Origin of the sequence: Metapseudomonas phytobenefica (assembly GCF_043392685.1) — a bacterium.
GTDB lineage: Bacteria > Pseudomonadota > Gammaproteobacteria > Pseudomonadales > Pseudomonadaceae > Metapseudomonas.
Map to the genome: position 1 here is coordinate 165922 of NZ_JBHZGM010000002.1, position 56332 is coordinate 222253.

Below are 56332 nucleotides of genomic sequence, written 5' to 3' on the forward strand. Positions count from 1 at the left end.
ACGAAACCATTGTTGTCCGCGATCTGCTGTTCGCATTCGACTCCGCGAAACTCGACTCGGCTGACGAAGCCAAGCTCGATGACGTCGCCAACCGGCTGAAGAACGAAGCTCCGGATGCCAAGCTGACCATCACCGGTCACACCGACAGTGTCGGCTCCGATGCCTACAACCAGGGACTTTCCGAGCGCCGCGCCCAAGCGGTGGCCGACTACCTGGTACGCAGTGGCATCCCGGCCTCCAATATCGTCGGTGTCAGCGGTGCGGGTGAAAGCCAGCCGGTAGCTGACAACTCCACCAGGGACGGCCGCGCCATGAACCGCCGTGTAGAAATCCAGATCGACCGTTGAACCCCGGAAGACCTGCGGCGCGCCTTGTGCGCCGCAGGAGCCGGGTCTTTACTCCTGTGTGACCGGCTTGGCCGGTGGCACAGGAGAATCATCATGGGCAACCAATTCCCCAGGGTTGCGGTTTCACTTCTTCTGGTCAGCAGTTTCCTCTCTGGTTGCGCGTCCACGTCCAGTAATGGCAGTGCGCCGCTGAATCAGGGGAATTGGCCAATCTGCAGTCTGATCGGTGGCCTGGCCGGTGGCGGTCTGGGCTCTATCGAAAGTTCTGCCTGGGCAGCGGGTGGCGCCGCGGCCGGCGCCATTGTCGGTGGCCTGATCTGCTACGTGCAGGACGGCGATGCCGATGGCGATGGCGTCTTCGATCGCCGGGATGACTGTCCCAATACCCCGTCTGGCGCAACCGTCGACAGCCGCGGCTGTCCGCAGCGGACTTATCCCCAGGCCACGACCGAGGCCCCACCGCCGCCCGAGGATGAAACGATCGTTCTCAGCGACATGGGCAACGTGCTGTTCGCCTTCGATTCCGCCGAGCTGACATCCAACGCCAGGGAACAGCTGGTCGCCGTCGCCAACCGCCTTACCAGCGCCAACCTGGTGGGTGCCAGGGTGATCGGCCACACCGACAGCGTGGGTTCCGACCAGTACAACCAGGGGCTGTCCGAGCGGCGGGCAAGGTCCGTTGCGGACTTCCTGGCGAGCCAGGGCGTACCGGCCGACAAGCTGACCGCAGAAGGCCGGGGTGAAAGCCAGCCGGTAGCGGACAACGAGACGGACGCGGGACGCGCGCAGAATCGCAGGGTGGAAATCCAGGTCGATCGCTGACGGATTCTTCTGCGCTGCATCGATGTATTTTCCGCAGTACGATTCTTTTCCCGGCGACGCACTGGTGCGTCGCCGGGCTTCGGCGTATGTTCCGCAAAACTTAAAAAAAGCCTGGCTCGGCGAGAAGTCCCGCCGAACGTCGGCAGACCTGGCTGAAACTTCGGGGGAGGGGAGGAATGCGTTTATTCATGGGGCTGGGCAAGGTCGTTGCCCTGCTGTTCTGGCTGGTGGTGATCGTCAATGTCGTTTCACCGTTCGCCAAACCATTCGACATGCTGCTTTACGGCGCCGGCATCCTGCTGGTCCTGGTCCACCTGTTCGAAATCATGCTGTTCAATTCGCTGTTGCGTAGTCGGGCCAATCCCTGGCTGGATCGCCTGCAGCTGCTCCTGTTCGGAGTTTTCCACCTGCTCGGAATCCCACGTCACGGCGCCAGGGAGAGCAGCCATGCGTAAGCTCTGCCTGTTGCTCGCACTTTTCGCTCCCGTCGCCTTCGCCCAAGGGCAGGTAACAGTGGAGGCCCACAACTTCCTCAAGCTGCCGTCCAGGGCCGGGAGCCTGAATCTCGACCGGGTCGAAGTGGCTGACTACGCCACGCTGCTGATCCCGGCGGGGATTACCGAATTGCGCATCGGCGAACTACACATGGGGCGCGAGGCGCGTCTTGGTATCGCACCGTCCGAGCAGACGTTCCGCCTGGAAGTGCAGCGGGGCGAAATCGGCACCGGCAGCCATATCACGGCGTCGGGCGCTGCCGGCAGCATGAACAAGCCGGCCAGTTCCGGGCGCAATCTCGATCTGCGCTTCGTGGACGTCCAGGTGAGCGAGATGACGCTCGACGTGCGCGGAGGTATCGGTGCTCCCGGATATTCCGGACTGGCCGGCGCCGACGGCGACGCGGCGGGCTGCCTCTGGGGCGAGGCGAGCCGTGGCTGGGACGGGCAGCCTGGCGGCGATGGCCAGACCGGTGGCGCTGGTGGGCAAGTGCGCCTTGAGGTGCCTGCATCCTTCCCGGTGGAGCTGATACGCGTACGCCTGGAAGGCGGGGCCGGTGGTGCACCGGGTGAAGGCGGCGCCGGTGGTCATGGCGGCGCCGGCAAGGGTTGCCTGCTCTACAAGGCCGACGGTGCCAAGAGCGGTCGTGACGGGCAACCCGGTCGTGCCGGTGATGCCGGCAGCCCCGGCAGCCTCAAGGTCGTGCGTTTCTGAAGGCTATACCGGCTCCCTCTCCCGCAGGCGGGAGAGGGGGCTGTCCGTGCCGGCCTTTAGATCCGTACATTCCTTGTAGGGGCTATCCGTGGCCCAGCAAGGCTGTGATCAGAATGTCGGGCGAATGGCGACGATCGCCACCAGTACCAGCCCGATCAGGAGATTGAACCCTACTACCCGGCGGATGCGGCCCAGCACCGCGCCACCTTCCGGCCAGTTCTCCGCGTTTACCGCTGCCCGCAGCTGCGGCAGGAGCAGGACGCTCACCCGCAGGAACAGCGCGAGCATCGCCACGTACAGGCCGATCATCATGTGCACGTAGCGCGGCGCCGCCTCCATGCTGGCGTACGACAAGTGCAGCATGCCGACGCCGGTGAAGGGCAGGACCAGCACCGCCGGCCATACCCACTGGAAGAAGCGGCGGAAGACTTCCAGCCAGAGACGCAGCCGGGCAGGTGGTTCCAGGGCGGCGACGGCGGCCGGCCGAAGGATCATCCAGGCGAAGAACATGCCGCCCACCCAGGTCAGGGCGGCCAGCAGGTGCAGGGCATAAAGGGCGGCGTGGGGCGTCATCCGGTCAACTCCATTCGGCGGGGAAAAGAAGGCGCGCTATCATAGCCGGCCTGTTAAAGTACTGAAAATTTATCCAGCGTTCCGATCCCGCCTTCCGCCATGCTCAGCACCGAACTCAAGTCCCAGATCCAGGGCGCCTACAGCCGTTTTCTCGAAGCCAAGGGGCTCAAGGCCCGCTATGGCCAGCGCCTGATGATCGCCGAGGTGGCCAAGGCCCTGGGCGCCATTCCCATGGATGAAGAAGGGCACCGCGAAGGCGAACCCGCCGTGGTTGCGGTGGAAGCCGGAACTGGTACCGGCAAGACCGTGGCCTACAGCCTGGCGACCATTCCCGTGGCCAAGGCCGCCGGCAAGCGCCTGGTGATCGCCACGGCCACCGTCGCCCTGCAGGAGCAGATCGTTCACAAGGACCTGCCCGACCTGATGCGCAACAGCGGCCTGAATTTCAGCTTCGCCCTGGCCAAGGGGCGCGGCCGCTACCTCTGTCTGTCCAAGCTCGACATGCTGCTGCAGGAAGGCCAGGCGCAGAGTGCGACCGCCCAGTTGTTCGCCGATGAGGGCTTCCGTATCGATGTGGACGAAAAGGGCCAGAAGCTGCTCAACCAGATGATCGAACGCCTTGCCGGCAACCGCTGGGACGGCGATCGCGATTCCTGGCCCGAAGCCATCGAGGACCAGGACTGGGCGCGGGTCACCACCGACCACAGCCAGTGCACCAAGCGCCATTGCCCGAACTTCCAGCAGTGCGCCTTCTACAGGGCGCGGGAAGGCATGACCAAGGTGGATGTGATCGTCACCAACCACGACATGGTCCTGGCCGACCTGGCCCTGGGCGGTGGCGCCGTGTTGCCCGACCCGCGCGACACCCTCTACGTGTTCGACGAAGGGCACCATCTGCCGGACAAGGCCATCGGCCACTTCGCCCACTACACCCGCCTGCGCTCCACCGCCGACTGGCTGGAGCAGGTGGCGAAGAACCTCACCAGGCTTCTGGCGCAGAATCCCCTGCCGGGCGACTTCGGCCGCCTGATCGAAGGCGTGCCTGAACTGGCACGGGAAATCCGTACCCACCAGCAGTTCATGTTCAATGCCTGCGAGGAGATCGCCGACTTCCGTGCCGGCGAGGACATGGAAGGCCGCGACCGTCCGCGCCACCGCTTCGAGGCCGGCGTGGTGCCCGAGCACCTTCGCGAGCTGGGCATCGAGCTGAAGAAAGGCTTCTCCCGGCTGCACGATGTTTTCACGCGCCTGACCGAACTCCTCAAGGAAGCCATGGACGGCGAAGCGAGCATCGGCCTTGCCAGCCACCAGGCGGAAGAGTGGTATCCGCTGTTCGGCAGCCTGCTGGTCCGCGCCCAGGGCAACTGGGAACTGTGGACCGCCTTCACCGCCGAAGACCCGGAAGACAGCCCGCCCATGGCGCGCTGGCTGACCCTGGCGGAAAGCGGTGCGCTGCATGACATCGAAGTCAACGCCAGCCCCATCCTCGCCGCCGAGACGCTGCGCCGTAACCTGTGGAACGTGGCCTACGGCGCCCTGGTGACCTCCGCCACCCTCACCGCGCTGGGCAAGTTCGACCGTTTCCGCATGCGCGCCGGCCTGCCCAGGGCCTCGGTCACCGCGGTGGTGCCGAGTCCGTTCCAGCACGCCGATGCGGGCCTGCTGCGGGTGCCTGACCTGAAGGCCGACCCCCGCGACGCTGCTGCCCACACCGCCGCCATCGTCCGCGATCTGCCCGGCCTGGTGGAAGGCGCGCGGGGCACCCTGGTGCTGTTCGCCTCGCGCCGGCAGATGCAGGACGTGTTCGACGGCCTGGATCGCGACTGGCGCAAGCGAGTGCTGATCCAGGGCAACCTGTCCAAGCAGGAAACCCTGAACAAGCACAAGGCGCGGGTGGACGATGGCGAATCCAGCGTGCTCTTCGGTCTGGCCAGCTTCGCCGAGGGTGTCGACCTGCCGGGCGCCTACTGCGAACACGTGGTGATCGCCAAGATTCCCTTCGCCGTGCCTGACGACCCGGTAGAGGCGGCGCTGTCCGACTGGATCGAGGCCCGTGGCGGCAATCCCTTCATGGAGATCGCCGTTCCCGATGCCTCCCTGCGCCTGGTCCAGGCCTGCGGTCGTCTTCTGCGTACCGAGGCGGACCGCGGCACCATCACACTGCTGGACCGGCGTGTGGTCACCCAGCGTTACGGTCGCGCCATCCTCGATGCGTTGCCGCCGTTCCGCCGCGAGATCGCCTGAGCACCGCCCCGGCCGTTTCCGGATATCCGGGGCGACGACCGGCAATGCGCCAGATGGCCCACCCTTGACGCTGTGCGCCCCCGATCTGCGATGATGCCGGGGTTTTTGCGGGTGCCGCGTGGTGCCCGTGTGGTCCGCTTCGTTTTGTCGCACCCATGGCGAGAGACGAATTTATTGCGGTCTATGCACTGCATTCTCTTGAGAACTCCGGTCCGATGCTTTCGACATCCAATCGCCCCCTCGTCCTGGCCATCCTTCTCGGGATGTCGGGAATCCCCCTGGCTGCCCAGGCAGAGACCCTGTTCAACTTCGTGCGTCCGCTGGACTCCGTGCAGGTGATCACCCAGGACGCCACCTTGCCGAGCGTGACCGCTGAAACCTCCGCCAGTGGTGAAATCCTTCGACGGCTCACCTTCAACGCCGCCGAGAAGCCGAGCCTGCGCCTTACCCCGCAGAGCGGCAGCTGGGACTGGTCCAAGGCCGAGGCCATGAGCCTTCGCATCCAGAATGCACAGGACTGGGCCATCACCCTGGATGTCGCCATCGAGAGCACCGACGGCAAGCTCCTGACCACCCAGGTCGCGCTGCCGGCAGGTCCGTCCCAGACCCTGCTGGTTCCCCTGGCTTCCACCTCGCCCAATGCCCACGGCATGCGCGCGGCACCGCCGGTGCCCTGGACCCGCGAAGGCAAGCGCTGGCTGCCGGCCACCCTGGTCAACGGCGAACTCGATCGCAGCAAGGTCGCTTCCGTGACCCTGTCGTTGAACCAGCCGAATGCCGCCCAGAACGTGCTGCTCGGCCGCTTCGGCACTGAAGAGGAAGACCAGCAGGAAGCGCTCTACGACGGCCTGATGGATGCCTACGGCCAGTACACCCGTAGCGACTGGCCGGGCAAGGTGAAGAGCGACGAGCACCTGAAGAAGGGCGCCGAGGAAGAGGCGAAGCAACTCGCTGGCTGGCTTGCCAAGCTGCCTGCGCAGGACTCCTACGGTGGCTGGTTGGGCGGCGAAACCTTCGAGGCCAGTGGCTTCTTCCGTACCGAGAAGCGCAATGGCCGCTGGTTCCTGGTGACTCCGGAAGGCCACCCGTTCTTTTCCCTGGGCGTCAACGCGGTAACGCCCGGCCTCAGCCAGACCTACGTAGAAGGCCGCGAAGCCATGTTCAAGGCGCTGCCGAAGGAGAACGAGCCCCTGGCCACGCACTTCGGCAAAGGTGACGACCGTGCCGAGACCGACGCCAACCAGGGCCGCGCGTTCAATCAGGGCCGCTGGTACGACTTCTATGGCGCTAACCTCGAGCGCACCTACGGCGGCAACGACCCGGAGCGCTGGAAAAACCACAGCCTGGACCGCCTGAAGGCCTGGGGCTTCAACACGCTCGGCAACTGGAGTGATCCGGCTTTCAACAACAGCCAGCGCATGCCCTACACCTTGCCGTTGTCCATCCGTGGCGATTTTTCCACCATCAGGACCGGCTTCGACTGGTGGGGCGGCATGCCCGACCCCTTCGATCCGCGCTTCGCCATGGCGGCGGAACGGGCCATTGCCATCGCCGCCCGCGACCATCGCGACGATCCCTGGCTGCTTGGCTATTTTGCCGACAACGAACTGGCCTGGGGCGGTCATGGCGAGGACCCGAAAGCCCGCTATGCGCTGGCCTACGGCACCTTGCGCCTGACTACCGATGTGGCCGCCAAGCGCGCCTTTCTCAAGCAGCTGCGCGACAAGTATCGCAACCAGGAGGGGCTCTCCAAGGCCTGGGGCATCGATCTGCAGGCCTGGGAGCTGATGGAGGACCCGGGCTTCGAGGCGCCGTTGCCGAACCCCGAGCATCCGGCCATCGAGGAAGACTTCAAGCGCTTCCAGCGTTTCTATGCCGACACCTACTTCAAGACCATCGCCGACTCCTTGGAGTGGCACGCGCCCAACCACATGCTGCTGGGCGGTCGATTCGCCGCCACCGTGCCCGAGGCCATCGAGGCCTGCGCGCAGTATTGCGATGTGATCAGCTTCAATCGCTACACCCGCGAGCCGCAGCATGGCCTGGACATGGAGCTGCTGCGTCGCCTGGACAAGCCGCTGATGCTCACCGAGTTCCACTTCGGCTCCCGTGACCGTGGTCCGTTCTGGGGCGGCGTGTCCGAGGTGTACAAGGAGGAAGAGCGCGGTCCGGCCTACGCCAACTACCTGAAGAAGGCCGCCGGAGAGCCGCTGATCGTCGGCGCTCACTGGTTCCAGTATCTGGACCAGCCGGCCACCGGTCGCCTGCTCGACGGCGAGAACGGCCACCTGGGCCTGGTAGGCATCACCGACCGTCCGTGGCAAGGCTTCGTCGCGGCGGTGCGCAAGGCCAACCTTGGGCTGGTGGCGGACCTCAACAAACCGGCTCCCAAGGCACCGGCCAAGGAACAACCGAAGGACGCGGCCAAACCGGCAGCTGAAGGGAAACCTGAGGAGCCCGCGAAAGACGCCGGGCAGCCCGGGGACGAGGCGAAGGCTCCGGCGCAGGCGCCCGAGGCCGCGCCTGCCGCTCCTGCGGAGGAAGCCGGGAAGCCCTGACGGGCGCCCCGTCTTCGGCACGGTTCACAAGGGGCGGCAAGGCTGGAACAATGCCGCCTCCATTACCTACAGGAGCATCCCGGTGCAGACCCAGGGCTATTTCGACTTGCGCTTCGAGGCGGCGAGAGACGCCTTCGCCGATCTCTTTGCGGACCCGCAGGAGCGTGGCGCCGCCCTCTGCGTGCAGGTGGGCGGGGAGACGGTGCTCGACCTCTGGGCCGGCGTGGCGGACAAGGATGGCCGGGAAGCCTGGCACAGCGACACCATTCTCAACCTGTTTTCCTGCACCAAGGCCTTCACCTCGGTCACCTTGTTGCAACTGGTAGGGGAAGGCAAGCTGGAACTGGACGCGCCGGTGGCGCGTTACTGGCCCGAGTTCGCCGCCGCCGGCAAGGAGCGCATCAGCGTTCGCCAGCTGTTGTGCCACCGCGCCGGACTGCCGGCAATCCGCGCCACGTTGCCGGCGGAAGCCCTCTACGACTGGGAAGCGATGACCACTGCACTGGCGGCCGAGCAGCCCTGGTGGACGCCCGGCGAGGCGCATGGTTATGCCCCCATCACCTACGGTTGGCTGGTGGGTGAACTCATCCGCCGGGTCGAGGGGCGTGGCCCGGGAGAGTCCATCGTGGCTCGTGTCGCCAGGCCGCTGGGGCTGGATTTCCATGTCGGTCTGGCCGATGAGGAGTTCCACCGCGTTGCTCATATCGCCCGCGCCAAGGGCAACCTGGGCGATGCCGCCGCGCAGCGCCTGCTCAAATGCATGATGACCGAGCCGAATTCACTCAGTACCCGCTCCTTCACCAACCCGCCGTCGATCATGACCAGCACCAATAAGCCGGAATGGCGGCGCATGCAGCAACCGGCGGCCAACGGCCACGGCAATGCGCGCAGCCTGGCGGGCTTCTACGCCGGCCTGCTGGATGGCCAGTTGCTGGATGGAGAGCTGCTCGCCGAGCTGACCCACGAGCATTCCCAGGGCGACGACCTCACGCTGCTGACCCCGACCCGCTTCGGCCTCGGCTGCATGCTCGACCAGCAGGATGTGCCCAACGCCACCTACGGCATGGGGCGCTACGCCTTCGGCCACCCCGGCGCCGGCGGCTCCACCGGCTTCGCCGATCCTGAGCGCGAACTGGCGTTCGGCTTCGTCACCAACACCCTCGGCCCCTACGTGCTGATGGACCCGCGCGCACAGAAACTGGCGCGCGTGGTCAAGGACTGCCTGGGCTGAGCCACTGGTCAGGTCGGCACATTTTTTCTAGTCGCCAGAAAGACTTAGAGAGAAAATTTAAGCCTTGCCAGGAAATTAATGTGCCACTACAGCCAGGTGGCAGGGCTCAATCGGTTCACAGGGTACGCGGACATGAAATTGCTTAAGACTTCCACCTTGCTTTTCTGCCTTGCAGCGTCCGGCTGCAGCATGTACGGCCATGACAAGGCGGGCGAGGGCGCCAGGCCGGAAAAGTCCGCCAGCAGTTCCAGCTGGTGGCCGTTCGGCGTCAGCAAGGACAAGGCTGCGGCGAAGTCCGTGGTCAGGATCGACGAGAAGCGGACCCAGGCGTGGCTGGACGAGTACGAGCCGCGCGTGCGCGAGGCGGCCAAGGGCAGCAAGCTGGAAGTGGAGCGCCGCGAAAACGTGCTGGCGGTCAGCCTGCCGGTGGACCCTTCGTTCAACCCGGATCGTCCGAGCATGCTGCTGCCCAGCACCCTGGGACCCATTACCCGTGTGGCCAAGCTGGTGGAAGGCGATCCCAGGACTGGCGTGTTGGTATTGGGGCACGCCGACAGTTCCGGCAAGGAAGAGGCCAATCGCAAGCTCAGCCAGGAACGTGCCCAGGCGGTGGCGGCCATTTTCCGCTTGAGCGGTCTGCAGCGTGATCGCCTGTCCCTCAAGGGCGTGGGATCGGACGTGCCGCGCGCGGCGAATGACAGCCAGCAGGGGCGGGCGCTGAACCGTCGCGTGGAGATCCTGCTCACTCCGCAGGAGACACTGACGGCGCTGATCGTCAAATACAGTCAGCCAGCCGCTCCCGAGAAGCAGGGCAAAGTCGCTGCTGCAGATCAAGCCCGCTGATCAGGTTCTGGGTAAGCTGAAGGGCCCAGCAGACAAGGAAATGCCGAAATGACCCAGACCCTGGCCGACATGCGCCGCGACTACACCCGTGACGGGCTCAGCGAGGACCAGGCTCCCGCCGAGCCCTTCAGCCTGTTCCAGCACTGGTTCAGTGATGCCGTGAAGACCGAGCAGCTGCCGGTCGAACCCAACGCCATGACCCTCGCCACGGTGGATGCCGAAGGCCGTCCGCACTGCCGGGTGTTGCTGCTCAAGGGGCTGGATGAGCGCGGCTTCACCTTCTTCAGCAACTACGACAGCGCCAAGGGCGAGCAGCTCGCGGTCAACCCCTTCGCTGCCATGACCTTCTTCTGGCCGGCCCTGGAGCGCCAGGTGCGCATCGAGGGCAGGGTAGAGCGGGTGACCCCGGCCGAATCCGATGCCTACTACCAGGTGCGTCCGCTGGGCAGCCGCCTGGGGGCCTGGGCCTCGCCCCAGAGCCGGGTGATCCGTGATCGCGGGGAGCTCGAATCCCTGCTGGCCGAAACCGAGAAACGCTTCCTCGACCAGGCGCCCAGCTGTCCGCCGCACTGGGGCGGCTATCGCCTGCTGCCGGAGCGCATCGAATTCTGGCAGGGCCGGCCGAGCCGCCTGCACGACCGCCTCAACTACCGTCTGGTGGACGGCGCCTGGGCCCGCGAGCGCCTCGCGCCCTGAGGTGATTCAGCTCTGCGCCCGGTAGTCGTCGGCTGCCTGGCGCAGCCGGTCGGGAAGTTGCTTGCGCTTGATGCCTTCCTTCCGCGCCTGCTCCAGCTGTTCCAGCATGAAGGCCTGCTTGGCCTTGTCGCCCTCGGCGAGGGACAGCGCGAGGTCACGATCCATCCAGCGCTTGATGCGGACGTACAGCCACCAGTGGAAATACAGGCCGGCGGCGGTGGTGATGACGATGATGAAGTAGTCCATAAGCTAACCTAGGGTTACGAGAGGACGTGGGATATTTCTCTGGCGGCTGTAGGAAAGCTGAATTCAGGCTGAACGAAGCCTGGGTGGTGCGCCCCTTCAGGTGACAGCTTTCGCGGCGCGGAGTCTAATGGATAGGTACTCAATTCTGGAGGAAATGCTATGCGTAAACCTGTCCTGCTGGTGGCCTCTTTCACGGCAGTGGCACTGGCATTGGGTGGCTGTCAGTCGAGTCTGACCGGTGACACCTATTCCCGTGACGAGGCTCGGCAAGTGCAGACCGTGCGCATGGGCACCATCGAATCCCTGCGTCCGGTGAAGATCGAAGGCACCAAGACGCCGATCGGCGCGGGTGCCGGCGCAGTGGTCGGTGGCATTGGTGGCAGCACCATCGGTCATGGCCGTGGAAGTGCGGTTGCCGCCGTCGTCGGCGCGGTCGCTGGCGGCCTGCTGGGTGCAGCGGCCGAGGAAGGTATCACCCGCACCCAGGGTGTGGAAATCACCGTACGTGAGGACGATGGCTCGATGCGCGCCTATGTCCAGGAAGTCCAGCCCAACGAAGTCTTCCGCGTTGGTGAGCGCGTACGCATCATGACGGTCAACGGCACCAGCCGCGTCTCTCACTGAAGCTAAGCTGTCCCGATCGGGGCAGCTGTCCTTGCCCGTTCCAGTCCTGCAGAAGAAGGCGGCAGAGCCAATGGCCTGTCGCCTTCCGGGCTGGGCGTTCTTCGGCCTTACTCGCGTTTTGAAATAATTCAATCTATCAGTGCAAATCGATAGTAATGGATAATCGTCGGGTTTTTCGCTTGCCGTTTCCGACATTGGGGAGGAAATGGCGCTGACCTAGGGGAAATATGGATGATCCTGGCGCTCATCGTTGCGCTGCCCTTTCTCGGGGCGCTTCTTCCGCTGCTGGCCGAGCGCCATGGCCGTTCCGTTTGCGCGGGTGCTGCCGCGCTGGTGCCGCTCACCGGCCTCATCATGCTGCTGGCCCAGACCGATAGCGTCTTCGCCGGCCATACCCTGACCTTCGTCCATAACTGGCTGCCGGGCTTCGGCCTGAGTTTCAGCCTGCGCCTCGATGGCCTGGGCTACCTCTTCGCGCTGTTGATCCTCGGCATCGGCCTGCTGGTCATTCTCTACGCCCGCTATTACCTGTCGGAGGAGGAGCCCACGGGGCGCTTCTTCACCTTCCTGTTGCTGTTCATGGGAGCGATGCTCGGCGTCGTGCTGTCCGAGAACCTGCTGCTGATGCTGGTGTTCTGGGAACTGACCAGCCTGTCCTCGTTCCTCCTGATCGGCTTCTGGGGCTATCGCTCCGATGCCCGCAAGGGCGCGCGCATGGCCCTTACTGTCACCGGCGGCGGCGGTCTTGCGCTGTTCGCCGGCGTGCTGCTGGTCGGGCACATCGCCGGCAGCTTCGAGCTGACCCAGGTACTCGCCGCCGGCGAGCAGATCCGCGCCCACCGCCTCTATCCGGTGGCGCTGGTGCTGGTGCTGCTGGGTGTGTTCACCAAATCCGCGCAGTTCCCTTTCCACTTCTGGCTGCCCCATGCCATGGCGGCGCCGACCCCGGTGTCTGCCTACCTGCACTCGGCCACCATGGTGAAGGCCGGTGTGTTCCTGCTGGCGCGCCTCTACCCGGCGCTGTCCGGCTCCGACCTGTGGTTCTACCTGGTCAGCCTGACCGGCCTGGCGACCCTGCTGATCGGCGCCGGCATGGCGCTGTTCCAGCATGACCTCAAGGGCCTGCTGGCCTACTCGACCATCAGTCACCTGGGCCTGATCACCCTGCTGTTCGGCCTGGATTCGCAGCTGTCCAACGTGGCGGCGGTGTTCCACATCATCAACCACGCCACCTTCAAGGCTTCGCTCTTCATGGCCGCCGGGATCATCGATCACGAGACCGGCAGCCGCGACATGCGCCTGATCAATGGTATGTGGAAGTACATGCCACACACGGCGGTGCTGGCCATGGTGGCGTCCCTGGCCATGGCCGGGGTGCCCTTGCTCAACGGCTTCCTGAGCAAGGAGATGTTCTTCGGCGAAACCCTGCAGCAGCAGCTGCTGGGCAGCTTCAGCTGGGTGGTGCCGGCGGCGGCGACCCTGGCGGGGATGTTTTCGGTGGCCTATTCCCTGCGCTTCGTCCATGACGTGTTCTTCAACGGCGAACCGGTTGCCCTGCCCAAGTTCCCGCCCCACGAGCCACCGCGCTACATGAAGGTACCGGTGGAAATCCTGGTGTTCCTCTGCCTGCTGGTGGGCATGTTCCCCGCCTTCACCGTGGCGCCGCTGCTCGCGACGGCGGCCTCTGCCAGCCTGGGCGGGGTGCTGCCGGAGTACAGCCTGGCGATCTGGCACGGCTTCAACACGCCGTTGGCCATGAGTCTGGTGGCCCTGGTCGGTGGACTGTTGCTCTATGTGCTGCGCAAGCCCTTGTTCAGTTGGTATGCCGGCCTGCCCGACACCGATGCCAAGGATGTGTTCGAGCAGCAGGTGCAGCGTGCCGTGACGGCAGCCCGCTGGCTCACCGCGCGTCTGGAAAACGGTTCCCTGCAGCGTTATCTGTCCCTGTTGCTGGGCAGTGCCATGCTGCTCGTGGCGCTGTCCCTGGCGCCGCTGCCGCAGATCGCCGGCCCGCGTCCGCTGACCCCGCTGGACGGCATCACCACCTTGGGCATGGCAGTGCTGGCGCTTTCCGGCGTGCTGACAGCGATATTCCATCGCCAGCGCCTGATTTCCCTGATGATCCTCGGCGTCGGCGGCCTGCTGGTGGCCCTGGCCTTCGCCCGCTTCTCCGCTCCGGACCTGGCCCTGACCCAGCTGGTGGTGGAGGTGGTGACCCTGGTGCTGCTGATGCTGGCGCTCTACTACCTGCCGTCCCGCACGCCGAACGAGAGCTCCAGCCTGCGTGGTTTTCGTGACTTCATCCTGGCCAGCGCCGTGGGCGTGATGGTGGCGCTGCTGGCCTACGCCGTGCTGACCCGTCCCTACGCAGGCATCGCCGATTTCTTCCTGGCCAACGCCATTTCCGGTGGCGGCGGCAGCAACGTGGTCAACGTGATCCTGGTGGACTTCCGTGGCTTCGATACCCTCGGCGAAATCACCGTCCTGGCCATCGCCGCCGTCGGCATCTACGCCATGCTTTCCGGCCTGCGCCTGGCCAACCCCACCTGCGATCCCCAGGGCCGCAACTGGGCCCATGCCAAGCACCCGCTGATTCTCGAAACCTTGTCGCGCCTGATGCTGCCGCTGGCGCTGCTGATTTCGGTGTTCATCTTCCTGCGCGGGCACAACCTGCCCGGCGGCGGGTTCATTGCCGGCCTGATCACCTCCGTGGCGCTGGTGCTGCAATACATCGCCAGCGGCATCGATTGGGTCGAGCGGCGCCTGGCGCTGAACTACCAGCGCCTCGCCGGTGCCGGGGTGCTCATCGCGGGCCTCACCGGCCTTGGCAGCCTGGTCTTCGACCACAACTTCCTCACCTCTGCCTTCGGCCATGTGGAGTGGCCGCTGGTGGGCGAATTCGAACTGGCTACCGCCATGCTGTTCGACCTCGGCGTCTACCTGACCGTGGTCGGCTCGACGCTGCTGATCCTGGTCAACCTGGGGCGGTTGAGCCTGGCCCCGGCTGCGAGCAAGGAGATTCACTGATGGAGGCGTTGTTCGCCGTGACCCTCGGCCTGCTCACCACCAGCGGAGTCTACCTGCTGCTGCGCGGGCGGACCTTCCCCGTGGTGCTGGGGCTGACGCTCTTGTCCTACGCCGTGAACCTGTTCCTCTTCGCCATGGGCCGCCTGACCGGCGAGGCCGCCGTGCTCGGGCGAGACGTGCAGTACGCCGATCCGGTGCCCCAGGCCCTGGTGCTGACCGCCATCGTCATCGGCTTCGCCATGACCGCATTCGTCGTGGTGCTGGCCCTGCGTGGCGTCGGCGACCTGAACAGCGATCATGTCGACGGCCTTGGCGACGAGGAGTCGGCGCCATGATCCACCTGATGATCCTGCCGATCCTGATTCCCCTGCTCACCGGCGCGCTTTTGCTGGTGCTGCCCTCCAACGAGCGGCTCAAGCGCAGCCTGTCGGTGCTGGCCACCCTGGCGCTGGTGCCCCTGGCGCTGCTGTTGATGCAGCAGGCCGGCGATGGCCAGTTGCGCGTCTATGCCCTGGGGGGCTGGCAGCCGCCGTTCGGCATTGTGCTGATGCTGGACCGCCTGGCCGGGCTGATGCTGCTGGCGACCGCCGTACTGGCCTGTGCCGCAGTGCTCTACGCCATTCGCGGCGACGACCGCATCGGCCTGCGTTTTCACGCGCTGTTCCAGTTCCAGTTGCTGGGCATCAACGGCGCCTTCCTGACCGGGGACCTGTTCAACCTCTTCGTGTTCTTCGAGATCCTGCTGATCGCCTCCTACTCCCTGCTGATGCACGGTGGCGGCGGCGAACGGGTGAAGGCGGGCCTGCACTACGTGATCCTCAACCTTGCGGGGTCGGCGCTGTTCCTGATTGCGGTGGGCACCCTCTACGGCATCACCGGCACCCTGAACATGGCGGACATGGCCCGCCAGGTAGCCGCCGCCGGGCCGGAGAATGCCCCGGTGCTGGCGGCCGCCGGACTGGTGCTGCTGCTGGTATTCGCCCTCAAGGCCGCGCTGCTGCCGTTGTATTTCTGGCTGCCGCGCGCCTACGCCGCCGCCAGTGCACCGGTGGCCGCGCTGTTCGCGATCATGACCAAGGTGGGCATCTATTCCATCCTGCGGGTCTACAGCCTGGTCTTCGGCCCCGAGGCCGGTGAGCTGGCCAACCTGGCGCAGCCCTGGCTCTGGCCGCTGGCCCTGGCCAGCGTGATCCTCGGCGCGCTGGGCGCCCTGGCGGCCACCAGCCTGCAAGGCTTGCTGGCCTATCTGGTGGTGGTTTCCGCCGGCACCCTGCTGGCGGCCATCGCCCTGGGAACGCCCGAAGCCCAGGGCGCGGCGCTCTTCTATCTGTTGCACAGCACCTGGGTAGCCGGTGCGCTGTTCCTGCTCGCCGACCTGGTCAGCCGGCAGCGGGGCGACAAGGGCGGCCACCTGGTGCAGGGGCCGGCGTTGCAGAATCCGGCTGTCCTTGGCGCGGCCTTCTTCTTCGGCGCCATTGCCGTCGCTGGCCTGCCGCCACTGTCGGGCTTCTTCGCCAAGCTGCTGCTGCTCCAGGCGGTACCGCCGGGCGCGGGGGCGTTGCCGCTGTGGAGCGTGCTGCTGATCGGCGGTTTCGTTAGCCTGGTGGCTCTGAGCCGTGCCGGCAGCACCCTGTTCTGGCGCACTGGCCAGCAGGTGCTCGGTAGCGCCGAACTGGATGGTGGGCGCCTGTTCGCCACCTTGGCGCTGCTGGCCGGCAGCCTGGTGCTCGTGGTCTTCGCCCAGCCGCTGCTGGACTACGCCCAGGCCAGCGCCGCGCAGTTGCATGACCAGAACCTCTATCGCGCAATTCTCCAGGGGGCCGGCGCATGATGCGAAAGCTCTTCCCCCATCCCGCCGAAAGCCTGCTGCTGCTGTTCGTATGGCTGCTGCTGGTGGATTCCTTCGCCGTCGGCCAGTGGCTGCTGGGTGGCTTCCTTGGCTGGGTGATTCCGTTCTGCTTCAAGTCCCTGCTGATCGAACGGCCCGGACACTGGCATCCGCTCAAGCTGATGCGCTTTCTGCTGATGGTCGTCTGGGATGTGCTGGTGGCCAACTTCCAGGTGGCGCGGCTGACCCTGGGCCGCGTCGAGGCACTGCGTCCAGCCTTCGTCGAGGTGCCCATCGACCTGGATAACGAACTGGCCATCAGCGTGCTGGTGAGCGTGGTTTCCCTGACGCCCGGGTCCTTGGCCGCCGACCTCAGTGCCGACCGCCGGACCCTGCTGGTGCATGGCCTGGACGTACCGGACAAGGCCGCCATGGTGGCCGAGATCAAGTCGCGCTATGAGGCGCCGCTGAAGGAGATATTCCCGTGCTCACCTACGTGATTCCCCTCTGCCTGGCCATGCTCGGCCTGGCGCTGTTGCTGGCCCTGGCCCGCCTGATCAAGGGGCCCTGCCTGCCGGACCGCGTACTGGCGCTGGACACCCTCTATATCAACGCCATCGCCTTGCTGATGCTCTACGGCATATGGAAAGGCAGCGACCTGTTCTTCGAAGTGGCGCTGCTGATCGCGGTGCTGGGCTTCGTCAGCACCGTGGCGGTGGCCAAGTACATGCTGCGTGGAGACATCATCGAATGACCGGCGTTTCCCTGACTCCCTGGGCGGAGGTCCTCGTTTCGGCGTTGCTTATCCTCGGCAGCGCCTTCGTGCTGATCGGCGCCGTCGGCCTGTACCGCCTACCGGACTTCTTCATGCGCCTGCATGGCCCGACCAAGGCCACCACCCTTGGCGTGGGCGGCGTGGTGGTCGCCTCGCTGGTGTTCTTTTCCGCCGATGCCGATGGCCTCAGCCTGCACGAACTGCTGATCAGCCTGTTCCTGTTCATCAGCGCCCCGGTCAGTGCCTATATGCTGGCCAAGGCCGCGGTGTTGCAGCAATTGCCCCTGGACCAGCGAACCCGCGGCAAACCCTGGAACCAGTGACGCTCAGCTTTTCCCCCTGGCTGAACTGATGGAAAGGCGCCGGGCCGGCGTAGCGGATTGATCGCCGTGACCGGCGCCCATGCCATTCAGGGCGTCATCCAGGCCAGCACCACATCCAGCATCCGGTTGGCGAACGCCCATTCGTTGTCGTACCAGGCCAGCACCTTCACCAGGTTGCCCTGTACGCGGGTGTGGTTGAGGTCGACGACGCAGGAAACCGGGTGGCCATTGAAATCGCTGGATACCAGCGGCAACGCATTGCACTCCATTACCCCCGGCGGCAGGTCGCGGGCGCCGGCTTCGAGGGCGTCGTTGATCGCATCGCGGCTGGCCGGGCGCTCGGCGATGAAGGAAAGGTCCAGCAGCGACACGTTCGGCGTCGGCACCCGCACCGCCAGGCCGTCCAGGCGGCCGGCCAGTTCCGGCAGCACCAGGCCGATGGCCTTGGCCGCGCCCGTGCTGGTGGGAATCATCGAGAGAGCAGCGGCACGTGCGCGATAGAGGTCGCCGTGGCTCTTGTCGAGCAGGTTCTGGTCGTTGGTGTAGGCGTGCACCGTGGTCACCAGGCCGCTGCGGATGCCCACCGCACGGTGCAGCAGCATGGCCAGCGGCGCCAGGCAGTTGGTAGTGCAGGATGCGTTGGAGACGATCTGCTGGCTGCCCAGCTGCTCGTGGTTGACCCCGTAGACCACCGTCAGGTCGGCGGAGTCCAGCGGGTGCGACAGCAGTACCCGGGGGGCTCCCGCAGTCAGATGCTGTTCCGCCTGGGCACGCTTTTTCATCTTGCCTGAGCACTCCAGCACCAGGTCCACGCCGAACTGGTCCCAAGGCAGATTCACCGGATCGCGCTCGCGCAGCAGGTGGATGGTCTGGTTGTTCACCTGCAAGTGGTTGTCATGCAGTGCGACGTGGCCGTGAAAGCGGCCGAAGGTGGAATCGAAACGGGTCAGGTGCGCCAGGGATTCGAAATCGCCGAGGTCATTAATGACCTCGATGCGCAGGCGCTGGTCGAGTCCCCGCTCGAACAGCGCACGTACCAGGGCGCGACCGATGCGCCCGTATCCATTGAGGGCGATACGCAGCATGGTGTTCTCCTTCCGTTGGTCTTTCACTCAGCTTAGTGGCGAAGGACGGGAAGGGGGCCCCAGGTTGTAACCCGAGGCCTGGCCGGGGCCGGTGAATCAGTCGTTGCGGGCGCCGCCGAATGAGGCGCAGCCACGCTGCACCTTGCCGTCCATGCGCAGCTCGGCGGTAAGGTGCTGGACGGAGCCGCTCATGCCGTCCACGCAGCGTTGTGGAGCCACCCAGAGCTCCAGGCGCTGGCCGTTGGCTTCGCTGGTCAGGTTGAAGCGGCCTTCCGGCAGCTGTTCTTCCATGTAGGGCAGGGCCAGGGCGGGTTGGCCGGGACGGTCGAGTTTCAGGCCCTGTTCGCTGACGCTGATGTTCCAGTCCGGCTCATTGCCGCTGGCACGCAGCAGCAGGCGCTTGAAGTTGATGTCCTGGCAGCCATGGCCTTCGCGCTGCAGGCGATAGAGCGTATGCAGGTTCAGCTGGCCATCGGCGCCTTTGACGCTGCTCGGCGCCATGCTGGCGCGGATGTCGGCGAACAGGGCGCCGGGGCCGTCCGCCGAGAGGTTGGCCGCTTCCGGCAGCAGGCCGGTGGCGCCGCTGTCCACCAGGGTGAAGCGGCGTTTCTCGCCGCAGGGGCTGAACATTACCTGGCCTGCGTCTACGCTCAGCTCACCTTGCAGGCGCACCAGGTTGGTGGCGGGGGCAGGGGCCTTTTCGGCGAACATCTGGCAGGCGCCGAAGAGTGGCAAGAGGCTGAACAGCAAAGGGCGGGCGAAGCGCATCATGGGTCTCCTTCAGGGAGCGGCCACGTTACCGGTGCGAGGCGCCGGGCTCAAGGGTGGAGAGGGCAGATGATCCAGTACAAGCGAGTGTATGAAGCGGCGCAATCCAGCGATGGCCAGCGGGTGCTGGTGGATCGCCTGTGGCCGCGCGGCTGCAGCAAGGCATCACTGGGGCTGGCGGGTTGGCTGAAGGAGGTGGCGCCTTCGGACACCCTGCGCAAGCAGTTCTGTCACGACCCGGCGTTGTTCGACGAATTCCGCCTGCTCTACCGCGCCGAACTGGCAGCGCATCCCGAGCATTGGCAGGGGCTGCTGGAGATGGCGCGCAAGGGCAACCTGACGCTGCTCTACGCGGCAAAGGATGAAGAGCACAACAACGCGGTGGTCCTGGCCGAGTTCCTCGAAGAAGAACTGGAGCGCAGCGGTCCGCCCAGTTCGCCGGTGTGCTATGCCGGCGAGATGTAACCGGCCTTACCAGACCCGGTAGACCTGCCCGGTCTGCGCGCCCTCGGCGCTTTTGGCGTAGGCCAGCGCTGCGTCGGCTGCCGGAACCGCCTTGTAGCCGCGGAAATACGGGCCGTAGGCCGGCAGCGCTTCCTCGACCACCGTGGGGCTGACGCTGTTGATGCGCATGCCGCGCGGCAGTTCGAGCGCCGCACTGCGCACGAAGGAATCGATGGCGCCGTTGACCATGCTGGCGGAGGCGCCGAAGCGGATCGGGTCGTGGCTGAGCACCCCGGATGTGAGGGTGAAGGACGCGCCATCGTTGGCGAATTCGCGGCCGATCAGCACCAGGTTCACCTGGCCCATCAGCTTGTCTTTCAGGCCGACGGCGAACTCCGCTTCACCCATTTCCGCCAGGGCACCGAAGTGCACCTTGCCGGCGGCGCTGATCAGCGCATCGAAGGCGCCGGCCTTCTCGAACAGTGCGCGAATCGACGCCGGGTCGGTGATGTCCGCGTGCAGGTCGCCGCTGCTGCGGCCGACGCGGATGATTTCGTGACGCTCCTTGAGTTCCTGTTCGATGGCTTTGCCGATGGTGCCGCTGGCACCGACGAGGATGATCTTCATGGGACCGGCTCCTGAGTGGGGGAAGGAAGACCGGATCAGTTTAGAGTGCCGCCTGTGGTCGATAATCTGGCTAATTGGAAATATCTGGTTTTCAAATGGAAACAATAGGGCGGTGCTTCCCATGAGCGAAATGGACGATCTGGCAGCCTTCGCGGTGCTGATGGAGTCCGGCAGTTTCACTGCGGCGGCCGAGCGCCTGGGTTGCAGCAAGGGGCAATTGTCCAAGCGCATCCGCCTGCTGGAACAGGGACTCGGGGCCTCGCTGTTGCACCGCACCACCCGCCGCCTTGACCTGACCGCCGCCGGCGCTGCGCTATTGCCGGAGGCGCGGGCACTGGCCGCTCAGGCCGAGCGAGCCAGGCAATCGGTGCGGCGGCTGCAGGAAGATCTGGCCGGCTGTGTTCGACTGACGGTTCCCGTTTCGCTGGGGGAAACCGTCTTCGATGCGCTGCTGCTGGACTTCACCCGCCAGCACCCGCAGATCCGCATCGAACTGGACCTGCACAACGGTTATCGCGACCTGGTGGCCGAAGGCTTCGATCTGGCCATCCGCTCCGGCACGGACATTGACGATCGTCTGGTGGCCCGGCCGCTGTTCTCGCTACAGGAAATCACCTGCGCCACACCGGCCTACCTCGCCGCCCATGGCGAACCGCTGCAACCGGCGGACCTCGCCGGACACCAGTGCCTGCTGAACACCCACTACAGTGGCTTCGAAGAATGGCTCTACCACCGCCAGCACCAGCTGGAACGGGTCAAGGTGGCGGGCGCCCTGGCGAGCAATCACTACAACCTGTTGAAAAAGGCTGCCCTGTCTGCTGCCGGCATCGCGCGGCTGCCGTCTTACATGATCTACGACGAACTGGCCGATGGCCGCCTGGTGTGGCTGCTGCGCGACTACCAGACCCGTCAGACGCCGGTGTTCCTCGTCCACCCCTGGCAGGGCGGCTTGCCCCGGCGCACCCAGATGCTGGCTGACTACCTGCTGGCCTGGTTCGAGTGCAGCCGGCAGGTGCTGGACAAGGCCGGGGAGTAGGGCGCCAGCGCAGGAAGACGATCCGGCTGGAGCCCGGGCAGGGTGGAAATCCCCTGGGGGGAACTCCACCGGATTTGTTCAGAGGTGCTTCAACAGCCGCGCTTGCAGGGCTTGCAGCTCGTTCGGGTCGGCCTTCTTGCTGGCATGGATGCCCAGCGACTCTCCCTCGAAGCGCGGCACGATGTGCATATGGATATGGAAGACGGTCTGGCCCGCCGGGGCGCCGTTGAACTGCGCCACCTGGACGCCGGCCGGTTGCAGTTCCTTGACCAGCACATGGGTCAGGCGCTGCACCACGGCCATCACCTTGGCCAGGGCGTCGGTCTCGATCTCCAGGATGTTGCGAGCGGTGGAGCGCTTGGGAATCACCAGGGTGTGGCCGAAGGACTGCGGGAAGATGTCGAGGAAGGCGAGTACGTCGTCGTCTTCGTAGAGTTTGTAGCAGGGGGCCTCGCCGCGAATGATCTGGGCGAAGACGTTCTGCGGATCATAGGTGCCGTGCAGGCTCATCGAAGGCTCTCCATTGGCCGAATGCGAGTCGCGCACCATAGCGTCTGTCGTCCCCGGATTGAAAGAACCTTGCATCATCATCCGGCGGTTGCGGTCGGCTCCGGGGCGTGGGCGGGGCGGCTGGCTGGAAAGTGGATGCCCGGTCGAAGATGGACTATTAATCCACTCGATTTGGGCGACATTCTGGCCAAAGTGCCCGTCGCCACAGGCCATTTCTGGAGTTACCCTTCGCATCCGCCTGTGGCGAAATCCGCGCCCGCTCCCCGCTGGAGCAGGGGCAAGGACCAGACGCCAGGACGATTCGCCGCCCCGCATTGCGGGGGGCGCCAATTTCCCGCTGTCGGCACCCTGTGGCCGGCGGTTGAATGCCTGAACCGGCCGCTCCGAGCGAGCGGCCCAGTAGAGAGGATCGAGCGTGCACAACGTCGTGATCAGTGGCACCGGCCTGTATACCCCGCCCAACAGCATCTCCAACGAGGAGCTGGTGGCCTCCTTCAATGCCTATGTACAGGCTTTCAACGCGGAAAATGCCGACGCCATCCTGCGTGGCGAGATCGAGCCCCTGGCCGAATCCAGCGTCGCCTTCATCGAGAAGGCCTCCGGCATCAAGAGCCGCTTCGTGGTGGACAAGGACGGCATCCTCGATCCCGAGCGCATGGTCCCGCGCATCCCCGAGCGCTCCAACGACGAGTGGGGCATCCTCTGCGAGATGGCCGTTGCCGCTGCCAGGCAGGCCCTGGAGCGCGCCGGCAGGACCCCGGCCGATATCGACGGCGTGATCGTCGCCTGTTCCAACCTGCAGCGCGCCTACCCGGCGGTGGCCATCGAAGTCCAGGCCGCACTGGGCATCAACGGCTTCGGCTACGACATGAACGTCGCCTGCTCCTCGGCCACCTTCGGCATCCAGGCTGCGACCAATGCGGTGCAGACCGGCCAGGCCCGCGCCATCCTGCTGGTCAACCCGGAAATCTGTACCGGCCACCTGAACTTCCGCGATCGCGACAGCCACTTCATCTTCGGCGATGCTGCCACCGCGGTGATCATCGAACGCGCCGACCAGGCCACCTCCAGGCACCAGTTCGAGGTGGTCGGCACCAAGCTGCTGACCCAGTTCTCCAACAACATCCGCAACAACTTCGGCTTCCTCAACCGCGCCGCGGAAGAGGGCGTGGGCGCTCGCGACAAGCTGTTCGTCCAGGAAGGCCGCAAGGTGTTCAAGGAAGTCTGCCCGATGGTCGCCGAGCTGATCGCCACCCACCTGGAAGAGAGCAAGCTCAACGTCGCCGACGTGAAGCGCTTCTGGCTGCACCAGGCCAACCTCAACATGAACCTGCTGATCGCTCGCAAGCTGCTGGGCCGTGACGCCGAACCCGACGAAGCGCCGGTGATCCTCGACACCTACGCCAACACCAGCTCCGCCGGTTCCGTGATCGCCTTCCACAAGCACCAGGACGACCTGCCCAGCGGTGCGCTGGGTGTGCTCAGCTCCTTCGGTGCCGGCTACTCCATCGGCAGCGTGATCCTGCGCAAGCGCTGATGACCCACCCGGCCGACGCTGACCTGCTACCCCGGCTGCTGGCCGGGGAGCAGGGGGCTTTCCGCGAACTCATCGGCGCCTACCAGAGCGCCATGCGCGCGGTGGCCTACGCCATCGTCGGCCAGCGCTACGCCGATGAAGTGGTGCAGGACGCCTGGCTGGCCGTGGTGCGCAACCTGGATGGCTTCCAGCAGCGCTCCAGCCTCAAGACCTGGCTCCTCACCATAGTCGCCAACGCCGCCCGCAGCCGCCTCAAGCAGTACCGCCGCGAGGTGCTGCTGGACGACCTTCCCGCGCCTCATGGCACGGTGGGCGACGCCCGCTTCGCCGATGATGGCCACTGGGCTGCGCGACTGCCAGCCTGGCACGAGGACTCGCCGGAAGCCCTGCTCACCGAAGACGAACTGCGCGAATGCCTGGAAAAGACCCTGCTGAGCCTTTCGGAGATGCAGCGTGGCGTGCTGTTGCTGCGTGAGCGCCAGGGGCTGGAGCTGGAGGAAATCTGTAATTTATTGCAGATCTCGCTCTCCAATGTCCGGGTGCTGCTGCATCGTGGCCGCCTGAAGCTGTTCGCCACGCTGGAACATTTCGAGGAGACAGGCCAATGCTGACGTGCAAGGAACTGGTTGCCCTCTCCAGCGATCTCCTCGATGGCGAACTGAGCTTTCGCCAGCGCATGGCCATGCGTCGCCACCTCATGCTCTGCCGCAACTGCAGGCGCTTCATCAAGCAGATGAAGCTGGTCCAGGCGGTGGTTCGCCACATGCCGGAAAACCAGGGGGCCGAAATCGACGACCTGGCCGCGCACCTGGCGCAAAAGCGTCGCGACTCCCTCTAGCGCAAGCCTCCTCCGACCTCCCGGCAGGCGCGAATCCTCAACTTCGCAAGTCCCCCGCTGCAGCCACCAGGAACGCATCAGCGTCCTGGAGCAGTTCGTTGTTTATGAGAATTCGGAGTAAAAAGTTCCGTTTTCACGAAATTTTTATATAGGAGCAACCGGGCTGAAATAACCCGCCGCGAAGATTCCCCACCAGCACCAACGAGCCCAGCGCTCGAGTGTTTGCCAACACTAAAGACCAATAGGGGAACCCTTCGATGATCCGTAAGCACCTCGCCGGTTTTGCCGCCAGTGCCATGGCCCTGGCCATTTCCGCCCAGGCTTTCGCCGGTACCGTTACCACCGACGGCGCCGATATCGTCATCAAGACCAAAGGCGGCCTGGAAGTCGGCACCACCGACAAGGCTTTCAGCTTCAAACTCGGCGGCCGCCTGCAGGCGGATTACAGCCGCTTCGACGGTTTCTACACCGCGAACGGCAACACCGCCGACGCCGGCTACTTCCGTCGCGCCTACCTGGAACTCGGCGGTATCGCCTTCAGCGACTGGGCCTATCAGATCAACTACGACTTCTCCCACAATTCCGGCGGTGACAACCGCTCTGAAGACGGTTACTTCGACGAAGCGTCCCTCTCCTACATCGGCTTCCAGCCTGTGGTGATCAAGCTGGGCCGCTTCGACCCCGATTTCGGTCTGGAAAAGGCCACCAGCTCCAAGTGGGTAACTGCCCAGGAGCGTACCGCTGCCTACGACCTGGCTGACTACGTCAATGTCCACAACGGTGGCATGGGCGTTCAGGTTGCCGGCACCTACGGTGCTTCCCTGTACGGCTCCGCCGGCGTCATGGCCAACGACGCCAACAACCAGGACAAGGACGGCGACAGCATCAAGCAGTTCAACGCTCGCGGCGTATTCGCCCCGATGCACGAAGCTGGCAACGTCCTGCACTTCGGCGTGAACTACGCCCAGCGCGACCTGTCCGACACCGCTTTCGACGGCCGTATCCGCAGCCGCCTGGGCATGCGCGGCGTGAGCACCGACGGTGGCCAGGACGCTGGCGCCAACGGCAACCGCCTAGTCCTGGCCGGTGCCAGCAACACCCCTGCCGGCGCCTTCGACAACGACAGCACCTGGGGCCTGGAAGCCGCATTCGCCGCCGGTCCGTTATCCATCCAGAGCGAATACCTCAAGCGCGAAGTCGAAGCCAAGGCCGCCGACCGCGAAGACATCGAGGCCGACGGCTACTACGTCCAGCTGGCCTACACCCTGACCGGCGAAGCCCGTGAGTACAAACTGGGCAAGTTCGACAAGATCAAGCCGGCCAACAAAGGCCTCGGTGCCTGGGAAGTGTTCTATCGCTACGACAACATCACGGCAGAAGACGATAACGGCGCCTTCGCCAACATCGACGACGTCGAAGCCAAGGTGCACAACCTCGGCGTGAACTGGTACGCCAACGAAGCCGTGAAGATCAGCGGCTACTACGTCAAGGCCAAGGTGGACAACGCCACCAACGCCGTCGGCGACGACGATGGCGACGGCCTGGTCGTCCGCGCCCAGTATGTGTTCTGAGACGACACGGTTTCCGCTCCTTCAATTCGGCCCCGCCATCTGGCGGGGCTTCTTGTATACCGGTGGAGGCCACCGGCGTAATCGCGGTGAACGTGCTGCAGGGCTACGAAGGGGCGGCCCGATGAAGGCCCGCCTCTTGCCGGTGGGTGATGACGCCGGGAGTTGATCTTCAACCGCAATTGCGGCAGGGCAAGCCTTCGGCCTGCCTGGCGAATGAGTTCGCTCCTGCAGGGCTGGAGCCCGGACGTGCCATCAGGGCGCCCGCCAGCATCAGGCCTGTGCCGGCCACATAGAGGGCCGGTTGCAGTCCACCGCTGAAATGGTTGCTGGCAGCCGCCAGCAGCGGGCCGGCCAGTTGCCCCAGGGCGAAAGCGGCGGTCAGCAGGCCGACATTGTGGCTATGGCCCTGCGGGTCCAGTTCGCGGGCGTACTGCATCACCAGTTGCATGACGGCCAGGACCGGGCCGCCGCTGAGAATCACCCCCAGAACCAATCCAGCCATGCCCGGCATTGCGCAGGCTATGGTGCCCGACGCCTGCAGCCAGAGGGCGATCACCAGCCAGCGGCGGGCGCCGCCGGGACGCTGGCGGCGCAGGCTGACCAGCACCACGCCGACGGCCGCCGCCAGGCCGAAGGCCGGCCAGAACAGGTCCGCCTGCCATTGGCCGTGGAAGCGCGCCGCAGCCATCTGCGAAAGGAAGGTGGCGGGAATGATGTAACCCAGGCCGACCAGACCATAGGCAGCGAGTAACGCATGCAGGGTGCGTGGTCGCTGCCGGCTGGGTTGGGGTGTCAGCACTGTGGCCGCTTGCGGACGGGGCAGCAGCGGATGGGTAACCAGGGTCAGCAGCAGGGCCAGGACGCCAAAGGCCAGCCACAGCATGGCCGAACCCTGGCCTTGCAGGTTCAGCTCCAGAGCCAGCACGCCGGTCAGCATCACCCCGAAGGCGGGGCCGGCGAATACCAGGCTGCCCAGACGAGGCTTGTTGGCCTCGGCGGCGATGCGCTGGCTGAGGCCGGTGACGACCACCAGCACCCAGGCACTGGTCACCCCCAGGGCGAAGCGCAGCAGCACATGGGGCCAGAAGCCTTCGGCCAGCACCGATACCAGGGTCAGCAGCACGGTGGCCCAGAGCCCTGCCACCAGGCGCAGCCGAGCCTGGCGCGGGGAACTGGCGTAGAAGGCGTCGAGGGCGCCGACCAGGTAGCCCAGGTAGTTGGCGGCGGCCAACAGGCCTGCGCCGGTGAGGCTCACCTGGCCTTCGGCGATCAGGTGCGGGAGCAATGGGGTCAGGGCGAAGCGACCGACACCCATGGCGACGATCAGGGCGAACAAGCAGGCCATCAGGCGGATCAGCGTTGGCATGGGAAGGCTCCGGTGCTGGTCATCGGAATTCCATGCTAGGGGCTGGATTCGTTCAATAAAAACGAATAAAAAAGAACGAAAGTGTTCTCTTTTATTGAATTGGTGATTCATGGAACTCAGCCAGCTCCGTATCTTCCAGGCCGTGGCCGAGGAAGGTTCCATCACGCGCGCGGCGACGCGCCTGCACCGGGTGCCGTCGAACCTGTCCACACGCCTCAGGCAACTGGAGGAGAGTCTGGGCGTGGAGCTGTTTCTCCGCGAACGCCAGCGTCTCACCCTGTCACCTGCGGGAAAGGTCATGCTGGGCTACGCCGAGCGCATGTTCGCCTTGCAGGCCGAGGCCGAGGCAGCCCTGCGCGGTGGTGAGCCGGCGGGGGATTTCGTCATCGGTTCCATGTTCAGCACCGCCGCCATCCACCTGCCGCCCATTCTGGTGCGCTACCACCGCGCCTGGCCGGCGGTGAACCTGCGGGTGCAGACCGCGCCCAGTGGCGAATTGCTCGATGGCCTGCTCGCTGGCCGCCTGGATGCCGCCCTGGTGGATGGTCCGGTGGAGTTCGCCGAGCTGGATGGCCTGCCGCTGTTCGAGGAGGAAATGGTGCTGATCACCGAGGCCGCCCACGGGCCGGTGAAGTCGGCGCAGGATGTGGCCGGGCTGGAGGTGTTCGCCTTCCGCCAGAGCTGCTCCTACCGCCGTCGCCTGGAAGGCTGGTTCGTGGCCTCGCGAGTGCCCATGGCGCCGCCCCTGGAGATCGAGTCCTACCACAGCATGCTGGCCTGCGTGATCGCCGGAGGCGGCATTGCCCTGGTGCCGCGCTCGATGCTCGATAGCTTGCCGGGACGGGACGAAGTGCGGGTTCACCAGCTGGACGCGCCGTTCAACCGCGCCACCACCTGGCTGATGTGGCGCAAGGGCATGCTCGGGGCGAACCTGCGGGCCTGGATCGATCTGCAGCAAGGGCGGCTCCAGGAGCTGCAGGGTGGATCACGCTTCATCGATCCGGCTTCGGCGTAAGGCCTGGCCGCGATGGTGGACATGAAGAACGATGTTCACCCCTGAATCCGGCTGCCGCGTGCGCACGGCGCACCCTGTGGGTACCTTCGCTCAACTGATATCCATCGGCATTTGCACTGGGATTTCAGTAAGCAAGTGCTGATCCTCCGGTAAGGTGTTTTCCTGCTACCGTTCAGCGGTTTGATTTATATCAGTAGGAAATTTCCGGACCTGTGTATTTTGGATCTTGCCCGGAGCAACTAAGCTCCAGACGAGGGTGGCCCAGGAAGCACGGGTCGCCCGACCATCGTCCCAGGAAAGGGGGTCAAGCATGAAAAAGCGGCTAGAAGCGTGGATGTGGCAACTGGGTGTCGCGCTGGGCCTGATCGAGGCACCGCGCCTGCAACCCATTCCGGTCCGCAGTGAAGAGCAGCGTCGTCTCGCCGAGCAACGCCGCCTGAGGAAATGACCGGCTCACTCGTGAGCGCGTAGCCAGTTGTCCGCCAACTCGCGCAGGCGCTCACCGGAGAAGCTGGGGAAGTGACCGCCATGCACGGTGCGCACCGGAAGGTCGCGCAGCCGTGCGAGGCTTTTCGCGTAATCATCCAGATTCGAGTGGTAGGCGTTATCCACCAGCGGGCCGTCGTAGATGATGTCGCCGCTGAACAGCGTTTGTGTCTTCGCTTCCCACAGGCTGATGCCACCCGGTGAATGACCGGGGGTATGCAGCACCTCCAGTACCCGATTCCCCAGATCCAGCACATCCCCTTCATCGATCAGCCGCGTCGCCGGCGCCGCCTTCACACGGTATTCGGCGTAGCACAGCGGGCAGTCCGGGTGTGCTTCGAACATCTCGTCGCCGACATAGTCCCTGGCCAGGGTGTTTTCCCCCGTGGGTGCGGCCAGGATATCCGCTTCCGCCGGATGGACCAGGCGTTCGGGGAATTCGTGATGCCCGGCGATATGGTCGAAGTGGGTGTGGCTGGCCACTGCCAGCAGCGGGCGCCCGGTGAGCCAGGGCAGCTGTTCGCGCAGACTGACGACGCCGGAGCCGGAGTCGATCAGCAGGTCCCTGTCGCGGCCCTGCACATGCCAGAGGTTGCAGCGGTAGAAGGGTCGCACGAATGGCTCGCTGATCAGGCTGATGCCGTCGTAGCAGTGCTCGACTTCGAACCACTGGTCGCGGCTGACGATTTTCATGGGGTGCTCCGTGCATGGATTGCGATGGGCAAATCGGTAGATCCTATGCAACGGCCGCTCGCACGCCGATTCTTAATCCGGGGGATAGAAGGTTTGGCCCAGAGGAGGAATCGACATGCGAACGGCCTACGTTGAACAGCGTTGAACAGCATAGTGCGACTTCATTCGCCAAGCAGACCGCAGGTCTGCCCTGCATACCATCTGGGGCAGCTTCGCCGCCCTTAGCGAATGAATTCGCACTTACAAGATTAGTTCCGTGGCCCGGATGAAATCCGGGGAAAGTCCCTCCGCCTCCCGCGATGGGCGGTTAGCTCTGACTCGAGAATAAAAAAAGCCCCGGTCGGCAATGCCGATCCAGGGCGGGGAAAGGCCGCCTCCGGGGGGAGGCGGCAGTGCATATCAGGCCAGTTCGGTGGCGGCGGAGGAGTGACGGGACAGCAGGCTGACCACCACGAAGCTCACGGCGCCTACGGCCAGGCTGTAGTAGATCGGGGTGTTGGCTTCCAGGCCGTCGGTGAACATGAAGATGCAGGCGGTGAGGCTGCCCAGGACCATGCTGGCGATGGCGCCGGCGGTGCTGGCGCGCTTCCAGTAGATGGCGCCCAGCAGCGGGATGAGCATGCCGCCCACCAGCAGGTTGTAGGCCAGGGTCAGGGCGCTGATCACGTCGCTCACCACCAGGGCGATGCCGAGGACCACAACGCCCAGCAGCAGGGTGAACAGACGGTTCTTGTGCGCGTCGCCTTCGTCATCGGCCTTGCCACCCAGCAGCGGCCACAGGTCCTGGGCTGCAGTAGTGGATGCAGCCAGCAGGCCGGCGCTGGCGGTGGACATCAGGGCAGCCAGGGCAGCGGCGACCACCAGGCCACGGATGCCGTCCGGCAGGGTGGTGTCGACGATGGTGGCGAAGGCGTTGTTAACGTTGTCCAGATCGGGCAGCAGCACCTTGGCGGCCATGCCGATCAGGGCACCGGCCAGGCCGTAGAGCACGCAGTAGACGCCAGCGGCGGTACCCGAGGCCTTGGCGACGGTCTCGCTGCGGGCGGTGAACACGCGTTGCCAGATGTCCTGGCCGATGAAGATGCCGAAGAAGTAGATCAGGAAGTAAGTGATGATGGTGTCCCAACCGATGGCGGTCAGGGAGAAGTAGCTTTCCGGCAGCTTGGCCACCAGGGCGTCCCAGCCACCCGCGTCGTTCATGCTCATCGGCAGCAGGATGAACACCAGGCCTATGGTCATGATCAGGAACTGCACGATATCGGTCAGGGTCAGGGACCACATGCCGCCAATGGTGGAATAGGCGACCACGATGCCGCCGCCGATCAGCACGGAAACCCAGAACGGCAGGCCGAACAGGACCTGCATCACGGTGCCGATGGCGATGGTGGAGGTGGCGCCGATCATCAGCGCGTACACCAGCATGATTGCGGCGCTGGCATGGCGGGCGGTCGGGTTGTAGCGACGCTCCAGCACCTGGGTCACGGTGTAGATCTTCAGTTTCAGCAGCGGCTTGGCCAGGAACAGGCTGATGCCCATGATGCCGAAGCCGAGGCTGGCGCACAGCCAGAAACCGGAAATGCCATGGACGTAGCCCAGGCGAACGGTACCGATGGTGGCGGCGCCGCCGAGTACGGTGGCAGCCATGGTGCCGAGGTAGAAGCCCGGCCCCAGGTTGCGACCGGCTACCAGGTAGTCTTCACGGGTCTTGGCGCGGCGCATGCCGTACCAGCCCAGTGCGAGCATGGCCGCTACGTATAGGAGTACTACGAAAATATCCAAAGCCATTTCAGGTCTCTCTTTCTATTGTTGTAGTCGCGGTTCGCAAGGCCGCAACAGGTGTTGCAAGGCGCGCAACGCTTCACACTGCGCCGTTATCAAGCAATCCCGCTCGTATCAGCCCCGGTCCCTGTATTCGGGGCACTCCCTTTCGAGTTTTTCTCAGCCAGGCTTCCCGAAGCAGCGGGTGATGTCACTCAAGGTGGCGGCGAACAGTTTCAGCAGATGATTGCTCATCGGTAACTCCTTCAAGGCGTTTTGCAGTGGTTGTTGTTGTAGGCAGTCGCAATAAAGTGGAGCTATTCGCGTCACGCAGCTTCAGGGGAACCCCGGGCGGATTCCTGGGAAGTCTTCGAGTGGACCCAGTGGGGGCCTTTGGGACCGTGGGCGGTGGCAGGTTCCGGGAAGATCGCCAGCGGCACCTGCGCGGCGAACAGGCGCCTGGTGTCGCAGCGAGAAGAAGGCGATGGCGGTGAGCAGGGAGAGGAAGGCGCCAACGATACGACCATGCACACCGAAGTGGGCACCCGAGGACACGGCGTTTGGGGTGCCGTTCAGCGCGCCGAACACGCCCATGGGGCCGGCATCCCGCTCGTGGTCGGGAATCTGCTCGACGCTGTGGAGTTCTATTCGGGTAACTGCGTGATCGTTGTTGTTGTTATGCATTTTCTGCTCTCCCAGTGAGCCTCGTCAGGTCGGCGGCAGATTCGCCGGCATGGCCGACAAGTGCTCATGACAGGCCAGCCAGTGGCCTTGTTCTGGTTGCTGACGGGAAACGATGGTTTCCCGCTCGCGGCTTTCTGTTTCTTCACCCTGGATGCGCAGGCGCGTGGCGACCTCGTGGTAGAAGATCGCCACGCCGCCATCGTTCGCTGCGAAGGCGGCCACCAGCTTGCTGGCGGCCTCCAGGATGTGTCGCTCGCTCATGTCCGGACTCAACGGCGCTCGACGCCCGGCAGGATGCAGAGCATTTCGTAGAGCAGGTTGGCGCCCAGCAGCGAGGTGTTGCCGGTGGTGTCGTAGGGCGGGGAGACTTCGACCAGGTCGCAGCCGATGATGTCCAGGCCCTGGCAGCCACGGATGATTTCCATCGCCTGGATGGTGGTCAGGCCGCCGATTTCCGGGGTGCCGGTACCGGGCGCCCAGGCCGGATCGATGCCGTCGATGTCAAAAGAGAGGTAAACCGGGCCGCCGCCGACTTTTTCGCGGACTTCGGCCATCAGCGGAGCCAGCGACTTGTGCCAGCACTCTTCGGCCTGCACCACGCGGAAGCCCTGCTTGCGGCTCCAGTTGAAGTCTTCGGCGGTGTAGCCCTGGGCGCGTAGGCCGATCTGCACCACGCGGTCGCAATCCAGCAGGCCTTCTTCCACGGCGCGGCGGAAGGTGGTGCCGTGGGCGATCTTCTCGCCGAACATGTTGTCGTTGACGTCGGCGTGGGCGTCGATGTGCACCAGGCCCACCTTGCCGTGCACCTTGTTGATGGCACGCAGGATCGGCAGGGTGATGGTGTGGTCGCCACCCAGGGTCAGCGGGATGATGCCGTGGTCGAGGATGCGGTCGTATTCCTGCTCGATGATGCGCACGGCTTCCAGCAGGTTGAAGGTGTTGATGGCCACGTCGCCGATGTCGGCCACGTTCAGCGAATCGAAGGGTGCGGCGCCGGTCGCCATGTTGTACGGGCGGATCATCACCGATTCGGCGCGGATCTGGCGCGGTCCGAAGCGGGTACCGGAACGCAGGGAGGTGCCGATGTCCAGCGGAACGCCAACGAAGGCGGCATCCAGGGCATTGAGTTCATCGGGGGACTGGATGTGCGGCAGGCGCATCATGGTGGCGATACCGCCGAAACGGGGCATCTCATTGCCGCCCAGGGGCTGGTGGAGTTTCTTGTCCACGGGGTGGCCTCACGGTTGTTGTGGTTGTAGGTAGTGGGGCCGATTCTGGTGACAGTGCCATCACGGAAAAATCGCTGGCGGCAAATAATTACTTCAAGGATTTCTAAACTATCGGGAGCGGGTAAGATGCCCGCCTGCCGACAGGAGCTTCTTTCTCTGTAGGGGCGAATTCATTCGCCAAGGGCTGTACAGCAGCCCCATGAGAAATTGCGTTGGCGGGCCGGAGGCCTGACCAGCGAATGAATTCGCCCCCACAGGAAGGGCCCCGGCATCGTTCTCGGCCTATCTGGAGCGCCCATGTCCACCTCCATGCCCGACCTGAAACTCCTGCGCATTTTCGCCAGCGTGGTCCGCAACCAGGGCTTTGCCGCTGCGCAGCAGGAACTGAACCTTTCCACCTCGGCCATCAGCACCTACATGAGCCAGCTGGAAGGGCAGGTCGGCCTGACCCTCTGCCATCGCGGCCGCGGTGGGTTCAGCCTGACCAGCAAGGGCGAGCTTTACTACCAGGAAACCCTGCGCCTGCTGGGCGAACTGGAAAGCTTCGAACGCTACTCCGCGTCCCTCAAGGGCGAGCTGCGCGGCACCCTGAACCTGGGCGTGCTCGACTCCACGGTAAGCGATCCGGCGTTACCGCTGGCCGAGGTGATCGGCGCCTACAGCCAGGAGCACGCGGCGGTGCACCTGCACCTGTCGGTGATGAGCCCTTACGACCTGCAACTCGGCGTGCTGGACAACCGCCTGGACCTGGCCATCGGCGCCTTCTCCACGCGCATGAACGGCCTGGTCTACCAACCGCTCTACCGCGAGCAGCACTGGCTCTACTGCTCCGAGCGCCACCCGCTGTACGGCGAACGGCGCATTCCCGCCGAACTCATCACCCAGCAGCGCATGGTGGGGCGCGGTTACTGGAGCCAGGCGGAGCTGGCACGCCACGGCTTCAAGCACAGCGCGGCAACGGTGGAGTCCATGGAGGCGCAGCTGATCCTGGTGCTCTCCGGCGCCTACATCGGCTACCTGCCGGAGCACTACGCCCAGCCCTGGGTGGAGCAGAAGCGCCTGCGCACCTTGCTGCCAGCCACCTTCGGCTACCAGGCGCCGTTCTCCATGATCCTGCGCCGGGGCCGCGCCAAGGAACCGCTGATCCTCACCTTCCGCGACCTTCTGCGAGCCCAGTTGAACCTGCGCTGATGTCTGCGGTTTTTTGTGATGCGCGTCACATTGCTGATGGGATGACCCTGCTCCGTCCATGGGCCTGAAAGGCGCCGTGCTAGAACTCTTCTACCGGAGAGCAATGGCAAAGTGCCCATGCACAGGAGTGGTCAGTCATGCGCCAGAATCTGCCTGTTACCCAGCGGGAGCGCACGTTCAGTGCCGATGAAAGACTGATTTCCACCACCGACCTCAACAGCAAGATCACCTACTGCAACGACGCCTTCGTCGCCATCAGCGGCTTCACCCGCGAAGAGCTGCTCGGCCAGCCTCACAATATCGTCCGCCACCCCGACATGCCGCCTCCGGTGTTCGCCCACATGTGGGAGACCCTCAAGCAGGGCAAGCCCTGGATGGGGCTGGTGAAGAACCGCTCGAAGAACGGCGATTTCTACTGGGTCAGTGCCTATGTCACACCGGTCTACGAAGACGGCCGGATGATCGGCTACGAGTCGGTGCGCTCCCTGCCCAGCCGCGACCAGGTGGCCCGCGCCGAGGCCCTCTATGCGCGCCTGCGCGCCGGCAAGTCGCCGGTGCCCCGGATGGAATACTGGACCTACGACCTCATGCGTTCCTGGCCGCTGATCCTCGCCACCCTGGTGCTGCTCGCCGGCAACCTGTTGCTGCAAGGCTGGCCATCGCTGCTGCTGACCCTGGCGACCATGTTCGTCCTCGGTTCCTTCCAGCTGCACCGCCACCGGCAGAGCATTCGCCGCACCCTGGCCGAGCATCCCAAGGCGTTCACCAGCGACCTGGTGGCCCTGACCTACACCGACAGCCGGGGCGCCCAGGCCTTGCTGGACATGGCCATGATCAGCGAGGAAGCGCGCCTGCAGACCGCCCTCACGCGCCTGGAGGACGCCGGCGAAAGCGTCAAGCAGCGGGCCGCCGAGGCGGCTCGGCTGTCCCGCTCGGAAGCCGAACTGCTGGAGCAGCAACGCAACGAGACGGACCAGTCGGCCACCGCCATCAACGAGATGGCTGCCACCATCCAAGAGGTTTCCCACAACGTCAGCCACACCGCCCATGCCGCCGAGGAAGCCGAACGCCTGGCGCGCCAGGGCAACGACCTTGCCGTCGAAAGCCTGGGTGCCATGCGCCACATGGCCGATGCGGTGAGCGAGATCGGCCGCGCGGTGCATGACCTCGCCGAGTCCACCCACTCCATCGGCAGCGTGGCCGACGTGATCACCGCCATCGCCGAGCAGACCAACCTGCTGGCGCTCAATGCCGCCATCGAAGCGGCCCGGGCCGGCGAGCAGGGCAGGGGCTTCGCGGTGGTGGCCGATGAGGTGCGCACCCTGGCCTCGCGCACTCGCCAGTCCACCGAGCAGATCCACGAGATCATCGCCTCGCTGCGTGCCGGCGCCGAACGTGCCGTGGCTACCGCCAATCGCGGCGAGGCCATTTCCCGCGACAGCGTGGACAGCGTGCAGGCCGTGCGCGAAGCCCTGGAAGGCATCAGCCAGGCGGTGACCCGCATCACCGGAATGAGCCAGCAGATGGCCGCCGCGTCCGAGCAGCAGAGCCATGTGGCCGAGGACATCAGCCGGCAGATCACCCGCATCGCCCAACTTTCCGACCACAGCGCCGGCCAGGCCCAGGAAGGCGCCACCATCAGCCAGGATCTGGAACGCATGGCCGATTACCTGCACAGTCTGGCGGAGCGGTTCAACCGGTAGCTGGTTTCTGGGCCGGACGGACTCCTTGTGGGGGCGAATTCATTCGCCAAGGGCGGCTTAGCCGCCCCATGCAGGATTGCAGGGCGAACCTGCGGTTCGCTTGGCGATTGAGATCGCCCCCGCAACACGTCGCCCACTGGCCCTGTGGCAGAATGCTCCGCCCAGGAGATCGCCATGCCCCGCCCGAGTTGCCCGCGCTGCCAGCGCCCCGAATCCCATTGCCTGTGCCCGCTGATTCCGCACCTGCTCTGCCGCACCCGCGTGCTCCTGCTGCAGCATCCGAGCGAGGTCGGCCATGCGCTGAACACCGCGCGCCTGGCCGCGCTGGGGCTGGAGAATGCCGAGCTGCGGGTCGGTGAGCGTTTCGACGATCTGGCGGACCTGCTGGCCGATTCCCGCTATCGCGCATGCCTGTTGTTCCCCGGTGAAGATGCCCGGCCCGTGGCGGAAGTGGCCGCTGCTGATCCGCGTCCGCTCCTGCTGGTGGTGCCTGATGGCACCTGGCGCAAGGCGCGCAAGCTGCTCTACCTCAACCCCGAACTGGAAGTCCTGCCCAGGGTGGCCCTGCCCGAGGGCCTGAGCTCCCGCTATCGCCTGCGCAAGGCGCCCATGGCCGGCGCGCTGTCCACCATCGAGGCCATAGTCGCCGCCCTCGACATCCTTGAGGCGCCGAATCGATTCGATGAGCTGCTGCGGCCATTCGAGGCCCTGATCCAGGGGCAGATCGAGGCGATGGGAGAGGAAACCTTCAGGAAGAATCACGGCTCCCACACATGCGTCACCGCTCGCGCATCGCTTCCTGGCGCGCCTTGAGCACCGGTTTCAGCAGGTAATCCAGCACGCTCTTCTGGCCGGTGATGATGTCCACGGTGGCGACCATGCCGGGGATGATCAGCAGCGGGTGGTCGTCATTGCCCAGGTGGCTTTTCTCGGTGCGTACCTGGATCAGGTAGAAGCTCTTGCCTTCCTCATCCTGGATGGTGTCGGCGCTGATCAGTTCCAGGTTGGCCTTGAGGCCGCCGTAGATCGTGTAGTCGTAGGCGGTGAACTTGACCATCGCTTTCTGCCCTGGGTGGAGGAAGGCCACGTCCTGCGGACGGATGCGCGCTTCGATCAGCAGGCTGTCTTCCAGCGGCACCACTTCGGCCAGGTCGCTGCCGGGCTGGACCACGCCGCCGATGGTGTTGACCTTGAGCTGCTTGATCACGCCGTGCACCGGCGAGACCACGGTGGTGCGGCTGACGCGGTCGTCGATGGCCTTGCTGGTGGAGGTGATCTTCGACAGTTCGGTGCGTGCCTCGTTGAGTTCCTTGAAGGCGTCGGAGCGGAACGACAGTCGGCTTTCCTCCATTTTCCGCTCGATCTCCGCAACCGCGGCCTCGGCGCGGGGAATGGCCAGGTTGGTGGCTTCCAGCTCGCCGCGGGTTTCCACGGCGCTGCGCTGCAGGCGGAGGATTTCCACCTGGGAGATGGCGCCGGCCTTCACCAGCGGCTGGGACATGTTCAGCTCCTGCTGGATCAGCCCCAGGCTGGAGCGGTACTGCTGGCTCTTGGAGCGGAATTCGGCCAGCTCCTGCTTCTTCTGCCGCAGTTGTTCGCTGAGGATGCGCTGCTCGCTTTCCAGGCGCTGGTTGCGTGCGCGGTAGAGCGCTTGCTCGTCTTCGGCCAGTTGCGGCGCGTCGCGGGTGATCTCCTCGGGCAGGGCCATTTCGCGGCCCTCGGCCTCGGCGGACAGGCGTTCCACCCTGGCCATCAGCGCCAGGCGGTCAGCCTCGGTCTCGCCCTTGTTGGAGAGGAAGCGGGTGTCGTCCAGACGCAGCAGGACGTCGCCCTTGTCCACCACCTGGCCCTCGCGTACGAGGATTTCCGAGACGATGCCGCCCTCCAGGTTCTGGATGATCTGCACCTTGCTGGACGGAATCGCCTTGCCTTCGCCAGTGGTGACTTCCTCCAGCACGGCGAAGTGCGCCCAGGCCAGCGCCACCAGCAGCAGGGTGCAGGCCACCCAGACGGTAATGCGGGTCGCCTGTGGCGAGTCTTCCACCATGGCGCCGGCGACTTCCGGCATGAACTCGGCGTCGGCGCCATTGCGGCGGCCGAAGTAGGAATGGGGTGTTTCGGCGCTGGCCATGCTGTGTCTCCTCAGGCCGTGCCCTGACCGATGCGGCCTTTGCGCAGGGCGTCGATGACGGTGTCCTTGGGTCCGTCGGCGACGACCTGGCCGTTGTCCAGCACCACCAGGCGATCCACCAGTGCCAGCATCGAGCTGCGATGGGTGATGAGGATCAGCGTCTTGCCCGCCGACCAGGTCGCCAGGCGCTGGCGCAGTTGTTCTTCGCTGGAGTTGTCCATGGCGCTGGTGGGTTCGTCGAGCACCAGCAGCGGCGGGTCGAGCAGCAGCGCGCGGGCCAGCAGCACGGCCTGGCGCTGGCCGCTGGAAAGCAGCTGTCCGCGCTCGCCCACGGGACGGTCGTAGCCTTGCGGATGCTGCCGGGCGAGGTCGGCGACGCCGGTCAGCTCGGCCACTTCGAGCATGCGTTCATCGCTGACGTAGCGCGCCCCGAGGGTGAGGTTGTCGCGCAGGCTGCCGGCCAGCAGCGGCAGGTCGTGGCTGACGTAGCCGATCTGCTGGCGCAGGTCACCGATATCGGTCTGCCGCAGGTCGATGTTGTCCAGCAGCAGCTGGCCTTCGTCCGGCGCGTAGAAGCCGAGGATCAGCCGCGCCAGGGTGCTCTTGCCCGAGCCACTGCGGCCGATGATGCCGATGCGCTCGCCGGCGGCCGCGCGCAGGCTGACCTTGTTCAGCGCCGGAGCGTTCTGGCCGGGATAGCGGAACTCCACCTGGCGCACTTCCAGATTGCCCTTGAAGGTCTGGTGTTCCAGCGGCTGCTGGCAGACTTCACGCTCCTGGGGCAGGGACATCAGGGCGTCGGTGGATTTCATCGTCAGCCGCGCCTGCTGGTAGCGGGTGATGAGCCCGGCGATCTGTCCGAGGGGGGAGAGCACGCGGCTGTTGAGCATGTAGCAGGCCACCAGGGCGCCGACGCTGAGATTGCCGGCGATGATGCTGTAGACGCCGCTGACGATCATCGCCATCCCGGCGAACTGTTGCATGAACAGCGTGCCGTTGGTGGCCAGGGCACAGAGGAAGCGGGCATGGCTGTCCAGGCGGGTGAGGGCGCCGTGGGTGTGTTCCCAGCGATGCTGGCGCTCGCCTTCGGCGCCGCAGGCCTTGAGGGTTTCCAGGCCCGATAGGGTTTCGATCAGCAGCGCCTGGCGTTCGGCGCCCAGGGCCAGGCTGCGCTGCACGGTATCGCGCAGGCGCGCCTGGATGATCCAGGCGAAGATCGCGGTGATCGGGAACGCGAGGATCGGAATCGCCACCAGCGGTCCGCCGAGCAGGCCGATGACCAGCAGCATCAGTACCGAAAAGGGCAGGTCGATCAGGCTGGTGAGGGTCACCGCGGTGAGGAATTCGCGCAGGCCCTGGAAGTCGTGGATGCTCTGGGCGAAGCCGCCGATGGTGGCCGGCCGCGCCTTGACCGACATGCCGACGATGCGTTCGAAGAGCGTGGCCGAGAGCACCACGTCGGTCTTCTTGCCGGCGCTGTCCAGCAGGTTGGCGCGCAGCACCCGCAGCAGCAGGTCGAAGCCGGTGCCCAGCAGCAGGCCAATGGCCAGGACCCAGAGCGTCGAGGTGGCCTGGTTGGGTACGACGCGGTCGTAGGTCTGCATCACGAACAGCGGCACCATCATGCCCAGCAGGTTGATCAGCAGGCTCGCCAGCATGGCGTCGGCATAGAGCCAGCGGGACAGCCGCAGGGTGTCGCGGAACCAGGAAGTGACTCGGGGTACCAGCGGTGCGTGGGTTTCCTCCAGTTCGTGGCGCGGGCGGGCGAACAGCGCGCTGCCGCTGTATTCCAGGGCGAGGATTTCCATGGGCACCCACTGCTCGCCACCGTCGGCCTCGCAGGGCAGGATCAGTGCCCGGCCCTTGCCGTCGAAGCGCGTCAGCACCGCACTGCGGCCACCCTTGAGGAGCAGCAGCAGCGGCAGGTTGAGCGGCGAGATGCTGGCAAGCTCGCGACGCAGCAGGCGCCCCTGCAGGCCGGCGCGAGCCGCTGCGCGGGGCAGCAGCTCGGGGGACAGGCGCTGGCCCGGCAGCGGCAGGCCGCTGCTCAGGCTGGCTCGGCTGGCCGGGCGGCCGTGCAGGCGGCAGAGAATCAGCAGGCCGTCGAGCAGCGGGTCGTCATGGCCCTGCCGCGGATCCCTGGGACTGTCAGTCCGTTCCATGGTGGTCATGGTGGTGGATCCCATCTGGATGACTACATATCCGGCAGGTGGGCATCGCTCTTAACTTCACTGAGGGCGACGGCCTCTGCCGGGACCACGACTTTCTGGCGACGCAGCAGGTCGCCCATGGCCGAGAGCACCCGGTACATGGAGAACTCTTCGGTGTAGCGCACTTCCACATAGCGGCGGTTGGCGGTGAAGAGTTCGTTCTCGCTGTCCAACAGGTCCAGCAGGGTGCGCTGGCCGAGGCCGAATTGCTGTTGGTAGGCCTCGCGGACTCGGGCGGTGTAATCGGCGTAGGCGCGTGCCTCGGGAGTCTGCTTGCGGGCGTTTTCCATGGCGTTCCAGGCCAGCGAGAGGTTCTCGTTGAGCACCCGCAGGGCGTTGTTGCGGATGTCCATGGACTGGTTGATCTGGTGGGCGGCAGCCTGCAGGCGGGCCTTGTCGCGCATGCCGTTGAACAGGTTGTAGTTCATCACCACGCCGGCCCGCCAGGTGTTGTAGTGGCCCTCGTCACCCTGCACGTTGTCGTCGGCGGTGGTCGCCAGCTCGGCATCGAAGCGCGGGTAGAAGGGCGCCTTGGCGGATTCGTACTGGCTCTCGGCGGCCTGCACGTCGGCCTGGGCCGATTTCAGCAGGGGGTTGGTGTCCATAACGCCCTGTCGCGCGGCGAGCAGGTCGGCGGGCATCTCGGCCTTGATGCTGGGCGGCGCCACCAGTTCATCCGCCGGTATGCCCACGGCGCTGAAGAAGCTGGCCTCGGCATCGGCCAGGTTCACTTCCTCGGTGTAGAGGTTGTTCTTGGCCAGGGCCAGGCGCGCTTCGGCCTGGTCGAGATCGGCGGTGCTGCCCACGCCGCGCTGGCTACGCAGGCCGATCTGGTCGTGGATACGTTCGTGGGCCAGCAGGTTGTTCCTGGCCAGCGTGACCATCTCGCGCCGCTTGAGCACGTCCAGGTACACCTCAACAGTGCGCAGCGCCAGGCTCTCGGCGGTGCCCAGGGTGAAGTAGGCGCGGGAGTTCACCACCGCCTTGGTACGTGCCACTTCGTTGGGTGTATTGAAACCGTCGAACAGCATCTGCCGCAGGCGCAGTTCGGCATCACGGAAATTCAGGGTTTCCTTGTTGTGATTGCCGAGTTCGCGGGTACTGGGGCTGTCAGTCTGTTCCCGACCTATGCCGGTTATCAGGTCGACGGTCGGTAGGTACCCGCCTTTGGCGATTTTCACCTCTTCGTCGGCGACCAGTCGATTCTGGGCGCTGGAAAGCAGTTCGGGATGCTTGTCCAGGGTGCTCTGAATGGCGTCCGTGAGCGTCATGGCCTGGATTTGCGTGGAGGCCATGGCGATAAGCATGCCGGTCCACAGTGGGGTGAGTGCGCGCATTTTCTGTCGTTCTCCATTTCGGTTCTTGGCTTCCTGGCGCCGAAAAATTGGCGAAAGTCCATAGCAAACCGTTTCAGGCTTGTAACATCAGAGCTAAGAACAACTTTTGAGCAGCCTAAGAAGAAATTTTCACAAGGTTTATCAGGAAAAATTCTTATGCACTCGTCGGAAATCCAAGACATCTTTTGGCCAGCAGTTCGCATGTTCTGGGGCGCTCAGGCCTCCCGTGCGAACACGCATCATGGTCAGGCACAAATCAAGAAACACAGGGGCGGGGTGAAATCGGAGTAGTGGTTCGGCGCCGGAGCGGGTGACGTTTTATTGACTTCATATTTTTCTGGCGCCGTTCTTCGCCCCCGAATGCTTCTTCACGTACCCGTAGTGCGGTTCGGACGTGCCGTGGCCCTCTTTGACTGGGATCGGCGCTGCCCGACTGGCAGCACGCGGTGCGGGAGGAAGGAATCATGGCTGGATCAATCGGGGTCGTACGGCAGGTCGTGGGTGAAGTGTTCGCGGTGGCGGCCGATGGCTCGCGCCGCCCGCTCACCGAAGGCGACCGGGTGTTCGCGGGTGAGCAGCTGGTCACCGGCGCCCAGGGTGCGGTAGCGGTCAGGCTCTCCAACGGGCAGGAGCTGGTGCTGGGCCGCGACAGCAGCATGCCACTGAGCAATGCGCTGCTGGCCGGCGCCCCTGACGCAGGCCGATCCGGCACCGACGAGATGCCGGCCGCACCCAGCCAGCAGGACCTCACCGACGTCGAGAAACTGCAGGCCGCCATCCAGGCCGGCGTGGACCCGAGCCAGGTCGCCGAAGCTACTGCGGCCGGCCCTGGCGGCGGCGCCGGTGGCGGCAACGCAGGCGGTGGCCACTCCTTCGTGCTGCTGGGCGAGACCGCTGGCCGTGTCGATCCCGATATCGGCTTCCCCACCGGCCCGATTTCCTTCGGCGTGGAATTCCCGCAGCCGGAAGTCGGCATCCCCGACATTCCGGAGCCGGAAGCCGTACCCGTGAATGGTGTGCCGGTCGCCCGTGACGATGCCCAGGGCATCGCTGAGGGCGACGACAGCGTGCAGGGCAGCGTCCTGAACAACGACGACGGTGGTCCGGACCTGCCCACGACCTTCGTTTCCTGGCAGGCGCCCGGCGCCACCAGCGGGCCCAACGGCAGCCTGCTGGTGAATACGCCCTATGGCGTGGTGACCCTGAACCCGGACGGCAGCTACAGCTTCCAGCTGGCCAATGGCACTCCGGCAGTGGAAGGGCTGGCGGAAGGGGAGACCGTCAACCTCGACTTCGGCTACAGCATCCAGGACAGCAATGGTGACCAGAGTTCCGCAAACCTGGTCATCACCATCATCGGCAGCAACGACATTCCCACCATCGAAGTCAGCACTCCCGGTGCGGAAGGGGATTTGGCCCAGGTGTTCGAGAAGGGGTTGGCGGGCGGCAGCAGCGCCGGCGACGGCAGCACCGTCACCACTGGCAGCTTCACCGTGGCCGACTCGGACGGCCTGGCCAACCTGAAGACCCTGAGCGTCGGCAGCCTGACGGTGGACCTCACCAGCAGCGGCTTCGCCAGCCTGGTGGGGCAGAGCTTCGCCACTGCCCACGGCACGGTGCTGATCACCGGCTACAACAATGGCACCTACAGCTTCAGTTACACCCTGACCGAAGCCACTACCGATGCCGCCGGTCCGGAGACGGACGGCTTCCTTATTACCGTGAGCGACGGCCTGGCCAACGCCTCAGCCACTGTCAGCATCGAAATCGTCGACGACCTGCCGACCGCCAACCCGGACAGCGGCAGCCTGGTCGAGGACGGCGTGCCGTCGAGCCTGAGCGGCAATGTGCTGGACAACGATGCGAGTGGTGCCGACCAGCCGAAGAGCTTCACCAGCTGGAACGGCGTGGCCGGGGTAGTGCCCGGCGACAACGGCAGCCTGCTGGTGAATACGCCCTATGGCCTGGTCACCCTGAATGCCGACGGCAGCTACAGCTTCGTGCTGGCCAACGGTTCGGCGGCGGTGGAAGCCCTGACCGAAGGCCAGCAGGTCAGCCTGCAGTACGCCTATTCCATGCAGGACGGCGACGGCGACCCGAGCAATTCCACGCTGACCATCACCATCATCGGCAGCAACGACATTCCCACCATCGAAGTCAGCACTCCCGGTGCGGAAGGGGATTTGGCCCAGGTGTTCGAGAAGGGGTTGGCGGGCGGCAGCAGCGCCGGCGACGGCAGCACCGTCACCACTGGCAGCTTCACCGTGGCCGACTCGGACGGCCTGGCCAACCTGAAGACCCTGAGCGTCGGCAGCCTCAGCGTTGACCTCACCAGCAGCGGCTTCGCCAGCCTGGTGGGGCAGAGCTTCACCACCGCACACGGCACGGTGCTGATCACCGGCTACAACAATGGCACCTACAGCTTCAGTTACACCCTGACCGAAGCCACTACCGATGCCGCCGGTCCGGAGACGGACGGCTTCCTTATTACCGTGGGCGACGGCCTGGCCGAGGCTTCGGCCAACGTCAGCATCGAGATCGTCGACGACCTGCCGACTGCCAACCCGGACAGCGGCAGCCTGGTCGAGGACGGCGTGCCGTCGAGCCTGAGCGGCAATGTGCTGGACAACGATGCGAGTGGTGCCGACCAGCCGAAGAGCTTCACCAGCTGGAACGGCGTGGCCGGGGCAGTGCCCGGCGACAACGGCAGCCTGCTGGTGAATACGCCCTATGGCCTGGTCACCCTGAATGCCGACGGCAGCTACAGCTTCGTGCTGGCCAATGGCACGCCGGCGGTGGAAGCCCTGACCGAAGGGCAGCAGGTCAGCCTGCAGTACGCCTATTCCATGCAGGACGACGACGGCGACCCGAGCAATTCCACGCTGACCATCACCATCATCGGCAGCAACGACATTCCCACCATCGAAGTCAGCACTCCCGGTGCGGAAGGGGATTTGGCCCAGGTGTTCGAGAAGGGGTTGGCGGGCGGCAGCAGCGCCGGCGACGGCAGCAATGTCACCACTGGCAGCTTCACCGTGGCCGACTCGGACGGCCTGGCCAACCTGAAGACCCTGAGCGTCGGCAGCCTCAGCGTTGACCTCACCAGCAGCGGCTTCGCCAGCCTGGTGGGGCAGAGCTTCACCACCGCCCACGGCACGGTGCTGATCACCGGCTACAACAATGGCACCTACAGCTTCAGTTACACCCTGACCGAAGCCACTACCGATGCCGCCGGTCCGGAGACGGACGGCTTCCTTATTACCGTGAGCGACGGCCTGGCCGAGGCTTCGGCCAACGTCAGCATCGAGATCGTCGACGACCTGCCTGCCGCCAAGGCCGATAGCGCATCAGTGGGCGAGGGCGCCACGGTGGACGGCAACGTGGTCACGGGCGCCGGGTTGGGCTCTGTGGCGGATGTGTTCGGCGCCGACGGTCGCCCATCGCCGACTACCGGCGTGGTGGGCGTGCGCACTGGTGGGGACACCTCGACCCATGTGTCCGGCGGCGTGGGCGTGCCCATCGATACCGGCCTGGGCATCCTGGTGCTGAATGCCGATGGCAGCTACAGCTACACCAGCCATGCCAACAGCGTGGGCCAGTCAGGGGCGGTCGATACCTTCACCTACACCATCGTCGATGGTGACGGAGACTTCAGCACGACAACCCTGACCATCAACGTTTCCAACTACACCGTGGTGGGCAGCGTGCAGGCAGGCTCCGACAACGATGTGCGCGAAGCCGCGCTCAGCATCGGTTCCGAGCCGGCCAGCAATGACGAGTTCGCCAGCGGCACCCTGGTGGGTAGCGGTGGCAACGGCCCCTACAGCTTCAGCCTGGCAGCTGGTGCAGGCGTCGGTGAGTACGGCCAACTGGTGGTCAACAGCAATGGTTCCTACACCTACACGCTGCTGAACGCGCCCAAGGTCAATCCGGGCGACAACGGCAACAACACGCAATTCACCGAGACCTTCACCTTCACGGTGACCGATGCCAACGGCAACACCGGCACCGGCACCCTGACCATCGACATCATCGACGACGTGCCCGATGTCAGCGTGAAAGGGCTGGACGGACTGGTGGTGGAAGTGGACGAAACCAACCTCGGCACCACTGCCAGTACCAGCTTCGCCGGTGCCTTTGAACGGGAATTCGGTGCCGATGGCGAGGCTGCCAGCAACGCCATCACCTACAGCCTGGATGTGAAGTCGCCGGGGGTGGAAAGCGGCCTGCTGGACAGCGAGACGGGCGACAGCATCCATCTGTTCAAGGAAGGCGCGGACATCGTCGGGCGCGTGAGTGGCGGTGGGCAACTGGCCTTCCGCCTGAGCGTGACCGCTGAGGGTATGGTGACCCTGGTGCAGGCGCGCGCCATCGTGCACTCGCCCGATAGCGGGCCCGATCAGGCAGCGACTCTGTCCGCCGCCGACCTCATCGCCCTGGCCGCCACCATTACCGATGGCGATGGCGACAAGGACAGCGCGACCCTCGACCTCGGCAATGCCATCAGCTTCCGCGATGACACGCCCACCGTGACCAGCAATGCCCTGGTGCAGCTGGATGACGATGCACTGCCCGGCGGCATCGCGGGTGGGGCGGGCGATGACGCGGATTCGCTGAATACCTCCGGCACCCTCGGCTTCAGCTTCGGTGCCGACGGCCCCGGCAGCGTCCAATGGCTGACCACAGGCAGCCCCGACGGCTTCACCTACGAAAAATCCGGCAGCGACCTGCTGATCAAGCAGGGTTCCACCACGGTCCTCAAGGTAACCCTGGACAGTGCCACGGGCGCCTACACCGTCACCCAGCACGCGCCCATCCAGCATGCGCCGGGCGGGCAGGAAAACGACCAGCAGTTCACCCTGACCTACCAGGTCACCGACAAGGATGGCGACAGCGTCAACGGCACGTTGAACATCAAGGTCGACGACGATACTCCGCAGGCCGTGAACGATGTGGCGGACGTCGCCGAGGGCAGCGGCCAGGACTTCAACGTGGTATTCGTCCTGGACTTCAGCCGCAGCATCGACAACACCGAACTGAACACCATGCTGAATGCGGTGCGCAATGCCGGGCAGACGCTGTTCAATACCACCGATGGCGACGTCCGCATCCAGGTGGTGGCCTTCTCCAGCACCGCGACCTCCTATCCGGTGGTGACCGATGTCGATGACTTCACCAACCTGATCAACAGCCTCAACCCGGCGCAGGGCGGCACCCGCCCGCTCAATGACTTTACCGACTTCACCGCGGCCATCGAGCAGACCATGGCGGTCTACACGCCCTTGCCGAACTGGAGCAACCAGGTCTTCTTCATCAGTGACGGCAATCCCAATGAGCAGAATGGTCCGGGAGGTACTTCCCTGACCACGAGTGTGTCGAACCAGTGGAACACCTTCGTCGACAGCAACGGCATCAATGTGACCACCATCGGCGTGGGCGATGGCATCAACCTCGAGCGCCTGCAGGACGTGGACCTCGATGGTACTGGCTCACCGATCATGGTGGAGGCCTTCGAGGACCTGGTGGAAACCCTGGCCAGCCAGATCGTCGGCGGGGTGGTGTCCGGCAATGTGCTGCTGGGCAGCGACAATGCCGTGGGGGGTGGCGATGACGACGCCTTCGGCGCCGATGGCGCCGGCCGCATCCTGTCCATCCAGATCGGCACCACCACCTACACCTGGAACGGCAGCGGCAGCATCAACCTGAGTACTGGCGGCAGCATCCTCGGCAGCCAGTTGAATGAGATCACCACGCCCGAGGGCGGCAAACTGAGCTTCAACTTCACCGATGGGGCCTGGACCTACGTCGCGCCGAAGGACGTGGCCGCGGACACCAGCGAGAGCTTCACCTACACCATCATCGACAAGGACGGCGACCCCTCAAGCGCTTCCCTGACGGTGCGCATCGAAGACGCCGCGCCGGTTATCGGCAAGGTGGACGAGGACGAGCTTCCCCATGGCATCACCGACGGCGACGCCCAGACCACTGTGGTCTCCGGCAACCTCAGTGAGCTGCTGGTAGGCACGCCGGCCGGCGCGCAGTTCAGCGTGGCCGCTGTGCCGCAGGCAATGCCTGCGCTGACCTCCGACGGTGTGGCGATCACCTATGCGCGGGTCGGCGATACCCTGGTGGCCACGGCGGGCACGGATACCGTGTTCACCCTGAAGGTGGAAAGCAACGGCAACTACACCTTCACCCTGTTGGGCCCGCTGGACCATCCCGCCGGCGCGGGCGGTGACGAGCAGATCCTCACCCTGAACCTGACGGGGGCGCTGCAGGCCAGCAATGGCAGCGGCAGCCTGCCGCTGGCGGGCGACTTGCTGATCCAGGTGGAGGACGATGTGCCGATGATTCTCGCGGCCTCGAACCTCGTTTACTCCAACGACAACAACCCGGCAGGCGCATCGGGGATCTTCATCTACAACACCGGGGCCGATACCCGTGGCAGCGGACCCTACTCGGCCTCGGATTCGGACTTCGCCGGCATCAGCCTGAGCGGCAATGTCGGCGGCACGGCGATCTCCTCGACCGCGGTGACCTGGCAGTCGGAGTCGGCCACCAGCGCGACCTTCGACATCAGCTTCATGTATGCCCCCAACCCGGCGAGCCCGACTACCCTGACGGGGGCCAGCGGCACCCTGGTGTTCGACAAGGTCAATGGCACCTATACGGTGTCGCTGGACGAGCCGATCGAGGGCTTCAGCATCTTCAAGACCAGCACCTCGCTCAGCATCACCGGCTACGAATTGAACAGCACACAACCGGACAACACCCAGCCGGCAGTGTCGGTGGTGAAACTGGCTAACGACTTCTACGTCCAGTACACCGCGTACTCCGAGCCCGGTAGCGGCACCGGCAGCAACAACCTGCAGGCAGGCACCAACGATCCCACGGTATTCACCAATGGCGAACTGTTCAGCCAGGCTGCTTCCTGGGTCAGTGTGAGCAATCAGGCCAATGGCGTGGGTGGCGACACCATCGGCAAGGGCGAGGTCCTGGACCTGAACTTCTACACCTCCAACCCCTTTGGCAATGTCGGCGTCGAGCCGACCGGCCGCGCGGAGGGGATGTTCCTGAAGTTCGACGGGGTCAATAACGAAGACGTAGTAGTGGTGCTCAAACTGATCGGCGCGGGCGGAGTCAAGACCACCCGGGCGCTACTGGTAAGCGCCAACGACATCATGACCACCAACAGCGTGGCGCTGGCCGCTTATGGCATCACGCTGGACAACAACGACGGCGCCATCGTCATCGAGAACAACGATTTCAATGCGCCCGGGGAGAACTGGCAGATCTACGGTGCCCAGGTTCTCACCAGCGTCGAAGGCATCACCACCACCTCGGCCATCAACTTCAATTCCGTGATGGGCAGTGGCGGGGCCTCGGATGTGAATAACGTATCCGGTTTCGGCTCCTCGGCGACCGACAACGACGTCCTCAAGATTTCGGATGTCGGCTTCATCACCAGCGAGACGAACACCCTGGATACCAACCTGGACTTCCAGGTCGGGGTGAAGGATGCCGACGGCGACACCACGGCTACCCAGAATCTGCATGTGACCCTGGAGGCGGGCACCACCTTCGTCGGCACCGCGGCCGCCGATGCGATCCATGGCACCACTGGAGATGACAACCTGTCGGGCCTGGGCGGAGACGATGTGCTGGTCGGCGGGCTGGGCAACGATGTGCTGAACGGCGGGGCCGGCAGCGACACGGCGTCCTATGAAAACGCCACCTCCGGGGTCACGGTGAACCTTGCGCTTGTTGGCCCACAGGACACCGGCGGCGCAGGGCTGGATACCCTGATCGAGATGGAGAACCTGCTCGGCTCGAACTTCAATGATGTGCTGACCGGCGACAGCGGCAACAACCTGCTGGTGGGCAACGGTGGGGATGACCTGCTCATGGGTAACGGCGGGAGTGACTCGCTCATGGGGGGCGACGGCGCCGACACCTTCAAGTGGCTGGCCGGTGAGACTGGTACCACCACCATCATCGACTTCACCCCGGGACAGGACACGCTGGACCTGTCGCAACTGCTCACCGGTGAGCACAGCGACGCGGGAAGCCTGGACGACTTCCTGACCATGGCCTTCGGCACCAGCACCACCATCACCGTGGATACCAACACCGCGGCCAATCCGGGTGGCACCGGACAGACGATCGTGCTGGAAGGCGTGAACCTGCAGGCAGCCTACGGCGCCGCCGACACGGCGTCGGTGATCACCCACATGCTCGACGACGGTTCACTGAAGGCCGATGTCTGATCCGAATTCCGGGCCCGCCTTCGCGGCGGGCCCGGAGCGTGGAAAGGGCGTGAGGAAGGAACCATGGTTTACGTGCAGAGAGACGAGAAGGGCAGGGTTCTGCGGGTGGAGCACGAGCCCTTCGACAGCATGACCCAGAGCATGCCGGCCGGCGATCCGGAAGTCCGGACCTGGTTCGCCAGCCGCTGTCTGCATGACCATATGATGTCCCTGCAGCATTCCGACCTGGAACTGGTGCGGGTCATCGAGGATCTGGTGCAGGTGCTGGTGAGTCGGGGCGTGATGAATTACACCGACCTGCCGACACCCGCCCGGCACAAACTCCAGCACCGCGCCAATACCCGCTCCCAGGTGGGGGATCTGGGGCAACTGGTGCCGGAGGATCTCCGCTTGCCCTATTGAGCGGCCAGGCACTTTTCTCGCGAATGAATCCGCCCCCACAGGGGAATGCACAGGTTTGAAGGCCCGCACGGACAGCCCCCTCTCCCGCTTGCGGGAGAGGGTTGGGGAGAGGGCGGCCGGAGCTGGCTGGGCTTCCCAGGGGCAGGCCTTCGGCCTGCTTGGCGAATGGATTCGCCCCCACAGGGAGTGCACGGGCCTGAAGGCCTGCACGAATAGCCCCCTCTCCCGACTGCGGGGCGCAAAGCGGGGTTGGGGAGAGGGCAGCACCGTTTCATCCATGCCATGGCGCCGGAGCGCCAATCAGGCGGCCCATGGCGCCCCGGATGCCCAGTTCCCGAAGCACATCCAGTTCACCCTGGGATTCCACCATCTCCGCGATCAGCGGCAGGTCGATGCTGTTGGTGGCGCGGAACAGGGCCTCGATGAACAGGCGCTTGTCGCTTTCCTGGTCGATGGCGCGGATGTAGGTGCCGTCGATCTTCAGGTAGGCAAGGCCCAGGTGGGCGAGGTTGCCGATCAGGCTGAAGCGGCCACCGAAGTGTTGCAGGCCGACGCCATAGCCGGTTTCACGGATCGCCTGGCAAAGCGGCCCGAGTTCGCTGGCCGGCGGCAGGTGGCGTTCGTCCAGTTCCAGGGTGAGCAGCTGCGCCTGCTGGGGATGGGCCTTGAGCAGGGCGAGCAGGCGCTCGCGCTGTTCGCCCGGGCGCAGGCTGGTGGCGGACAGGCTGAGGGCGATGGGCGATGGCGATTGCTGCAGGTGTGCCAGGCAGTGCTCGAGCATCGCCAGGTCGAAGCGTGCGGACCAGCCCAAGCGATCGATCCAGGGCAGGAATCGCCCGGCGGGGACCGCTTCACCCTGGGGATCGAGCAGGCGCGCCAGTACCTTGTGGTGCAGGGTTTCGGCGGTGTTGGCGCACAGGCTCACCGGCTGGAAGAACAGGCGCAGCTTGCCCTGGTTCAGCGCATCGTCGATCCAGGCGCGCCAGTCGTGCAGGCTCTGGCCCGGCGCGGCGTCGAAGTCGTCCAGGCGTACCCAGGGGCGGTCGCTGCCTTGCGCCGCCTGGGCCAGGGCCTGGTCGGCGCGGCTCATGACCCGGTGGATGTCTTCGCCCGGCCGGTAGGCGGCGATGCCGAGCAGGGCGACCGGGCTGCGGTCACTGGCGCCGGTGGCATGCAGGTTTTCCAGTTGACTGGCAAGGTCGGCAGCCAGCTGTTCGGCATCTTCCCCGGTGACACCGGGGCAGAGCAGGGCGAACTCGCCGCCGCGGCTGCGCGATGCCAGCCAGTCGGGATTGCCCCTTTTCTGCACCAGGTTGCCGAGGATTTCTCCGATTTCGCGGATCAGCGCGTCGGTGCGCTGGCCGCCGAGGCGCTGGTTGAGTCCGCCGAGGTCGTTGACCCGCAACAACAGGAGGTAGCCGGCGGCGTTCTGGTCGTTGGGCACCAGTTGGTTGGCCAGGCGGATATCGAACTGGCGCCGGTTGGCAAGGCCGGTGAGGCTGTCCTGGTAGGCCTCTTCGCGCAGGCGTTCGCTGCGCGCGGCTTCTTCCGCGAAGAGGTTGCGCAGCTTGTCCACCATCTGGTTCATGGCCAGCACCACGCGGCGCAGTTCCGGGGTACGCGGAACCTTGGGCAGGGCGAGGAATTCGCGGCGGCTGATGGCTTCGGCCTGCTGCACCATGTTGTCCAGGGGGCGCAGTTGCGTGCGCAGCAGCCAGGCGCCGACCAGGGCGCTGACCACGCCGCAGAGCAGCAGCCAGGCGAGGCTGCCGATGGCACTGTCCCAGAGCTTGGCCAGGGCGAACTGCGGATGGCTGAGCACCTCCACGCGCGCGGCCTGCTGCCAGCCGCGCATGATCAGCGCGTCGCCGCCCTGGGGTTGCAGGTTGACCAGACGGGCGAACCAGCCCGGCACCTGTTCACTGCTGGTGGTGGTGCTGCGTTCGGCGATCACGCCGCCATCGGGGATGCGCACCACGCGGATGCTGGCGAAGTAGCCGCTGTCGAAGATGGAGCTGACCATCAACTCGATCATCGCCGGGTCGTCCACGTGGGGCGTCATGGACAGACCGAGGGCGGTGGCGGCGTCCTGGGCGTGGGAGCGCAACTGGCTGAGCAACTGCTCGCGGGAACTTTCCACGCCCGCGATGAAGCTGCCGGCGAAGGCCAGCGCGAGCAGCAGGCAGATGGCCAGGAACAGTTGCTTGAGTAACGACATGGGCTAACCCTCTCCAATGGCGAAGCCTTCGGCTCTCATTTTTTTCAGCAGGTCCTGCCAGCGCGACAGTTTCTTGGTGTCCCCGGCGCGCTTGGCGCCGGTGTAGAGGCCTTCGGCATTGAAGGCGTACACCGGCAGGAGGTCGTTGCGCTGCGACGCCGGACGTATCTCGCCGATCAGGTTGTCCAGCACCAGCGGGTCGGCGGTGGGCGTCTTGTAGTAGGTGAGGACCATGTGCGCCTGGTTCTGGCGCAGGGCCTTGACGTAGGTGATGCGCAGCTTCTCGGCGGGGATGCCGAGCCGGCGCAGGGTGAAGTACTTGGCGATGGAGTAGTCCTCGCAGTCGCCGGCTCCCTTGACCAGGGCCTCGACGGGCGTGGCCCAGTAGTCGTTTTCGCGCCAGGTGCGGATGTCGTCGGTGAAGCGCAGCTGGCGGTTGAAGAAACGGTTGACCGTCGTGAGCTTCTGGCTTTCGGGCAGGTCGATGCTGGTCTGGATCAGTTCGCTCCAGGCGAGGATGCGGCCCTTGGCAGGACCGAGGTCGCCATAGCGTTTGGTGGCGTTCTGCAGGATCAGGTCGAAATCCCAGTTGGCCAGCACGCTGGCCAGGCAGAGCAGCAGGCCGGCGAGCAGGCAGCCGCCCTGCCAAACCAGCCACGAGGGTTGCCGCAGTCCCTTTGCCGCCCATCGTTGCCGCATTCGCCGTCTCTCCGCCCCGGATGCTCAGAGTCTAGGCGGGAATCGGAGTTTTGCCGGCAGCGGGTTTCAGTCGCTGCGCAGGGTCTTCTGGCGAAGGATATAGATGCTCACCAGTACGGCGCTGGTGAGCATGAAGCCACGGGCCCAGGGCAGGGGCACGAGGAAGCAGGAGAGGGTGATGCTGGCCCACATCAGTACCAGGGCGTAGACCTTGCCCTTGAGAGGAATGCCCTCGCCGTCCAGATAGTCGCGGATCCAGTGGCCGAGCTTGGGGTGTTCCACCAGCCAGAGGTAGAAACGCCGCGAGCTGCGCACGAAGCAGGCCGCGGCGAGCAGCAGGAAGGGGGTGGTGGGCAGGACCGGCACGAAGATGCCGATCACGCCCAGGATGACGCTGAGCCAGCCGATGATCAGGAGGATCATGCGCAGCGCCGGGTGGCGCTGCTGCTGGATATCGCGGTGCGCCATGCGCGCCGGCCTTAGTGGTGGCGGGGTTTGAGCAGCGCGGGTTTTTCTTCTGGTGCGTTGCAGAGCAGGAACAGTGCGGTCAGCAGCTCGGGGATCTGTTCGACCATTTCGTCCACCAGGTCGCGGTCCCGGGCGATCTCGGCGAATTCGGGCTGCTCGTCGAACAGGCCGGAGCCCACCATGATCGGCAGCAGCAGTTCGCTGACTTCCTCTTCGGCGTTCTCGAACCAGGTTTCCTCACGCAGGAACACGCCTTCCATGAAGCCGATGCACCAGCCGCGCAGGTCGGAATCGTCCGGGTCCTCGCCCAGGTCCAGGTCGCAGGGCAGCTCGGGGTCTTCGTCGCTGGCCAGTTGACGGCCAATGTGGGCCTTGAGGGCGAGCAGGGTGGATTCGATCTCTTCGCGCTCGGCGTCGCTGCGGTAGTGCGGCGGCTCGGAGAACAGGGCGTCGATCCATTCGCGCTCGGGCACCTGGTCCGGGCAGATCGACAGGGCGCTCAGGTAGCCATGGGTGGCCACATAGTCCAAAGCCTCTTCGTGCAGGTCATCGGCGTCGAGAAAGGCTTGCAGGCGGGACAGTTGCTCAGCGAAGGACATCGTGGGACTACCTTGAGGAATAAACGACGCTGAATTCTAGTCGAGTGCGAGGGCCGCGGCAAAAGGCGCGGGCGATAGGCGTGGCCAATTTGCCGGTGCGGCTGACGTATAATGCGCGGCTTGTTCCGGAGACCCCCATGCTCGACCAGGCACTGCGCATCCTCAAAGACGTATTCGGCTACGACGCTTTCCGCGGCAACCAGGCCGCGATCATCGAACGTGTAGCCTCGGGTGGCGATGCCCTGGTGCTGATGCCCACAGGCGGCGGCAAGTCGCTCTGCTACCAGGTGCCGGCGCTGCTGCGCGAGGGCCTGACGGTGGTGGTTTCGCCGCTGATTGCGCTGATGGAGGACCAGGTCGCCACCCTGGACGAGCTGGGCGTTCCGGCGGTTGCACTGAATTCCACGCTGTCGGCGGATGCCCAGCGGGAGATCGCCGAGCGTCTGCGCCAGGGTGAGATCAAGCTGCTCTATCTCGCGCCGGAACGCCTGGTGCAACCGCGCATGCTGGCCTTCCTCCAGCGGCTGCAGATCGGCCTGTTCGCCATCGATGAGGCCCACTGCGTGTCCCAGTGGGGCCACGACTTCCGCCCCGAGTACCTGCAACTGGGCCAGTTGGCCGAACTCTTCCCCAACGTGCCGCGCATGGCGCTGACCGCCACCGCCGACATGCGGACCCGCGAAGAAATGGTGCAGCGCCTGCACCTGCAGAACGCCGAGCGTTTCCTCTCCAGCTTCGACCGCCCGAACATCTTCTATCGCATCGTCGCGAAGGATCAGCCGCGTAAACAGCTGCTGGGCTTCCTCGCCGAGCGACGTGGCGATGCGGGCATCGTCTATTGCATGTCGCGCAAGAAGGTCGAGGAGGTGGCGGCCTTCCTTTCCGAGCAGGGGTTCCCGGCGCTGCCGTACCACGCCGGCCTGTCCAACGACCTGCGGGCCTTCCACCAGAAGCGCTTCCTCAATGAGGAAGGGTTGATCATGGTCGCCACCATCGCCTTCGGCATGGGCATCGACAAGCCCAACGTGCGCTTCGTGGCTCACCTGGACCTGCCCAAGTCCCTCGAAGCCTATTACCAGGAAACCGGCCGTGCCGGCCGCGACGGCCTGCCAGCCGACGCCTGGATGGCCTACGGGCTGCAGGACGTGCTGCTGCTCAAGCAGATGCTGAGCAACTCCGAAGGTGACGAGCGCCACAAGCGCATCGAACAGCACAAGCTCGACGCGATGCTGTCTCTCTGCGAGGAAACCCGCTGCCGCCGGCAGGCGCTGTTGGCCTATTTCGACGAAGAGCTGTCGCAGCCCTGCGGCCACTGCGATATCTGCACCGACGGCGTACAGACCTGGGACGCCACCGAGCCCGCGCGTCTGGCGCTCTCGGCCATTCACCGCAGCGGCCAGCGCTACGGCGTCGGCCATCTGGTGGATCTGTTGCTCGGAAGGGACAACGAGAAGGTGCGCTCCGCCGGCCACCAGCACCTCTCGGTGTTCGGCATGGGCAAGAACCTTTCCGAAGGCGATTGGCGCACCCTCTACCGCCAGTTGGTGGCCCGCGGCCTGGCCGATGTCGACCTGGAAGGCTTCGGCGGCCTGCGCCTGACCGAGGCCTGCCGCCCGCTGCTGCGTGGCGAGGTGCAACTGGAGTTGCGCCGGGACCTTTCGACCAAGGCACCCAAGCCCACCGCCAGCGCCGCCAGCCAGTTGGTGCGCGGCGAAGAGCGCGAGCAGTGGGAAGCCTTGCGTACGCTGCGCCGCAAACTGGCGGAAGAGCACAGCGTGCCGCCCTACGTCATCTTCCCCGACGCGACCCTGCTGGAAATGCTCCGCAGCAAGCCGCGCAGCCTTTCCGAAATGGCCCGGGTCAGCGGCGTGGGCGCGCGCAAGCTGGAGCGTTACGGCGAAGCCTTCCTCGAAGTGCTCAACGGCAACGCTGCCGGAGAAGCGCCGCGTGCCGTCAGCGACCTGCGCCATGAACTGGTGAGCCTGGCCCGTGCGGGCATGACGCCGACGCAGATCGCCCGTCAGCTCAATTGCAGCGAGAAGAACGTCTACAGCCTGCTGGCCGAGACCATTGGCAACCAGCAGCTGAGCCTGGAGCAGGCGCTGGACCTGCCG

At 65.2% G+C, this 56332-nt stretch carries 46 protein-coding genes and 3 pseudogenes (2 of these 49 running past the window's edge); 30 read left to right on the top strand and 19 right to left on the bottom strand.

Annotation, left to right across the window (positions count from 1 at the left end):
• The 4 genes from ACFW0B_RS02885 to ACFW0B_RS02900 all read left to right on the top strand — a co-directional run.
• A protein-coding gene (locus ACFW0B_RS02885) for an OmpA family protein (RefSeq protein WP_449146453.1) crosses the window boundary here: on the top strand, positions 1-347 show its 3' portion. Its footprint begins 346 nt before the window's first position; 347 of the gene's 693 nt are visible here — the last part of the coding sequence; its start codon lies beyond the left edge, outside the window; the stop codon is at positions 345-347.
• 93 nt (positions 348-440) lie between these two features.
• The gene (locus ACFW0B_RS02890) at positions 441-1169 is read left to right on the top strand and encodes an OmpA family protein (RefSeq protein WP_449146454.1); all 729 of its coding nucleotides are present in this window, start codon (positions 441-443) and stop codon (positions 1167-1169) included.
• 176 nt (positions 1170-1345) lie between these two features.
• Complete coding sequence (locus ACFW0B_RS02895) at positions 1346-1624, top strand: DUF1145 domain-containing protein (RefSeq protein WP_449146455.1); 279 nt, start codon at positions 1346-1348, stop codon at positions 1622-1624.
• The gene (locus ACFW0B_RS02900; RefSeq protein ID WP_449146456.1) at positions 1617-2378 is read left to right on the top strand and encodes a collagen-like protein; all 762 of its coding nucleotides are present in this window, start codon (positions 1617-1619) and stop codon (positions 2376-2378) included. Before ACFW0B_RS02895 ends, ACFW0B_RS02900 begins: the two co-directional genes overlap by 8 nt.
• A 108-nt stretch (positions 2379-2486) precedes the next feature.
• Here the strand turns inward: ACFW0B_RS02900 and ACFW0B_RS02905 are convergent, their stop codons facing one another.
• Positions 2487-2951, bottom strand: coding sequence for a CopD family protein (locus ACFW0B_RS02905; RefSeq protein WP_449146457.1), 465 nt, complete (start codon positions 2949-2951; stop codon positions 2487-2489).
• 99 nt (positions 2952-3050) lie between these two features.
• On the opposite strand from ACFW0B_RS02905, the gene dinG reads away from it, so the two are divergent.
• The 5 genes and pseudogenes from dinG to pdxH all read left to right on the top strand — a co-directional run bounded on the left by dinG (position 3051) and on the right by pdxH (position 10523).
• A complete protein-coding gene (gene dinG, locus ACFW0B_RS02910) occupies positions 3051-5195 on the top strand; it encodes an ATP-dependent DNA helicase DinG (RefSeq protein ID WP_449146458.1) in 2145 nt (714 codons plus the stop codon).
• 215 nt (positions 5196-5410) lie between these two features.
• A complete protein-coding gene (locus tag ACFW0B_RS02915; protein ID WP_449146459.1) occupies positions 5411-7753 on the top strand; it encodes a beta-galactosidase in 2343 nt (780 codons plus the stop codon).
• Between the two features lie 82 nt (positions 7754-7835).
• A complete protein-coding gene (locus ACFW0B_RS02920) occupies positions 7836-8984 on the top strand; it encodes a serine hydrolase domain-containing protein (protein ID WP_449146460.1) in 1149 nt (382 codons plus the stop codon).
• Positions 8985-9116: 132 nt separating this feature from the next.
• Positions 9117-9815 (top strand): annotated as a pseudogene (locus ACFW0B_RS02925) (OmpA family protein); the annotation flags it as partial.
• Between the two features lie 60 nt (positions 9816-9875).
• Positions 9876-10523, top strand: coding sequence for a pyridoxamine 5'-phosphate oxidase (pdxH, locus tag ACFW0B_RS02930; protein ID WP_449146461.1), 648 nt, complete (start codon positions 9876-9878; stop codon positions 10521-10523).
• A gap of 6 nt (positions 10524-10529) precedes the next feature.
• Here pdxH and ACFW0B_RS02935 read toward each other — a convergent pair whose 3' ends face one another.
• A complete protein-coding gene (locus ACFW0B_RS02935) occupies positions 10530-10769 on the bottom strand; it encodes a hypothetical protein (protein ID WP_449146462.1) in 240 nt (79 codons plus the stop codon).
• Positions 10770-10928: 159 nt separating this feature from the next.
• Between ACFW0B_RS02935 and ACFW0B_RS02940 the strand changes: the two genes are divergently transcribed.
• The 7 genes from ACFW0B_RS02940 to ACFW0B_RS02970 all read left to right on the top strand — a co-directional run bounded on the left by ACFW0B_RS02940 (position 10929) and on the right by ACFW0B_RS02970 (position 17346).
• Positions 10929-11393 (top strand): outer membrane lipoprotein, encoded by a 465-nt coding sequence (locus ACFW0B_RS02940; protein WP_449146463.1) that lies wholly within the window; start codon positions 10929-10931, stop codon positions 11391-11393.
• A 231-nt stretch (positions 11394-11624) separates the two neighbouring features.
• Entirely contained in the window at positions 11625-14420 is a 2796-nt protein-coding gene (locus tag ACFW0B_RS02945) for a monovalent cation/H+ antiporter subunit A (RefSeq protein WP_449146464.1), read from the top strand.
• Positions 14420-14755 carry a Na+/H+ antiporter subunit C gene (locus ACFW0B_RS02950; protein ID WP_449146465.1) on the top strand — a complete coding sequence of 112 codons (336 nt, stop codon included), beginning with the start codon at positions 14420-14422 and terminating at the stop codon, positions 14753-14755. Before ACFW0B_RS02945 ends, ACFW0B_RS02950 begins: the two co-directional genes overlap by 1 nt.
• The gene (locus ACFW0B_RS02955) at positions 14752-16251 is read left to right on the top strand and encodes a monovalent cation/H+ antiporter subunit D (RefSeq protein ID WP_449146466.1); all 1500 of its coding nucleotides are present in this window, start codon (positions 14752-14754) and stop codon (positions 16249-16251) included. The genes ACFW0B_RS02950 and ACFW0B_RS02955 overlap by 4 nt, the downstream gene beginning before the upstream one ends.
• A complete protein-coding gene (locus ACFW0B_RS02960) occupies positions 16248-16748 on the top strand; it encodes a Na+/H+ antiporter subunit E (RefSeq protein WP_449146467.1) in 501 nt (166 codons plus the stop codon). The genes ACFW0B_RS02955 and ACFW0B_RS02960 overlap by 4 nt, the downstream gene beginning before the upstream one ends.
• Complete coding sequence (locus ACFW0B_RS02965) at positions 16733-17002, top strand: K+/H+ antiporter subunit F (RefSeq protein ID WP_449146468.1); 270 nt, start codon at positions 16733-16735, stop codon at positions 17000-17002. Before ACFW0B_RS02960 ends, ACFW0B_RS02965 begins: the two co-directional genes overlap by 16 nt.
• The gene (locus tag ACFW0B_RS02970) at positions 16999-17346 is read left to right on the top strand and encodes a Na+/H+ antiporter subunit G (RefSeq protein ID WP_449146469.1); all 348 of its coding nucleotides are present in this window, start codon (positions 16999-17001) and stop codon (positions 17344-17346) included. Before ACFW0B_RS02965 ends, ACFW0B_RS02970 begins: the two co-directional genes overlap by 4 nt.
• Positions 17347-17432: 86 nt before the next feature.
• Here the strand turns inward: ACFW0B_RS02970 and gap are convergent, their stop codons facing one another.
• The gene (gene gap, locus ACFW0B_RS02975) at positions 17433-18431 is read right to left on the bottom strand and encodes a type I glyceraldehyde-3-phosphate dehydrogenase (protein ID WP_449146470.1); all 999 of its coding nucleotides are present in this window, start codon (positions 18429-18431) and stop codon (positions 17433-17435) included.
• Between the two features lie 96 nt (positions 18432-18527).
• Positions 18528-19199: a COG3650 family protein gene (locus tag ACFW0B_RS02980; RefSeq protein ID WP_449146537.1), complete on the bottom strand. Its 672-nt coding sequence runs from the start codon at positions 19197-19199 to the stop codon at positions 18528-18530.
• Positions 19200-19268: 69 nt separating this feature from the next.
• On the opposite strand from ACFW0B_RS02980, the gene ACFW0B_RS02985 reads away from it, so the two are divergent.
• Positions 19269-19664 (top strand): DUF488 domain-containing protein, encoded by a 396-nt coding sequence (locus ACFW0B_RS02985; RefSeq protein WP_449146471.1) that lies wholly within the window; start codon positions 19269-19271, stop codon positions 19662-19664.
• A 6-nt stretch (positions 19665-19670) separates the two neighbouring features.
• Here the strand turns inward: ACFW0B_RS02985 and ACFW0B_RS02990 are convergent, their stop codons facing one another.
• On the bottom strand, positions 19671-20270 hold the full coding sequence (locus ACFW0B_RS02990) for a short chain dehydrogenase (RefSeq protein ID WP_449146472.1): 600 nt from the start codon (positions 20268-20270) through the stop codon (positions 19671-19673).
• A gap of 121 nt (positions 20271-20391) precedes the next feature.
• Between ACFW0B_RS02990 and ACFW0B_RS02995 the strand changes: the two genes are divergently transcribed.
• Positions 20392-21306: a LysR family transcriptional regulator gene (locus ACFW0B_RS02995; RefSeq protein ID WP_449146473.1), complete on the top strand. Its 915-nt coding sequence runs from the start codon at positions 20392-20394 to the stop codon at positions 21304-21306.
• A gap of 78 nt (positions 21307-21384) precedes the next feature.
• Here the strand turns inward: ACFW0B_RS02995 and ACFW0B_RS03000 are convergent, their stop codons facing one another.
• Positions 21385-21816: an HIT family protein gene (locus ACFW0B_RS03000; RefSeq protein WP_449146474.1), complete on the bottom strand. Its 432-nt coding sequence runs from the start codon at positions 21814-21816 to the stop codon at positions 21385-21387.
• A 415-nt stretch (positions 21817-22231) separates the two neighbouring features.
• On the opposite strand from ACFW0B_RS03000, the gene ACFW0B_RS03005 reads away from it, so the two are divergent.
• The 4 genes from ACFW0B_RS03005 (at position 22232) to ACFW0B_RS03020 (ending at position 25762) form a co-directional block, all read left to right on the top strand.
• On the top strand, positions 22232-23353 hold the full coding sequence (locus tag ACFW0B_RS03005) for a beta-ketoacyl-ACP synthase III (protein WP_449146475.1): 1122 nt from the start codon (positions 22232-22234) through the stop codon (positions 23351-23353).
• Positions 23353-23964, top strand: coding sequence for an RNA polymerase sigma factor (locus tag ACFW0B_RS03010; protein ID WP_449146476.1), 612 nt, complete (start codon positions 23353-23355; stop codon positions 23962-23964). The genes ACFW0B_RS03005 and ACFW0B_RS03010 overlap by 1 nt, the downstream gene beginning before the upstream one ends.
• Positions 23958-24191, top strand: coding sequence for a zf-HC2 domain-containing protein (locus ACFW0B_RS03015; protein WP_449146477.1), 234 nt, complete (start codon positions 23958-23960; stop codon positions 24189-24191). Before ACFW0B_RS03010 ends, ACFW0B_RS03015 begins: the two co-directional genes overlap by 7 nt.
• 257 nt (positions 24192-24448) lie before the next feature.
• Positions 24449-25762, top strand: a complete 1314-nt coding sequence (locus tag ACFW0B_RS03020; RefSeq protein WP_449146478.1) for an OprO/OprP family phosphate-selective porin — start codon at positions 24449-24451, stop codon at positions 25760-25762.
• A gap of 169 nt (positions 25763-25931) precedes the next feature.
• Here the strand turns inward: ACFW0B_RS03020 and ACFW0B_RS03025 are convergent, their stop codons facing one another.
• On the bottom strand, positions 25932-27128 hold the full coding sequence (locus ACFW0B_RS03025) for an MFS transporter (RefSeq protein WP_449146479.1): 1197 nt from the start codon (positions 27126-27128) through the stop codon (positions 25932-25934).
• A 109-nt stretch (positions 27129-27237) separates the two neighbouring features.
• Between ACFW0B_RS03025 and ptrR the strand changes: the two genes are divergently transcribed.
• Both ptrR and ACFW0B_RS03035 read left to right on the top strand, forming a co-directional pair.
• Positions 27238-28143 carry a putrescine utilization regulator PtrR gene (gene ptrR / locus ACFW0B_RS03030; RefSeq protein ID WP_449146480.1) on the top strand — a complete coding sequence of 302 codons (906 nt, stop codon included), beginning with the start codon at positions 27238-27240 and terminating at the stop codon, positions 28141-28143.
• A 310-nt stretch (positions 28144-28453) separates the two neighbouring features.
• On the top strand, positions 28454-28591 hold the full coding sequence (locus tag ACFW0B_RS03035; protein ID WP_280369077.1) for a PA1414 family protein: 138 nt from the start codon (positions 28454-28456) through the stop codon (positions 28589-28591).
• Between the two features lie 5 nt (positions 28592-28596).
• On the opposite strand, the gene ACFW0B_RS03040 is transcribed toward ACFW0B_RS03035, so the two are convergent.
• The 5 genes and pseudogenes from ACFW0B_RS03040 to speB all read right to left on the bottom strand — a co-directional run bounded on the left by ACFW0B_RS03040 (position 28597) and on the right by speB (position 32993).
• Positions 28597-29322, bottom strand: coding sequence for an MBL fold metallo-hydrolase (locus ACFW0B_RS03040; protein ID WP_449146481.1), 726 nt, complete (start codon positions 29320-29322; stop codon positions 28597-28599).
• A gap of 399 nt (positions 29323-29721) precedes the next feature.
• Positions 29722-31107, bottom strand: a complete 1386-nt coding sequence (locus tag ACFW0B_RS03045; RefSeq protein ID WP_449146482.1) for a sodium:solute symporter family protein — start codon at positions 31105-31107, stop codon at positions 29722-29724.
• A gap of 441 nt (positions 31108-31548) precedes the next feature.
• A pseudogene (locus ACFW0B_RS03050) lies at positions 31549-31764 on the bottom strand (cytosine permease); the annotation flags it as partial.
• A 24-nt stretch (positions 31765-31788) separates the two neighbouring features.
• Positions 31789-31980 (bottom strand): annotated as a pseudogene (locus tag ACFW0B_RS03055) (DUF4440 domain-containing protein); the annotation flags it as partial.
• Between the two features lie 53 nt (positions 31981-32033).
• A complete protein-coding gene (speB, locus tag ACFW0B_RS03060) occupies positions 32034-32993 on the bottom strand; it encodes an agmatinase (RefSeq protein ID WP_449146483.1) in 960 nt (319 codons plus the stop codon).
• Positions 32994-33290: 297 nt separating this feature from the next.
• Between speB and ACFW0B_RS03065 the strand changes: the two genes are divergently transcribed.
• The 3 genes from ACFW0B_RS03065 to ACFW0B_RS03080 all read left to right on the top strand — a co-directional run bounded on the left by ACFW0B_RS03065 (position 33291) and on the right by ACFW0B_RS03080 (position 36700).
• Positions 33291-34184, top strand: a complete 894-nt coding sequence (locus tag ACFW0B_RS03065) for a LysR family transcriptional regulator (protein ID WP_449146484.1) — start codon at positions 33291-33293, stop codon at positions 34182-34184.
• A gap of 137 nt (positions 34185-34321) precedes the next feature.
• Complete coding sequence (locus ACFW0B_RS03075; protein WP_459251680.1) at positions 34322-35887, top strand: methyl-accepting chemotaxis protein; 1566 nt, start codon at positions 34322-34324, stop codon at positions 35885-35887.
• Between the two features lie 174 nt (positions 35888-36061).
• On the top strand, positions 36062-36700 hold the full coding sequence (locus ACFW0B_RS03080; RefSeq protein ID WP_449146485.1) for a tRNA-uridine aminocarboxypropyltransferase: 639 nt from the start codon (positions 36062-36064) through the stop codon (positions 36698-36700).
• Here the strand turns inward: ACFW0B_RS03080 and ACFW0B_RS03085 are convergent.
• From ACFW0B_RS03085 to ACFW0B_RS03095, 3 genes are read right to left on the bottom strand one after another with little or no spacing between them, the layout of a single operon-like run.
• Positions 36666-38018 (bottom strand): HlyD family type I secretion periplasmic adaptor subunit, encoded by a 1353-nt coding sequence (locus ACFW0B_RS03085; protein ID WP_449146486.1) that lies wholly within the window; start codon positions 38016-38018, stop codon positions 36666-36668. The genes ACFW0B_RS03080 and ACFW0B_RS03085 overlap by 35 nt on opposite strands.
• An 11-nt stretch (positions 38019-38029) precedes the next feature.
• Positions 38030-40189, bottom strand: a complete 2160-nt coding sequence (locus tag ACFW0B_RS03090) for a type I secretion system permease/ATPase (RefSeq protein ID WP_449146487.1) — start codon at positions 40187-40189, stop codon at positions 38030-38032.
• Positions 40190-40212: 23 nt separating this feature from the next.
• Positions 40213-41565 carry a TolC family outer membrane protein gene (locus tag ACFW0B_RS03095; protein ID WP_449146488.1) on the bottom strand — a complete coding sequence of 451 codons (1353 nt, stop codon included), beginning with the start codon at positions 41563-41565 and terminating at the stop codon, positions 40213-40215.
• 464 nt (positions 41566-42029) lie between these two features.
• Here ACFW0B_RS03095 and ACFW0B_RS03100 point away from each other — a divergent pair, with 464 nt between their 5' ends.
• Both ACFW0B_RS03100 and ACFW0B_RS03105 read left to right on the top strand, forming a co-directional pair.
• Positions 42030-49832 (top strand): retention module-containing protein, encoded by a 7803-nt coding sequence (locus tag ACFW0B_RS03100; RefSeq protein ID WP_449146489.1) that lies wholly within the window; start codon positions 42030-42032, stop codon positions 49830-49832.
• A gap of 63 nt (positions 49833-49895) precedes the next feature.
• The gene (locus tag ACFW0B_RS03105; protein WP_449146490.1) at positions 49896-50234 is read left to right on the top strand and encodes a tryptophan synthase subunit beta; all 339 of its coding nucleotides are present in this window, start codon (positions 49896-49898) and stop codon (positions 50232-50234) included.
• Positions 50235-50505: 271 nt separating this feature from the next.
• Here ACFW0B_RS03105 and lapD read toward each other — a convergent pair whose 3' ends face one another.
• The 4 genes from lapD to ACFW0B_RS03125 all read right to left on the bottom strand — a co-directional run bounded on the left by lapD (position 50506) and on the right by ACFW0B_RS03125 (position 54218).
• Positions 50506-52452: a cyclic di-GMP receptor LapD gene (gene lapD / locus ACFW0B_RS03110; RefSeq protein WP_449146491.1), complete on the bottom strand. Its 1947-nt coding sequence runs from the start codon at positions 52450-52452 to the stop codon at positions 50506-50508.
• Positions 52453-52455: 3 nt separating this feature from the next.
• A complete protein-coding gene (lapG, locus tag ACFW0B_RS03115) occupies positions 52456-53151 on the bottom strand; it encodes a cysteine protease LapG (RefSeq protein WP_449146492.1) in 696 nt (231 codons plus the stop codon).
• A 66-nt stretch (positions 53152-53217) separates the two neighbouring features.
• Positions 53218-53619 carry a YbaN family protein gene (locus tag ACFW0B_RS03120; protein WP_449146493.1) on the bottom strand — a complete coding sequence of 134 codons (402 nt, stop codon included), beginning with the start codon at positions 53617-53619 and terminating at the stop codon, positions 53218-53220.
• An 11-nt stretch (positions 53620-53630) separates the two neighbouring features.
• On the bottom strand, positions 53631-54218 hold the full coding sequence (locus ACFW0B_RS03125; protein WP_449146494.1) for a UPF0149 family protein: 588 nt from the start codon (positions 54216-54218) through the stop codon (positions 53631-53633).
• A gap of 137 nt (positions 54219-54355) precedes the next feature.
• Between ACFW0B_RS03125 and recQ the strand changes: the two genes are divergently transcribed.
• A protein-coding gene (gene recQ / locus ACFW0B_RS03130) for a DNA helicase RecQ (RefSeq protein ID WP_449146495.1) crosses the window boundary here: on the top strand, positions 54356-56332 show its 5' portion. It continues 153 nt past the right edge of the window; the window shows 1977 of its 2130 coding nt (coding positions 1-1977); the start codon lies at positions 54356-54358; the stop codon falls past the right edge of the window.

What these genes read in the sequence shown, in the direction of transcription:
- ACFW0B_RS02890 (WP_449146454.1), top strand. Translation starts at nt 441, where the DNA reads ATGGGCAACCAATTCCCCAGGGTTGCGGTTTCACTTCTTCTGGTCAGC.
- ACFW0B_RS02895 (WP_449146455.1), top strand. Translation starts at nt 1,346, where the DNA reads ATGCGTTTATTCATGGGGCTGGGCAAGGTCGTTGCCCTGCTGTTCTGG.
- ACFW0B_RS02900 (WP_449146456.1), top strand. Translation starts at nt 1,617, where the DNA reads ATGCGTAAGCTCTGCCTGTTGCTCGCACTTTTCGCTCCCGTCGCCTTC.
- ACFW0B_RS02905 (WP_449146457.1), bottom strand. Translation starts at nt 2,951, where the DNA reads ATGACGCCCCACGCCGCCCTTTATGCCCTGCACCTGCTGGCCGCCCTG.
- dinG (WP_449146458.1), top strand. Translation starts at nt 3,051, where the DNA reads ATGCTCAGCACCGAACTCAAGTCCCAGATCCAGGGCGCCTACAGCCGT.
- ACFW0B_RS02915 (WP_449146459.1), top strand. Translation starts at nt 5,411, where the DNA reads ATGCTTTCGACATCCAATCGCCCCCTCGTCCTGGCCATCCTTCTCGGG.
- pdxH (WP_449146461.1), top strand. Translation starts at nt 9,876, where the DNA reads ATGACCCAGACCCTGGCCGACATGCGCCGCGACTACACCCGTGACGGG.
- ACFW0B_RS02935 (WP_449146462.1), bottom strand. Translation starts at nt 10,769, where the DNA reads ATGGACTACTTCATCATCGTCATCACCACCGCCGCCGGCCTGTATTTC.
- ACFW0B_RS02940 (WP_449146463.1), top strand. Translation starts at nt 10,929, where the DNA reads ATGCGTAAACCTGTCCTGCTGGTGGCCTCTTTCACGGCAGTGGCACTG.
- ACFW0B_RS02945 (WP_449146464.1), top strand. Translation starts at nt 11,625, where the DNA reads ATGATCCTGGCGCTCATCGTTGCGCTGCCCTTTCTCGGGGCGCTTCTT.
- ACFW0B_RS02950 (WP_449146465.1), top strand. Translation starts at nt 14,420, where the DNA reads ATGGAGGCGTTGTTCGCCGTGACCCTCGGCCTGCTCACCACCAGCGGA.
- ACFW0B_RS02955 (WP_449146466.1), top strand. Translation starts at nt 14,752, where the DNA reads ATGATCCACCTGATGATCCTGCCGATCCTGATTCCCCTGCTCACCGGC.
- ACFW0B_RS02960 (WP_449146467.1), top strand. Translation starts at nt 16,248, where the DNA reads ATGATGCGAAAGCTCTTCCCCCATCCCGCCGAAAGCCTGCTGCTGCTG.
- ACFW0B_RS02970 (WP_449146469.1), top strand. Translation starts at nt 16,999, where the DNA reads ATGACCGGCGTTTCCCTGACTCCCTGGGCGGAGGTCCTCGTTTCGGCG.
- gap (WP_449146470.1), bottom strand. Translation starts at nt 18,431, where the DNA reads ATGCTGCGTATCGCCCTCAATGGATACGGGCGCATCGGTCGCGCCCTG.
- ACFW0B_RS02980 (WP_449146537.1), bottom strand. Translation starts at nt 19,199, where the DNA reads ATGCGCTTCGCCCGCCCTTTGCTGTTCAGCCTCTTGCCACTCTTCGGC.
- ACFW0B_RS02985 (WP_449146471.1), top strand. Translation starts at nt 19,269, where the DNA reads ATGATCCAGTACAAGCGAGTGTATGAAGCGGCGCAATCCAGCGATGGC.
- ACFW0B_RS02990 (WP_449146472.1), bottom strand. Translation starts at nt 20,270, where the DNA reads ATGAAGATCATCCTCGTCGGTGCCAGCGGCACCATCGGCAAAGCCATC.
- ACFW0B_RS02995 (WP_449146473.1), top strand. Translation starts at nt 20,392, where the DNA reads ATGAGCGAAATGGACGATCTGGCAGCCTTCGCGGTGCTGATGGAGTCC.
- ACFW0B_RS03000 (WP_449146474.1), bottom strand. Translation starts at nt 21,816, where the DNA reads ATGAGCCTGCACGGCACCTATGATCCGCAGAACGTCTTCGCCCAGATC.
- ACFW0B_RS03010 (WP_449146476.1), top strand. Translation starts at nt 23,353, where the DNA reads ATGACCCACCCGGCCGACGCTGACCTGCTACCCCGGCTGCTGGCCGGG.
- ACFW0B_RS03015 (WP_449146477.1), top strand. Translation starts at nt 23,958, where the DNA reads ATGCTGACGTGCAAGGAACTGGTTGCCCTCTCCAGCGATCTCCTCGAT.
- ACFW0B_RS03020 (WP_449146478.1), top strand. Translation starts at nt 24,449, where the DNA reads ATGATCCGTAAGCACCTCGCCGGTTTTGCCGCCAGTGCCATGGCCCTG.
- ACFW0B_RS03025 (WP_449146479.1), bottom strand. Translation starts at nt 27,128, where the DNA reads ATGCCAACGCTGATCCGCCTGATGGCCTGCTTGTTCGCCCTGATCGTC.
- ptrR (WP_449146480.1), top strand. Translation starts at nt 27,238, where the DNA reads ATGGAACTCAGCCAGCTCCGTATCTTCCAGGCCGTGGCCGAGGAAGGT.
- ACFW0B_RS03035 (WP_280369077.1), top strand. Translation starts at nt 28,454, where the DNA reads ATGAAAAAGCGGCTAGAAGCGTGGATGTGGCAACTGGGTGTCGCGCTG.
- ACFW0B_RS03040 (WP_449146481.1), bottom strand. Translation starts at nt 29,322, where the DNA reads ATGAAAATCGTCAGCCGCGACCAGTGGTTCGAAGTCGAGCACTGCTAC.
- ACFW0B_RS03045 (WP_449146482.1), bottom strand. Translation starts at nt 31,107, where the DNA reads ATGGCTTTGGATATTTTCGTAGTACTCCTATACGTAGCGGCCATGCTC.
- ACFW0B_RS03065 (WP_449146484.1), top strand. Translation starts at nt 33,291, where the DNA reads ATGTCCACCTCCATGCCCGACCTGAAACTCCTGCGCATTTTCGCCAGC.
- ACFW0B_RS03075 (WP_459251680.1), top strand. Translation starts at nt 34,322, where the DNA reads ATGCGCCAGAATCTGCCTGTTACCCAGCGGGAGCGCACGTTCAGTGCC.
- ACFW0B_RS03080 (WP_449146485.1), top strand. Translation starts at nt 36,062, where the DNA reads ATGCCCCGCCCGAGTTGCCCGCGCTGCCAGCGCCCCGAATCCCATTGC.
- ACFW0B_RS03085 (WP_449146486.1), bottom strand. Translation starts at nt 38,018, where the DNA reads ATGGCCAGCGCCGAAACACCCCATTCCTACTTCGGCCGCCGCAATGGC.
- ACFW0B_RS03090 (WP_449146487.1), bottom strand. Translation starts at nt 40,189, where the DNA reads ATGACCACCATGGAACGGACTGACAGTCCCAGGGATCCGCGGCAGGGC.
- ACFW0B_RS03095 (WP_449146488.1), bottom strand. Translation starts at nt 41,565, where the DNA reads ATGCGCGCACTCACCCCACTGTGGACCGGCATGCTTATCGCCATGGCC.
- ACFW0B_RS03100 (WP_449146489.1), top strand. Translation starts at nt 42,030, where the DNA reads ATGGCTGGATCAATCGGGGTCGTACGGCAGGTCGTGGGTGAAGTGTTC.
- ACFW0B_RS03105 (WP_449146490.1), top strand. Translation starts at nt 49,896, where the DNA reads ATGGTTTACGTGCAGAGAGACGAGAAGGGCAGGGTTCTGCGGGTGGAG.
- lapD (WP_449146491.1), bottom strand. Translation starts at nt 52,452, where the DNA reads ATGTCGTTACTCAAGCAACTGTTCCTGGCCATCTGCCTGCTGCTCGCG.
- lapG (WP_449146492.1), bottom strand. Translation starts at nt 53,151, where the DNA reads ATGCGGCAACGATGGGCGGCAAAGGGACTGCGGCAACCCTCGTGGCTG.
- ACFW0B_RS03120 (WP_449146493.1), bottom strand. Translation starts at nt 53,619, where the DNA reads ATGGCGCACCGCGATATCCAGCAGCAGCGCCACCCGGCGCTGCGCATG.
- ACFW0B_RS03125 (WP_449146494.1), bottom strand. Translation starts at nt 54,218, where the DNA reads ATGTCCTTCGCTGAGCAACTGTCCCGCCTGCAAGCCTTTCTCGACGCC.